This is a genomic window from Salinicola lusitanus (assembly GCF_003206045.1).
GTDB classification, from domain to species: Bacteria; Pseudomonadota; Gammaproteobacteria; order Pseudomonadales; family Halomonadaceae; genus Salinicola; species Salinicola lusitanus.
In genome coordinates this window covers 227,773-284,012 of the sequence record NZ_PZJM01000006.1, presented here as the reverse complement: position 1 = coordinate 284,012, position 56,240 = coordinate 227,773, and the positions used below count along the sequence as shown (strand labels likewise).

At 63.6% G+C, this 56,240-nt stretch carries 52 protein-coding genes (1 of these 52 running past the window's edge); 15 read left to right on the top strand and 37 right to left on the bottom strand.

Annotated features, from left to right (window positions below; all coding sequences use genetic code 11):
* From DOM45_RS12460 to DOM45_RS12380, 17 genes are all read right to left on the bottom strand, one after another.
* A protein-coding gene (locus DOM45_RS12460; RefSeq protein ID WP_240612381.1) for a FadR/GntR family transcriptional regulator crosses the window boundary here: on the bottom strand, positions 1 to 549 show its 5' portion. The gene continues 231 nt to the left of window position 1, outside the view; 549 of the gene's 780 nt are visible here — the first part of the coding sequence; its start codon is at positions 547 to 549; the stop codon falls past the left edge of the window.
* A gap of 78 nt (positions 550 to 627) precedes the next feature.
* The gene (locus DOM45_RS12455) at positions 628 to 1,437 is read right to left on the bottom strand and encodes an NAD-dependent epimerase/dehydratase family protein (protein WP_110600969.1); all 810 of its coding nucleotides are present in this window, start codon (positions 1,435 to 1,437) and stop codon (positions 628 to 630) included.
* Positions 1,438 to 1,514: 77 nt separating this feature from the next.
* The gene (locus DOM45_RS12450; protein WP_110600967.1) at positions 1,515 to 2,795 is read right to left on the bottom strand and encodes a TRAP transporter large permease; all 1,281 of its coding nucleotides are present in this window, start codon (positions 2,793 to 2,795) and stop codon (positions 1,515 to 1,517) included.
* Between the two features lie 4 nt (positions 2,796 to 2,799).
* On the bottom strand, positions 2,800 to 3,321 hold the full coding sequence (locus tag DOM45_RS12445; protein ID WP_110600965.1) for a TRAP transporter small permease: 522 nt from the start codon (positions 3,319 to 3,321) through the stop codon (positions 2,800 to 2,802).
* Positions 3,322 to 3,391: 70 nt separating this feature from the next.
* Positions 3,392 to 4,393 (bottom strand): TRAP transporter substrate-binding protein, encoded by a 1,002-nt coding sequence (locus DOM45_RS12440; protein ID WP_110600963.1) that lies wholly within the window; start codon positions 4,391 to 4,393, stop codon positions 3,392 to 3,394.
* Positions 4,394 to 4,760: 367 nt separating this feature from the next.
* Positions 4,761 to 6,608 carry a GGDEF domain-containing protein gene (locus tag DOM45_RS12435; protein WP_110600961.1) on the bottom strand — a complete coding sequence of 616 codons (1,848 nt, stop codon included), beginning with the start codon at positions 6,606 to 6,608 and terminating at the stop codon, positions 4,761 to 4,763.
* Between the two features lie 206 nt (positions 6,609 to 6,814).
* Positions 6,815 to 8,143 (bottom strand): enolase C-terminal domain-like protein, encoded by a 1,329-nt coding sequence (locus tag DOM45_RS12430; RefSeq protein WP_110600959.1) that lies wholly within the window; start codon positions 8,141 to 8,143, stop codon positions 6,815 to 6,817.
* A gap of 133 nt (positions 8,144 to 8,276) precedes the next feature.
* Positions 8,277 to 9,407 (bottom strand): L-talarate/galactarate dehydratase, encoded by a 1,131-nt coding sequence (locus tag DOM45_RS12425; RefSeq protein ID WP_110600957.1) that lies wholly within the window; start codon positions 9,405 to 9,407, stop codon positions 8,277 to 8,279.
* 189 nt (positions 9,408 to 9,596) lie between these two features.
* Positions 9,597 to 10,637: a LacI family DNA-binding transcriptional regulator gene (locus DOM45_RS12420; RefSeq protein WP_205909450.1), complete on the bottom strand. Its 1,041-nt coding sequence runs from the start codon at positions 10,635 to 10,637 to the stop codon at positions 9,597 to 9,599.
* A gap of 112 nt (positions 10,638 to 10,749) precedes the next feature.
* Complete coding sequence (gene sixA, locus DOM45_RS12415; RefSeq protein WP_110600953.1) at positions 10,750 to 11,220, bottom strand: phosphohistidine phosphatase SixA; 471 nt, start codon at positions 11,218 to 11,220, stop codon at positions 10,750 to 10,752.
* Positions 11,220 to 12,299, bottom strand: a complete 1,080-nt coding sequence (locus DOM45_RS12410) for an NAD(P)H-dependent glycerol-3-phosphate dehydrogenase (RefSeq protein WP_240612380.1) — start codon at positions 12,297 to 12,299, stop codon at positions 11,220 to 11,222. The genes sixA and DOM45_RS12410 overlap by 1 nt, the downstream gene beginning before the upstream one ends.
* Before the next feature lie 215 nt (positions 12,300 to 12,514).
* The gene (locus DOM45_RS12405; RefSeq protein WP_110600949.1) at positions 12,515 to 13,957 is read right to left on the bottom strand and encodes an NAD(P)(+) transhydrogenase (Re/Si-specific) subunit beta; all 1,443 of its coding nucleotides are present in this window, start codon (positions 13,955 to 13,957) and stop codon (positions 12,515 to 12,517) included.
* Positions 13,958 to 13,975: 18 nt separating this feature from the next.
* Positions 13,976 to 15,547, bottom strand: coding sequence for a Re/Si-specific NAD(P)(+) transhydrogenase subunit alpha (locus DOM45_RS12400; protein WP_110600947.1), 1,572 nt, complete (start codon positions 15,545 to 15,547; stop codon positions 13,976 to 13,978).
* Between the two features lie 383 nt (positions 15,548 to 15,930).
* Entirely contained in the window at positions 15,931 to 17,391 is a 1,461-nt protein-coding gene (locus tag DOM45_RS12395; RefSeq protein WP_110600945.1) for a protein adenylyltransferase SelO, read from the bottom strand.
* Positions 17,392 to 17,529: 138 nt separating this feature from the next.
* Positions 17,530 to 18,246, bottom strand: coding sequence for a glucosaminidase domain-containing protein (locus DOM45_RS12390; protein ID WP_240612379.1), 717 nt, complete (start codon positions 18,244 to 18,246; stop codon positions 17,530 to 17,532).
* A gap of 343 nt (positions 18,247 to 18,589) precedes the next feature.
* On the bottom strand, positions 18,590 to 20,488 hold the full coding sequence (gene htpG / locus DOM45_RS12385) for a molecular chaperone HtpG (protein WP_110600942.1): 1,899 nt from the start codon (positions 20,486 to 20,488) through the stop codon (positions 18,590 to 18,592).
* Positions 20,489 to 20,611: 123 nt separating this feature from the next.
* Positions 20,612 to 20,944 (bottom strand): YkvA family protein, encoded by a 333-nt coding sequence (locus DOM45_RS12380; protein ID WP_240612378.1) that lies wholly within the window; start codon positions 20,942 to 20,944, stop codon positions 20,612 to 20,614.
* 277 nt (positions 20,945 to 21,221) lie between these two features.
* Here DOM45_RS12380 and DOM45_RS12375 point away from each other — a divergent pair, with 277 nt between their 5' ends.
* Positions 21,222 to 23,198 (top strand): transglycosylase SLT domain-containing protein, encoded by a 1,977-nt coding sequence (locus tag DOM45_RS12375; protein WP_110600940.1) that lies wholly within the window; start codon positions 21,222 to 21,224, stop codon positions 23,196 to 23,198.
* Between the two features lie 105 nt (positions 23,199 to 23,303).
* Here DOM45_RS12375 and DOM45_RS12370 read toward each other — a convergent pair whose 3' ends face one another.
* Both DOM45_RS12370 and DOM45_RS12365 read right to left on the bottom strand, forming a co-directional pair.
* The gene (locus DOM45_RS12370; protein ID WP_110600938.1) at positions 23,304 to 23,882 is read right to left on the bottom strand and encodes an exopolysaccharide biosynthesis protein; all 579 of its coding nucleotides are present in this window, start codon (positions 23,880 to 23,882) and stop codon (positions 23,304 to 23,306) included.
* Positions 23,883 to 23,942: 60 nt separating this feature from the next.
* A complete protein-coding gene (locus DOM45_RS12365) occupies positions 23,943 to 24,359 on the bottom strand; it encodes an NINE protein (protein WP_198655816.1) in 417 nt (138 codons plus the stop codon).
* 607 nt (positions 24,360 to 24,966) lie between these two features.
* Here DOM45_RS12365 and DOM45_RS12360 point away from each other — a divergent pair.
* A complete protein-coding gene (locus DOM45_RS12360) occupies positions 24,967 to 25,173 on the top strand; it encodes a cold-shock protein (RefSeq protein ID WP_110600936.1) in 207 nt (68 codons plus the stop codon).
* 118 nt (positions 25,174 to 25,291) lie between these two features.
* Here the strand turns inward: DOM45_RS12360 and DOM45_RS12355 are convergent, their stop codons facing one another.
* The 4 genes from DOM45_RS12355 to DOM45_RS12340 form a co-directional block, all read right to left on the bottom strand.
* Positions 25,292 to 25,732 carry a nucleoside deaminase gene (locus tag DOM45_RS12355; protein WP_110600934.1) on the bottom strand — a complete coding sequence of 147 codons (441 nt, stop codon included), beginning with the start codon at positions 25,730 to 25,732 and terminating at the stop codon, positions 25,292 to 25,294.
* A gap of 59 nt (positions 25,733 to 25,791) precedes the next feature.
* On the bottom strand, positions 25,792 to 26,715 hold the full coding sequence (gene yegS, locus DOM45_RS12350; protein ID WP_110600932.1) for a lipid kinase YegS: 924 nt from the start codon (positions 26,713 to 26,715) through the stop codon (positions 25,792 to 25,794).
* 201 nt (positions 26,716 to 26,916) lie between these two features.
* Entirely contained in the window at positions 26,917 to 28,104 is a 1,188-nt protein-coding gene (locus tag DOM45_RS12345; protein ID WP_110600930.1) for a multidrug effflux MFS transporter, read from the bottom strand.
* 69 nt (positions 28,105 to 28,173) lie between these two features.
* Positions 28,174 to 28,848: an MgtC/SapB family protein gene (locus DOM45_RS12340; protein WP_240612377.1), complete on the bottom strand. Its 675-nt coding sequence runs from the start codon at positions 28,846 to 28,848 to the stop codon at positions 28,174 to 28,176.
* A gap of 152 nt (positions 28,849 to 29,000) precedes the next feature.
* On the opposite strand from DOM45_RS12340, the gene DOM45_RS12335 reads away from it, so the two are divergent.
* From DOM45_RS12335 to DOM45_RS12325, 3 genes are all read left to right on the top strand, one after another.
* Complete coding sequence (locus DOM45_RS12335; protein WP_110600926.1) at positions 29,001 to 29,849, top strand: formate/nitrite transporter family protein; 849 nt, start codon at positions 29,001 to 29,003, stop codon at positions 29,847 to 29,849.
* Between the two features lie 318 nt (positions 29,850 to 30,167).
* Positions 30,168 to 30,833, top strand: a complete 666-nt coding sequence (locus tag DOM45_RS12330; protein ID WP_110600924.1) for a hypothetical protein — start codon at positions 30,168 to 30,170, stop codon at positions 30,831 to 30,833.
* A gap of 23 nt (positions 30,834 to 30,856) precedes the next feature.
* On the top strand, positions 30,857 to 31,405 hold the full coding sequence (locus DOM45_RS12325) for a FlgO family outer membrane protein (RefSeq protein ID WP_110600922.1): 549 nt from the start codon (positions 30,857 to 30,859) through the stop codon (positions 31,403 to 31,405).
* Positions 31,406 to 31,491: 86 nt separating this feature from the next.
* On the opposite strand, the gene DOM45_RS12320 is transcribed toward DOM45_RS12325, so the two are convergent.
* Positions 31,492 to 33,183 (bottom strand): 2-isopropylmalate synthase, encoded by a 1,692-nt coding sequence (locus DOM45_RS12320; RefSeq protein ID WP_110600920.1) that lies wholly within the window; start codon positions 33,181 to 33,183, stop codon positions 31,492 to 31,494.
* Between the two features lie 256 nt (positions 33,184 to 33,439).
* Here DOM45_RS12320 and DOM45_RS12315 point away from each other — a divergent pair, with 256 nt between their 5' ends.
* From DOM45_RS12315 to DOM45_RS12300, 4 genes are all read left to right on the top strand, one after another.
* Positions 33,440 to 33,925, top strand: coding sequence for an Lrp/AsnC family transcriptional regulator (locus DOM45_RS12315; RefSeq protein ID WP_110600918.1), 486 nt, complete (start codon positions 33,440 to 33,442; stop codon positions 33,923 to 33,925).
* Between the two features lie 372 nt (positions 33,926 to 34,297).
* A complete protein-coding gene (locus DOM45_RS12310; protein WP_110600916.1) occupies positions 34,298 to 34,813 on the top strand; it encodes an invasion associated locus B family protein in 516 nt (171 codons plus the stop codon).
* Positions 34,814 to 35,005: 192 nt separating this feature from the next.
* On the top strand, positions 35,006 to 35,983 hold the full coding sequence (locus DOM45_RS12305; RefSeq protein WP_110600914.1) for a tripartite tricarboxylate transporter substrate binding protein: 978 nt from the start codon (positions 35,006 to 35,008) through the stop codon (positions 35,981 to 35,983).
* A 101-nt stretch (positions 35,984 to 36,084) separates the two neighbouring features.
* Complete coding sequence (locus DOM45_RS12300; protein ID WP_110600912.1) at positions 36,085 to 36,882, top strand: HpcH/HpaI aldolase family protein; 798 nt, start codon at positions 36,085 to 36,087, stop codon at positions 36,880 to 36,882.
* Between the two features lie 79 nt (positions 36,883 to 36,961).
* On the opposite strand, the gene DOM45_RS12295 is transcribed toward DOM45_RS12300, so the two are convergent.
* Both DOM45_RS12295 and DOM45_RS12290 read right to left on the bottom strand, forming a co-directional pair.
* Positions 36,962 to 37,288: a DUF1127 domain-containing protein gene (locus DOM45_RS12295; protein WP_110600910.1), complete on the bottom strand. Its 327-nt coding sequence runs from the start codon at positions 37,286 to 37,288 to the stop codon at positions 36,962 to 36,964.
* 508 nt (positions 37,289 to 37,796) lie between these two features.
* Entirely contained in the window at positions 37,797 to 38,000 is a 204-nt protein-coding gene (locus tag DOM45_RS12290; protein WP_110600908.1) for a putative motility protein, read from the bottom strand.
* 229 nt (positions 38,001 to 38,229) lie between these two features.
* Here DOM45_RS12290 and DOM45_RS12285 point away from each other — a divergent pair, with 229 nt between their 5' ends.
* Complete coding sequence (locus tag DOM45_RS12285) at positions 38,230 to 38,844, top strand: hypothetical protein (RefSeq protein WP_110600907.1); 615 nt, start codon at positions 38,230 to 38,232, stop codon at positions 38,842 to 38,844.
* 5 nt (positions 38,845 to 38,849) lie between these two features.
* On the opposite strand, the gene DOM45_RS12280 is transcribed toward DOM45_RS12285, so the two are convergent.
* Complete coding sequence (locus DOM45_RS12280; protein WP_157958413.1) at positions 38,850 to 40,337, bottom strand: methyl-accepting chemotaxis protein; 1,488 nt, start codon at positions 40,335 to 40,337, stop codon at positions 38,850 to 38,852.
* Positions 40,338 to 40,587: 250 nt separating this feature from the next.
* On the opposite strand from DOM45_RS12280, the gene nfo reads away from it, so the two are divergent.
* From nfo to aldA, 3 genes are all read left to right on the top strand, one after another.
* Positions 40,588 to 41,436 carry a deoxyribonuclease IV gene (gene nfo, locus DOM45_RS12275; RefSeq protein WP_110600904.1) on the top strand — a complete coding sequence of 283 codons (849 nt, stop codon included), beginning with the start codon at positions 40,588 to 40,590 and terminating at the stop codon, positions 41,434 to 41,436.
* 21 nt (positions 41,437 to 41,457) lie between these two features.
* The gene (locus DOM45_RS12270) at positions 41,458 to 41,745 is read left to right on the top strand and encodes a hypothetical protein (protein ID WP_110600902.1); all 288 of its coding nucleotides are present in this window, start codon (positions 41,458 to 41,460) and stop codon (positions 41,743 to 41,745) included.
* 176 nt (positions 41,746 to 41,921) lie between these two features.
* A complete protein-coding gene (aldA, locus tag DOM45_RS12265; RefSeq protein WP_110600900.1) occupies positions 41,922 to 43,397 on the top strand; it encodes an aldehyde dehydrogenase in 1,476 nt (491 codons plus the stop codon).
* A gap of 51 nt (positions 43,398 to 43,448) precedes the next feature.
* On the opposite strand, the gene DOM45_RS12260 is transcribed toward aldA, so the two are convergent.
* The 3 genes from DOM45_RS12260 to DOM45_RS12250 form a co-directional block, all read right to left on the bottom strand.
* Positions 43,449 to 44,666, bottom strand: a complete 1,218-nt coding sequence (locus tag DOM45_RS12260) for an MFS transporter (RefSeq protein WP_110600899.1) — start codon at positions 44,664 to 44,666, stop codon at positions 43,449 to 43,451.
* Positions 44,667 to 44,754: 88 nt separating this feature from the next.
* Entirely contained in the window at positions 44,755 to 47,406 is a 2,652-nt protein-coding gene (gene pepN, locus DOM45_RS12255; protein WP_110600897.1) for an aminopeptidase N, read from the bottom strand.
* Between the two features lie 171 nt (positions 47,407 to 47,577).
* The gene (locus DOM45_RS12250) at positions 47,578 to 47,988 is read right to left on the bottom strand and encodes a YbaN family protein (RefSeq protein ID WP_342588725.1); all 411 of its coding nucleotides are present in this window, start codon (positions 47,986 to 47,988) and stop codon (positions 47,578 to 47,580) included.
* A gap of 215 nt (positions 47,989 to 48,203) precedes the next feature.
* On the opposite strand from DOM45_RS12250, the gene DOM45_RS12245 reads away from it, so the two are divergent.
* Positions 48,204 to 49,010 (top strand): DODA-type extradiol aromatic ring-opening family dioxygenase, encoded by an 807-nt coding sequence (locus DOM45_RS12245; protein WP_110600894.1) that lies wholly within the window; start codon positions 48,204 to 48,206, stop codon positions 49,008 to 49,010.
* Positions 49,011 to 49,047: 37 nt separating this feature from the next.
* Here DOM45_RS12245 and DOM45_RS12240 read toward each other — a convergent pair whose 3' ends face one another.
* Together DOM45_RS12240 and DOM45_RS12235 are read right to left on the bottom strand one after the other, a co-directional pair.
* On the bottom strand, positions 49,048 to 49,533 hold the full coding sequence (locus DOM45_RS12240; protein WP_110600893.1) for a YajQ family cyclic di-GMP-binding protein: 486 nt from the start codon (positions 49,531 to 49,533) through the stop codon (positions 49,048 to 49,050).
* Between the two features lie 45 nt (positions 49,534 to 49,578).
* Positions 49,579 to 50,064, bottom strand: a complete 486-nt coding sequence (locus tag DOM45_RS12235; protein ID WP_110600892.1) for a GNAT family N-acetyltransferase — start codon at positions 50,062 to 50,064, stop codon at positions 49,579 to 49,581.
* Between the two features lie 247 nt (positions 50,065 to 50,311).
* Here DOM45_RS12235 and DOM45_RS12230 point away from each other — a divergent pair, with 247 nt between their 5' ends.
* Entirely contained in the window at positions 50,312 to 51,799 is a 1,488-nt protein-coding gene (locus DOM45_RS12230) for a RimK family protein (protein ID WP_110600890.1), read from the top strand.
* A 10-nt stretch (positions 51,800 to 51,809) separates the two neighbouring features.
* On the opposite strand, the gene DOM45_RS12225 is transcribed toward DOM45_RS12230, so the two are convergent.
* From DOM45_RS12225 to DOM45_RS12205, 5 genes are all read right to left on the bottom strand, one after another.
* Positions 51,810 to 52,709: a DUF2797 domain-containing protein gene (locus DOM45_RS12225; protein ID WP_110600889.1), complete on the bottom strand. Its 900-nt coding sequence runs from the start codon at positions 52,707 to 52,709 to the stop codon at positions 51,810 to 51,812.
* Positions 52,697 to 52,963, bottom strand: a complete 267-nt coding sequence (locus tag DOM45_RS12220; protein ID WP_110600888.1) for a YeaC family protein — start codon at positions 52,961 to 52,963, stop codon at positions 52,697 to 52,699. Before DOM45_RS12220 ends, DOM45_RS12225 begins: the two co-directional genes overlap by 13 nt.
* Positions 52,963 to 53,841, bottom strand: a complete 879-nt coding sequence (locus tag DOM45_RS12215) for a rhomboid family intramembrane serine protease (RefSeq protein ID WP_110600886.1) — start codon at positions 53,839 to 53,841, stop codon at positions 52,963 to 52,965. Before DOM45_RS12215 ends, DOM45_RS12220 begins: the two co-directional genes overlap by 1 nt.
* A gap of 345 nt (positions 53,842 to 54,186) precedes the next feature.
* On the bottom strand, positions 54,187 to 55,164 hold the full coding sequence (locus DOM45_RS12210) for a metallophosphoesterase (protein ID WP_110600885.1): 978 nt from the start codon (positions 55,162 to 55,164) through the stop codon (positions 54,187 to 54,189).
* Position 55,165: 1 nt separating this feature from the next.
* Complete coding sequence (locus DOM45_RS12205) at positions 55,166 to 56,047, bottom strand: NAD(+) kinase (protein WP_110600883.1); 882 nt, start codon at positions 56,045 to 56,047, stop codon at positions 55,166 to 55,168.
* Positions 56,048 to 56,240 lie beyond the last annotated feature (193 nt).

Below are 56,240 nucleotides of genomic sequence, written 5' to 3'. Positions count from 1 at the left end.
CACGAAAAACGGATTGTGAGTGGCCTCGACGACCGCGCGATGAAAGACATAATCCTCGTGACGCGCCTGACTGTCGGTCTTGCAGGCAGCCAGAAACCGTTCGTGGGCCGATTCCAGCGCCGCGACATCGTCCGACGTATGCCGCTCGGCCGCCAGCGCTGCGGCCTGGGAGTCCAGCGTGATGCGCATCTCCAGCACGTGCAGGATGTCCTCCACCGTGGTGGCACTGATGCGACGCGCAGGAAAGTGGTGATCCGGTGCGGAGCGCAGCACACGCGTACCGATACCGCGACGCGTCTCGACCAGCCCCATCGACTTGAGATGAGCGATCGCCTCGCGCACCGCCGTCCGGCTGACACCGAACATGTCGCACAGCTGACTCTCGGTCGGCAACTTGTCCCCCACCGCGATCCGCTCCTGAGTGATCAGCGCCTCCAGTTGCCGGGCAATCTGGCGCGAAAGACTCTCCTGAGACGAGATACGCTTGATCTCCCAAGCCTTGGTCTGCTCCATCGTGCTGCCTACCTTATCGATTTTCTTGTCCGACATCCGAATCACTCGGACATCGCCAGCGCTGTATGACCTTCGAGACCATCAGCATACCAGTTCGATCTGGCGGCCACGGGCTCATGTTTCGTCGTCGGGATGCCCCAGGGTGACGAATTTACCCCCTTGGCGGACGACCGCCGGGTCCTGCGGATCCTGGGGCGCCTGGCGGGCCTGGGCCTCCACCTCATCACGCCACGGAGACGAACTCTCTTGCGGCACCCAACCGAGAAACTGCGCATGGCGGTTGTCCCACCAGCGTTCATCGTTGTCCGAAACCCCGTAGATCACCGTATGACCCAGCCGTGGTGCCTGGAAGGCGCGCTCGAGTAGCGCCACGAAGTCCTCGGTTCCCAGCCAAGTGGCCAGCATCCGGGTATCCTTGGGCCGGGGAAAGCAGGAGCCGATACGAACACTCAGGGTCTCGATCGCGAACTTATCGAAATAGAGACTCGCCAGATCCTCGCCGAAGCACTTGGAAACGCCGTAGAGCGAATCCGGCCGGTGGGGAACCTGGGTATCGATGTGCGTCGCGCGTTCGTAGTACCCGATGGTGTGATTCGAGCTGGCGAACACGACTCGCGGCCTGCCCTGTTGGCGAGCTGCTTCATAGAGATTGTAGACGCCGATGATATTGGCCTGGAGGATACCTTCCCAGGGCTTCTCCACCGAGATGCCTCCCAGGTGGACGACGCCATCGCAACCGTCGACGAGCCGGGCGACGGCCTGGGCATCCGACAGCTCGCAGGAAACGAGTTCCTCGTGATCGGCCGCACTGCCCAGATCGGCGATATCGGACAGGCGTACCTGTCGGGCCAGCCGGGAAAAATGAGGGCGGATCGCTTGACCCACGCCACCGGCGGCGCCGGTGACCAACAGTCGGTTCAACATCGGTCGACTCCTCGAGTCAGATCATTCACAGGATGTCCAGGGCCCAAATCGGGTCGGGCCTGACGTGGGAAACGGGATCACTGTAGCCAGTTCGGCAGCGCCAACGACACGGCGGGGACATAGGTCACCAGCATCAGTACCACGAACAGTGCCAGATAGAACGGCCAGATGGTCTTGACCGTCTGCTCGATCTTGATCCCGCCGATGGCGCTGCCGACGAACAGGCAGCCGCCGACCGGGGGCGTGCAGAGCCCGATTCCCAGGTTCATCATCATCAGGATGCCGAACTGGATCGGATCCATGCCGAACTGCTGCGCCACCGGCAGGAAGATCGGCGTGCAGATCAGGATCAACGGCGCCATGTCCATGATCATGCCAAGTGCCAGCAGCAGCAGATTGAGCATCAACAGCACCACCACCGGATTGCTGGAGATGGAGGTCAGCGCCTCGGCGAGCAGCTCCGGCACGTTGTAGAGTGCCAGCAGGTAGGAAAATGCCGAGGCACAGCCGACCAGGATCATGACCAGCGCGGTGGTCTTGACGGCCTGGTAGACCGCTGTCTTGAAGGCCGACCAGCGCAGCTCCCGGTAGACCAGGCCGGTAATCACGATCGCGTAGATGGCGCCGAACGCCCCCGACTCGGTCACGGTCAGGATGCCGGAGAGCACACCGCCGACGATGATCACCGCCGTCAGCAGGCCCGGTAACGAGGCGAAGAAGCTGACCACCAGCGCCGCCCAGCCCGGAAACGCCTCGCCACCGTAGCCCCGCTTGACGGCAACGAGATAGGCCGCCACCGCCAGGGCCAGACACATCAGCACCCCCGGCACGATGCCGGCGACGAAAAGCTGCGTCACCGAGACACCCCCGCCGGCGGCCACCGCATAGAGGATCATGTTGTGGCTCGGCGGAATCACGACACCGGCGATGGAGGAAGTGACGGTGACGTTGACCGCATAGTCGGTGTCATAACCCTTCTCCTTCATCACCGGGATCAGGATCGAGCCCAGCGCGGACGTGTCCGCGACCGCCGACCCGGAAATGCCGCCGAACAGCATCGACGAGGTGACGTTGACCATGCCGAGCCCGCCGCGCATGCGCCCGACGGCCGCCGAGGCGAAACGCACCAGCCGGCTTGAGATTCCGCCATGGAGCATCAGCTCGCCGGCGAAGATGAAGAACGGAATCGCCAGCAGCGAAAAGACGGAGATTCCCGACACGATACGCTGGAAGCCCACGAACAGCGGCAGTCCTTCGTAGAGAAAGGTCACGATCGAAGCGAGTCCCACGGCGAAAGCGATCGGAGCGCCCACGATCAGGCCGAGCAGGAAAACACCGAAGAGTATTGCCAGTCCCATGAATTCAGCTCCCCGCCCGCGGGTTCGAAAACCATCGCTTGATGAGATTGGCGCCGGTGAAGATCACCAGCAGTACACCACACACGACGAGCGGCGCGGCTCGCCAGCTCTCCGACAATCCGATCATCGGGATCGGCCGCCCCGCGTTGTTCATGACCATCAGCCCGCCCTGCCACGCCATGAAGGCGCCGAACAGGATCACGAAGCCATCGGCGATGGCGTGCATGATCGCGCGGGGTACGCGGGGCGCGCCCTCTCGCAGGAAATCGATACTCAAGTGGGAATTGAAGCGCACCCCGGCCGCGGTGCCGAGACAGGTGATGTAGACGACGATCAAGAGCGACGACTGCTCGATCCAGGTCGGTGTGTCGTTGAGCACGTAGCGCCCGAACACCAGCCAGCCGAACGAGAAGATGAGAAACACCAGCAGAATGCCGGCGACGATCAGACACAGACGTGCCAGACCATCCAGCACCCTGTCCGATGTCGAGCCAGGGGCGGAAGCCGAATCCGGAACCTTGTCCACGTGGGTTGTCCTATCGATGTCGAGAGCGAGTGGCGAGCGCCGGTGACCCGGCCCCGCCCCCCTGCAGTTGTCACTGGGTGTTGCGGATATCGTCGATCAGCGATTCCAGGTCGGGATGCTCCTTGATGAATGCCTGATAGATGGGCTCCATCCGAGCTTGAAACGCACTCTTGTCCTTGACTTGGTTGACCTTCACGCCCGCTTTCTCGACGATCTCGCGACTCTTCTCGACTTGCTCCGCCCATAGTTTTCGCTGCTCGGTGGCGGCGTTCTCCGCGGCGGTGCGCACGATCGACTTGTCCTCGTCGGAGAGTGCGTCCCAGCTCGTCTTGGCGATGCACAGGCACTCCGGAATGATCAGGTGATCGGTTTCGGAGAAGTACTTGGCGACTTCGTAGTGGTTGCTGGATTCGAACGACGGGAAATTGTTCTCGGCACCGTCGATGACCCCGGTCTTGAGAGACTGGAAGACCTCACCATAGGACATCGGCGTGGCGTTGCCGCCCAGCGCATCGACCATCTGCACGTACAGGTCGTTGTTCATGACCCGCAGTTTCAGCCCCTTGACGTCGTCCGGCTCCTCGATCGGGTGGTCGGTATCGTAGAAGCTTCGTGCACCGGAGCCGAACCACGACAGCGCGATCAGATCCTTGTCGGCCAGCGCGTCGGCGAAGCGCTTGCCGATGTCCCCATCCATGACCCGGTACATCTGGTCGACGCTGTCGAACAGGAATGGCAGCGATAGCACGTCGGTTTCCGGCACGATCGGGCCCATCGGCCCCATGTTGAAATTGCCGAAGTCCAGCGCCCCGCTGCGCGTCTGATCGATCGCATCCGGCTGATCGCCCAGCACCGCATTGTTGTAGACGCGCGGATTGACCCGGCCTTGCGTCTTGTCGGAGACCTCGTCGGCAAAGGATTTCAGCGCCAGCGAGTTGGGATAACCATCGGGGTGGACGTTCCAACCTCTCCAATCTTCCGCCGAGGCACTCGCGGCGACGCCCATCAGCGCACCGGCGGTCAATAGCGCCGTCAGCGGCACGGTCATTCTCGAGAAAAGAGATTGCGGCATGATCTGCTCCTGTAGCGATGGGTCGCCTGTTTGTTATCGTTTCACAGGCTGCCATACATCATACTTAGAACAATATTAGACTTTGGGATCGCAGACGAATGTCTGATAATTCATTGTCATGAAACAAAATTTTGTCTCTAAATTATTACTTAAAATGACAACTTCATGATTCTTTTCGTTAACCGAGAAATCGAACTGGCATTTCAGGTGACGCGGATTTCGATTCTCGAAGGAGAGAGATGTGGCGCCTCCGAGGCGACTCCTTCCCACTCTCTCCAGATCAAGAATCGCGCCCCCTGCATCAACGCATCAGTGAGGGGCGCCTGGGATCGAACGACCGTCCGGCGATCAGGTACTGCCTCGCCGGTCACCCCTGCCCCGCCTCCGCCCGCGGCGGCTGAGCATCGCCGCTCGCACCGCACCGCTCGCGACCGGAATCCGCCTCCTGCAGGGACGGCGCGGCCGAGGCCGAATAGATCGCCACCGCACTGCGCCCGCCACGCTTGGCGCGGTAGAGCGCTTCGTCGGCCAGTCGCAGCAGGCTGTCTGGACTTGCACTGTGCACCGGGTAGCTGGCGATACCGGCGGAGAAGGTGACATGGCCCAGGCACAATTCGCCACGCTTGAGCGGCGTCGCGAGGAGCCGCCCCAGCAGCCGCTCGAGGCGCTCGGCCAGCGCCGCCGGCGAGGCGTGGGAAAACAGCGCGAACTCCTCGCCGCCCAGGCGGCAGACGCTCTCGCCGACCTCATGGTGCGCCTTGAGCAGCCCGGCCAGGGTCACCAGCACGTTGTCGCCGGCGTCATGCCCGAAGCGATCGTTGATCCGCTTGAAATGGTCGAGATCGAGAATCGCCAGTGTCAGACACTCGCCGCGTGATACCGCCCGCCGGCACGCCTGGGCGTAGGCGGCGTCGAAGTGACGACGGTTGTAGAGCCCGGTCAAGGCATCGCGATAGGATAGCCCCTCGAGCTCCTCGACCAGTCGTGCCAGCTCCTCGGTGCGCGTTGTCACCTGCTGCTCCAGCGTCTCGTGGGAACGGGCCAGCTCACGATGGACCCGATGGTAGCGGTGCAGCGAGATCGCCACGCAGGAGAGTGAGAAGGCCAGAGAGCCGAAACTCAGCGGTATCGGTTGCCACGAGATGAAGCCGTGGGCCACCAGCATATCGGCCAGCAGCAACGGCGCGAACAGCGCGAAGCAGAGCACCACGGTACGCTGGGTACCATCCAGCGCGCGCCACTGCCATAGCGCCAGTGCCAGCATCGCCGGCAGCGTTGCCACCAGCAGGCCGTCGAAGATCGGAAAGGTCAGCGACAGATTGATCACATTTCCCTGGACCAGCCCCAGCACCAGCACCACGTAGGCGAGATGCAGCGCCCACAGCCGCTGCATCCAGCGCCGCGGACGGCCCTGGAGCCAGTGGGCCAGGATCAACCCGGTCGCCACCGGCAGCATGTAATAGCTGAAGGCCCTGACCAGATCCCATCCCAGCGGGTTGCCGGCGATCAATTGCCGTGCCGGCGCCTCGGCCAGCAGCATCAGCCCCGAGGCGCCGGCGAACAGCGCGATGGCACCGAAGCTGCGCCGCTCGACCCCGCTGGCGGCGAAGATCGCGGCGAACACCGAGAGCGCCAGGGCTAGCGCGCTCACCGCCACGTCCCAGGCCGAGCGCCGGATGATCTGACGATAGGCCTCTCCGCGCTCCATCAGGCGCACCTGGCCCCATAGGCCGATACTGGTGTAGTCGGAGAAGATACGCAGACAGAGGGTCTGCCCGTCGAAGTCCTGAGGCAGCGCGATCATGTGCCAGGGCCAGCCGGCAAAGGCGATCCCGTCGCCCTCGTCGAAGTCGCCGTGCTGGTAGATCAGCCGGTCGCCGAGATAGACCTGTGCGATCAGATCGATGCTGGAGATGAACAGCACCGGATCGTGCCATTGGTTGCCCGGCAGGCGCAGGCGAAACCACACCTTGTCGCGACCGTCACGCGCCGGAGGGTCGGCGGGAAAAGCAATCGGCTGCCAGCCGGGGGCAGCGGGGTTCAGCCAGGCAGGCAGCCCGGCGCTATCCTGCGGTGAATCGCCCCAGCGGTACTCCCAACCGCTGGGCTCGACACTCGGTATCTCACCCTCGGGCTCACGCGTGGCCCAGCTCCAGGCCACGAATATGCCGATCAGCAATACGCACAGGCCGGTCACGGCACCGATCACGCGCATGATGAGCTCCTACCGCTCAGGGGAACTCATAGTGTCATGAAACCAAGTGTCAAGTTAAGTATCTAAAGGTAATTTAGCAGTACCCTCCTCTCTCCTCTGACGCCCTCGTCCTGCCCGCTACCCTGCCTGATGCCCGCTTCCGGCTCCTCCTCGGCCATTGATGCAGCGCGGCCGGCGCAGGCCCACTCCGAGCTGATACAGCCGACTCAACGCACCAGCGCCGGGCGCTTGGGATCGAACGACCAGCCATCGATCAGGTACTGCATCGCCATGGCGTCGTTACGGCTGCGCACATCGAGCGACTTGTAGAGCGCGTGGGCCTTCTCCACCTGGGCCATATCGAGCTTGACCCCGAGCCCCCCCGTCTTCGGCACTTTCAACTTGCCATCCCGAATTTCGAAGGGTCGCTCGGTCAGGCGTTGCCCATCCTGCCAGATCCAGTGGGTATCGATGGCCGTGATATTGCCGGGGCAGGCTGCTGCCACGTGGGTCATCATCGCCAGGGAGACATCGAAGTGATTGTTGGAGTGAGAGCCCCAGGTCATGCCCCACTCGTCGCACAGCTCGCCGACCATGACCGCGCCCTGCATTGTCCAGAAGTGGCAATCCGCCAGGGGGATGTCGACCGCATTGAGTGCCACCGCATACTGCAACTGCTTGAAATCGGTGGCGATCATGTTGGTGGCGGTGGGTAGCCCGGTACGTTTCTTGAACTCGGCCATGGTCTCTCGACCCGACCAGCTATCCTCCTGGCCACAAGGGTCTTCGGCGTAGCTCAGAATCTCCTTGATCGGCTCGAGAATCCTGACCGCCTCGTCGAGCTTCCAGGCCCCGTTGGGATCGAGGGTCAGCCGCGCCTCGGGGAAGACGTCGTGCAGCGCTCGAATGCAATCGGCCTCCTCCTCGCCGCGCAGGACGCCGCCCTTGAGCTTGAAGTCCCTGAAGCCATAACGCTCATAGGCCGCCTTGGCCAGATTGGCCACCGCGTCCGGCGTCAGGGCTTCCCTGCAGCGCACCTCGTCCCAGGCATCCGCCGGACTGTCGGCATTGGGATATGGCAGATCGGTCTTGCCCGGATCGCCGAGCAGGAACAGATAGCCCAGCGCCTCGACCTCATCGCGCTGACGCCCGAACCGCCCCAGCAGGTCGGCGACCGGCTGACCGAGCGCCTGACCGTAAAGATCGAACAACGCCGATTCGATGGCGGTCAGGACATGGACGGCGACGCGCAGGTCGAAGGTCTGGCGGCCCCGCTCCTCGCGGCCGTTACTGGCCAGCAGCCGCCGCGCACGATTGAGCGTCTGCTTGACCTCGTTGACGCGAGCCCCCTCGACCAGGGAACGGCACTGCTCGAGTCCCTTGAGGATGCCCTCGCTGGAGGGAATCTCGCCGACGCCCTGATTACCGGCATCATCCTCGAGAATCAACAGGCAGCGAATGAACCAAGGTGCGTGGCCGCCGCTCAGGTTGAGCAGGAAGCTGTCGTAGCCGGCGACCGGCATCACGGTCATCCTGGTAATCTTGGGGAAACTCATATCGCACTCCTCGATATTCAATCGTTTCAAAAACGCCGCAGCAGTCCGCGCGCAAGATGAAGCGCAAGGCGCCCGGCGCCCCGGCACCGGGCGACGCGGCGATTCACCTGCGCAGCTATTGATTCCGGCTTTGCTAGCCGCGCTTGCCGAACTCGGCGCTAGCCACCGTCCACCGACGTGCCTGCTCGGTCAGCGTGATGCCGAGCCCCGGCCGATCCGGTACTCGCATGCGACCGTCACGGGTCTCCAGGCTCTCGTTGAACAGCGGCTCGAGCCAGTCGAAATGCTCGACCCACGGCTCGGCCGGATAAGCGGCCGCCAGATGCAAGTGAATCTCCATCGCGAAGTGCGGCGCCAACTGCAGACCGGCGGCATCCGCCAGCGTCGCCAGCTTGAGGAACTGGGTGATCCCACCGATGCGTGGCGCGTCCGGTTGAATGATGTCGGCGCTGCGATGCTTGATCAGCTCCATGTGCTCGCCCACACTCGCCAGCATTTCTCCCGTCGCGATCGGCGTGTCCAGCGCGCTGGCCAGCGCGGCATGCCCCTCCACGTCGTAGGCGTCCAGCGGTTCCTCGATCCACACCAGATTGTAAGGCTCCATGGCCCGGCCGAAGCGCAGTGCCGTGGCACGATCCCACTGCTGGTTGGCGTCGATCATCAACGGGACGTCATCGCCCAAGTGCTTGCGCACCGTCTCCACCCGCTGCAGGTCGAGACGCGAGTCGGGCTGGCCAACCTTGATCTTGATGCCCTTGATACCGTTCTCGAGCGAGCGCGTGGCGTTCTCCTTGACCTCCTCGATCGGCGTGTGCAGAAAACCTCCCGAGGTGTTGTAGCACTGCACGGAGTCGCGATACGCACCCAGCAGCTTGGCCAGAGGCAGTCCGGCCCGCCTGGCCTTGAGATCCCACAGCCCGACATCGATGGCGGCGATCGCCTGCGTCGACACTCCGCTACGCCCCACCGACGCACCGGCCCAGACCAGTTTCTGCCAGAGCTTGCCGATGTCGCTGGGGTCCTCATCCAGAATGGCCGGAGCGATCTCCTTGGCGTGGGCAAACTGACCATCCCCCCCTGCGCGCTTGGAGTAGCTGAAGCCGATACCTTGATGACCGTCGCGGGTTTCGATCTCGGCAAACAGAAACGAGACCTCGGTCATGGGCTTCTGGCGACCGGTCAGTACCTTGGCATCACTGATGGGAGTCGCCAGTGGCAACCGCACATGGGAAAAACGGACCCAGCGGATCGAATCGCTAGACATTCGGATTCCTCGTTATCGTAGCTGGGAGGCTTGGCTCCCGAGGGTCTCGACACTGCGAATGATTGCGCTATCACTACAGCATTCGAGTCTTGGACAAGGAAATGTTAGCGCAATCAGTTTGTATGACAAAGCGTCACGGGAGCGGCTTCGACCAAAGGATGAAAGGCGCACCTGGCGGATTCTGGACGGTCAGGTGGTGTCGCGATCGATGATTTCGAAGCCGACATCCTGTGATTGGCCCGCGCGCTCGAACGTCGGCTGGGCCATCCGCTGGAGCAGATGCTCGGCCGCGCGCAGGCCGATGGCGGCACCGTCGATACGCACGGTGCTCAGCGCCGGGAAGCTGGCACCCGCATAGCTACTATCGCCAAACCCCATGATCGCCAGTCGATCCGGCACCGCCAGCCCGCGACTCTGCGCTTCCGCCAGCACACCCAAGGCAAGGATATCGGAACTGCAGACGATCGCATCGAGCGAATGGCTATCGAGCAACTCGGCGCCCATGCCTCGCCCCCAGGGCATGCTCGAGGGTGTACCGACCTCGCGCAACTGATAGGTGCCCTCGCCCGCGCCCTCGAGCCCACCGATGAATCCGGCGACGCGGCGCCTGCCGCGGGAATCATCCGCGCTGATGAGCCCGAACCGGCGATAGCCACGTGCCAGCAGGTGCTCGGCCACGGCACGCCCCACCGCTTCATGGGAAAACCCGACCAACATGTCCACCGGGTCGTCGCTCATGTCCCAGATCTCGACCAGCGGCACCTTGGCCGACAGGAGTCGCTGACGCGTCAGCGCCGAGTGACGGCAGCCGGTCAGCACGATCCCGTCGGGCCGGCGGCTCAGCACGGTCTCGAGAATCGTCTCCTCCTGTTCCGGCGTGTAGCCGGTCAGGCCCAGCAGCACCTGATAACCTTGCGGGGCCAGGACGCCCATCACCGTCTGCACCACCTCGGCGAACAGCGAGTGCGCCACCGTCGGCACCAGCAGCGCCACCAGCCGGCTGCGGCTCGACGCCAGTGCGCCGGCAACCCGGTTGGGCACGTAGCCGGTCTCCAGTACCGCCCGCTGCACCCGCAGCCGCGTGCTTTCGCTGACCAGCTCCGGCCGATTGAGGGCCCGCGACACGGTCATTGGCGCCACGCCCGCCACCCGCGCCACGTCGGTCAGACGTGCGCTGCCGGTGGAGCGGGAAGAGCGCCCCCTGGTGCTGTTATCGTCCATGGCTGTCATGACTCATTCGGCGGCCTATCGATTCCGTGGATCGCACGGGGCTATCTCGACAGTGAACGGGGCTATCTCGACAGTGAATAGAGGCTGGAGATCCCGGTGTACCACTCGCGCCTCAAGCATGTGGAGGCCCGACGAAGGCCCTCGACGTGGCGCAGCCCGCCGCCCAGACATCGGCCTCGAGCAGCGCGATGCCGGCGGTCGGAAAGGCGATGCCGGCACCAGGGGAGCCCTCGACCAGCCGCCCGACCAATGCGCCGACCAGCGGCATATGGCTGACGATGATCAAGGGTCGCGACAACTCGAGTGCCGTCAGTCGTTCGACGAGGGCATCGACATCGTCATCCGGCGTTATCGTGTCCACGGTCTCAAGGTCGCAACGCGTCGCCTCGACCACGGCCTGCGCCGTCTGCTGGGCGCGATCGTACGGGCTGGCCCACACTATCGCCCCCTGCAGCTCGGGACGAGCGGCCAACCATCGCCCGGCGCCCTCCGCCTCGCGTTCGCCACGCGGGGTCAATCGACGCTCCCGGTCAGGACGCCCGGGCCCCGCCTCGCCATGTCGCACCACCGCCAGCCAGCCCATCAATCGTTGTCCGGCGCGAGGTCGTGAGCGCGGGAGACCGCCTCTCGCGACAGCATGAACTCGACGTCGCTGCTCTGCTCGCTCTCCATCAGCGCCTTGGCCATGTCCTTGGCCGGGATACCGCCGAACATGACCTGGTGGAGTCCCTGGGCCAGCGGCATGTAGATATCCTCCTGGCGGGCTTTCTCGCACACCAGCTTGACCGTGTTGACGCCTTCCGCCACCTGGCCGAGCACTTCGATGGCGGAGTCGAGATCGTGTCCCTGGCCCAGGGCATAGCCAACCCGGTAGTTGCGCGACAGCTCGGATGAGCAGGTCACGATCAGGTCGCCGACGCCGGAAAGCCCCAGAAAGGTCATCGGATTGGCGCCAAGGGCCACCGCAAAGCGGCTCATCTCGGCCAGCGCCCGGGTCATCAACATGCTGCGGGTATTCTCGCCCATGCCCAGCGCCGCCGCCATGCCCGCGGCGATGGCGTAGATGTTCTTGAGCGAGCCCCCGAGCTCCGCGCCGTAACGATCGTTGCCCGCATAGACGCGGAAGTAACTGCAGCCCAGCGCCGCCTGGACGTAGGCCCTCGTCACCGGGTCGTCGCTGGCGATCACCGTGGCCGTGAGATGCTTCTGGGCGATCTCCGCAGCCAGGTTGGGGCCGGACAACGCCCCGATATGCGACGAGCCGGTCTCCTCCTCGATCACCTGGCTCATCAGCTTGAAGCCGTCGGCCTCGATCCCCTTGGTGGTACTGACCAGAATCTGCTCCGGCCTCAGATGCGGGCGCACCTGCTGAAGCACCTGGCGGAACGCCTTGGAGGGGATCGCGATGAACACCACGGCGGCCTCGGCGACGGTGGTCGCCAGATCGGTGGAGGCCACCACTGCCGGATTGATCGGATAGTCCGGCAGATAGCGGCCATTTCGGTGCTCACGGTTGATCTGATCGACCAGGGCCTCGTCGCGCAGCCATTGACGAACCTCGGCGCCATTGTCGGCGGCGATGCTGGCGATGGCGGTCCCGAAGCTGCCCCCGCCGAGTACCGCGACCTGCATGCGTTGTTCTGACCCGTGCTTGTCTGACATGGTCGTTCCATTGACGATGAGCGATACCCACAGTGTAACGAAAAAACGCCCCGAAAACGGGGCGTTGCTCTTGCCAAATCAGCGATATCGACGGCAGGTCGCGGTCGCCAGGCCTGGCACCAAAGCCGGGCTCGGCCATGTGTCGTCAAGGATCGGCCCGCCTCTCGACCAATCCTTGCCTCCCGGTTATCGCTTGCCGACGCTGCCGACATGACCTAGTCGATCATCCCCACCAGTGAGTCGATGCTGGCGCGGGCATCGCCGTAGAGCATGCGCGTGTTGTCCTTGAAGAACAGCGGGTTCTCGATACCGGAGTAGCCGGTGCCCTGGCCTCGCTTGCACACGAACACCTGCTTCGACTCCCAAACCTTCAGCACCGGCATGCCGGCGATGGGGCTCGCGGGATCTTCCTGCGCCGCCGGATTGACGATGTCGTTGGAGCCGATGACGATCACCACGTCGGTGGTGGCGAAATCGTCATTGATCTCGTCCATCTCCAGCACGATGTCGTAGGGCACGCGGGCCTCCGCCAGCAGCACATTCATGTGCCCCGGCAGGCGGCCGGCGACGGGATGGATACCGAAACGTACCTCCTTGCCCGCCGCCCTCAGCTTGCGCACCAGATCGCTCACCGCGTTCTGGGCCTGGGCCACGGCCATGCCGTAACCGGGGACGATGATCACGCTGTCGGCATCGTTGAGCGCGCTCGCCACGCCACCCGTGTCGATGGCGATCTGCTCGCCCTCGATCTCCGCGGCCGGCCCCTGGGTCCCGCCGAAGCCGCCCAGAATCACGCTGACGAAGTTGCGATTCATCGCCTTGCACATGATGTAGGAGAGAATCGCACCGGAGGAACCGACCAGGGCCCCGGTGACGATCAGCAGATCGTTGGAGAGGGTGAAACCGATCGCCGCCGCCGCCCAGCCGGAGTAGCTGTTGAGCATCGATACCACCACCGGCATGTCGGCGCCGCCGATGCCCATGATCAGATGCCAGCCGATGAAGAACGCCAGCGCCGCCAGCAGCAACAGCGTCCAGAAACCGGCACCGTTGAAATAGGCGATGGCCAGCAGCAGGCACAGCGCTACCGCGCCGGCGTTGAGCAGATGCCCGCCGGGCAGCTTGTGCGGCTTGCCGCCGATCCTGCCGGCCAGCTTGCCGAACGCCACCACCGAGCCGGTAAACGTTACCGCACCGATGAACACGCCCAGCACCACTTCACCCTGCAGGAAAGCGAGTTCCGCCGGCGTCTTGTGGGCCAGGGTCGCGGCGAACGCCGACAGCCCGTCGAAGGAGACACCGGCGGCCTTGATCGCCATGACCCGGGCGCGTTCCAGCTCGGCGTTCCAGCCGATGAACACCGCCGCCAGCCCGACGAAGCTGTGCAGCGCCGCCACCAGTTGCGGCATCTCGGTCATCTCGACCTTGCGTGACAGCCAGGCGCCGACCAGACCGCCGACCAGCATCATCGGGATCATCCAGCCGTAGCCGCCGATCAGCGGCCCCAGGGCGGTGAAGAACACTGCGATCGCCATCCCGACGATACCGTACCAGACCGCGCGCTTGGCCTTCTCCTGATTGCTCAACCCGCCCAGGGAGAGGATGAACAGGACACTCGCCGCGATCGCCGCGGCGGAAACGAACTCATGTTGCAACATTGCCTTTCTCTCCGCGGGTCAGGATTTCTGGAACATGGCGAGCATGCGACGGGTCACCAGGAAGCCACCGACGATGTTGATCGACGCGATCAGCACCGAGACGGCCGCCAGTAGCGCCACCAGCCCACTGCCGGAGCCGATCTGCATGATCGCGCCCAGGATGACGATGCCGGAGATCGCATTGGTCACCGCCATCAACGGCGTATGCAACGAGTGACTGACGTTCCAGATCACCTGGAACCCGACGAAGCAGGCCAGGACGAAAACGATGAAGTGCTGCATGAACGACGCCGGCGCGACCATCCCCAGCAACCACATCAGCACGCCACCGGCGACGAGAATGCCGATCTGGCGCTTGCTCTGGGCCAGGAATGCGGCGTGATCGGCCGCCTTCTTCTCCTCCGGTGTCGGCTCCTTGACCTTGGGCTTGGGCTTGGCAGCCGCGATCGCCTTGACCTTGGGCGGGGGCGGCGGGAAGGTGACTTCACCGGCGTGCGTCACCGTGGCCCCACGAATGACGTCATCCTCCATGTCATGGACGATGACGCCATCCTTCTCCGGCGTCAGATCGGTCAGCATGTGGCGAATGTTGGTGGCGTAGAGCAGCGAAGCCTGGGTCGCCATGCGCGAGGGGAAATCGGTGTATCCGACCACGATCACGCCGTTGTCGGTGACGATGCGCTCGTCGGGTACGGTCAGATCGCAGTTGCCGCCCTTCTCGGCGGCCAGATCGACGATCACCGAACCGGGCTTCATCAGCGCGACCATGTCCTCGAGCCACAGCTTGGGTGCCGGCCGGCCCGGGATCAGCGCGGTGGTGATGACGATGTCCACTTCCGGCGCCTGCTCGCGGAACAGTGCCAGCTGCTTGTCACGAAACTCGGGGCTGGAGGGTGCCGCATACCCGCCGCTGCCCGCGCCATCCTGGCTATCCTCGAAATCGAGGAACAGGAACTCGGCGCCCATCGACTCGATCTGCTCGGCGACTTCCGGGCGTACGTCGAAGGCGCGCACCACCGCGCCCAGGCTGGTGGCGGTACCGATCGCCGCCAGACCGGCGACGCCGGCGCCGACGATCAGCACCTTGGCCGGCGGCACCTTGCCCGCTGCCGTCACCTGGCCGGTGAAGAAGCGCCCGAACTGATTGCCGGCTTCGATCACGGCACGGTAGCCGGCAATGTTGGCGGTGCTGGAGAGCGCGTCCATCTTCTGGGCACGCGAGATCCGCGGCACCATGTCCATGGCGACCACCGTCGCGCCCTTGGCACGGCAACGCTCGAGATTCTCCTCGTTCTGCGCCGGCCAGAAGAACGTGATCAGCGTCTGCCCTTCCCTTAGCCGCTCGGTCTCCTCGGCCAGAGGCTCGCGCACCTTGATCACCACCTCGGCTTCGCGCCAAAGGGCGGCAGCGCCTTCCACCACGCTGACACCGGCATCGCGATAAGCCTCGTCGCTGAACCCGGCCAGCACGCCGGCACCGCTCTCGATCAGGCACTCATGCCCCAGTTTCTGTATCTGCTGCGCACTCTCGGGCGTCAGCGCCACCCGCGCCTCTCCCTTGGCGAGCTCCTTCGGCGCCCCAATTTTCATTCGTCGTTCTCCCGATGATCACCCATGTGTCGAGATTCCTTCTTTCGTATATCGCTCAACGATTCCCGATGACCGGTTCGCCGATGACGCAGCGGCCCAGTGCCCGGCAGCGATGAGCCAGGCAGAGAAGGCAACGATCATCGGGTTGAGCGTTGTGGATAGGTACGACAGTTTTCCGGCAAGAATGGAGGCGAATCAAGTAATTAGGAGAAAAACCAACCCGATCAATATTTTATGGCAGGCATAATGAATGCGTTATGTTTAAAACCGCCAACAACCGCTTGTTTTCAATATTAAAAAATGAACGTCACATTTTCGTTATCCAACTTATAACGAATGACTTATCACCGATAATGCCGGTGGAATCCACCGGCACCTGGCCATCAGGACGAACAGGAGAGGCATACCGGTGGCGCGCTCGCCGCCGGTGCCTCGGCCCAGATATCCATGCCGGGTCGACGATTGAACGGCGATGAAAGCAGCTCGCGAAACGTGGCGAGTGGACGAGTGTCGCCCTCCTCCGCTGCCTCGATCACCTGTTGCGCCAGATGGGTGCGCAGGACATAGAGCGGATTGACACGCCGCATCGCCGCCAGACGCTCGGTCTCCCCGCGGTGCTCGCAAGCCAGCCGCTGATGGTAGCGCTCGAGCCAGGGACCGAGCGCGGGGCTGTCGAACTCCTCGGCCAGTGACAGGCCACCGACCACATCCCGGTCACTCAGTGCGCGAAAACTGCGATGGAAATCGGCCCGCGAGCGCTCGAGCAGGTCGAGCCATTCGTCGATCAGTTCACCGTCGCTCTCCTGCTCGGTCTCGAGCCCGAGACGCCCCCGCATCAGGATGGCGTAGGCTGCCTGCAACGTGGGCTCGTAGCTGTCGAGCATTTCACGCAGCCGCGCCACTTCGATCAAGGGCGTCAGTGATTGCCCCAGTACGGTCAGGTTCCACAACGCCACGCCCGGCTGCTGGTCGAAGGCGTAGCGACCCGAGGCATCGGTATGGTTGGGAGTCAGATTGGACTCGAAGCGATCCATGAACGCATAGGGACCGTAGTCCAGCGTCAGTCCCAGAATCGACATGTTGTCGGTGTTCATCACCGCATGCACGAAACCGTACGCCTGCCAGCGGGCGACCAGTTCGGCGGTGCGGGTGACCACGTCCTGGAACAGCGCCTCGAGCGGCGCCTCCTCCTGGGCCAGGTCTGAGCGGTGGCGATCGATCAAGTGGCGCATCAGCCGCTCGATGTCCTCCACCCGCTGCTGCTGGTAGAGCCATTCGAAGTGACCGAATCGGACGTGACTCTCGGCCAGCCGCAGCAGGGTCGCGCCCGGCTCGACACGCTCGCGCATGACCTTCTCGCCATTGATGGCGACGGCCAACGCCTGAGTGGTGGGGATCTTGAGCCCGGTCATCGCCTCCCCGGCCAGATATTCGCGGATCGAGGAGCGCAGTACCGCGCGGCCATCGCCGAAACGCGAGTAAGGCGTCTGGCCGGCACCCTTGAGATGCAGGTCGATCGGCCCCTGCGGCGTCATCGCCTCACCCAGCAGCAACCCGCGGCCGTCGCCGAGCGCTGGGTTGTAGGTACCGAACTGGTGGCCGGTGTATTTCTGGGCCAGCGGCTCCATGCCGTCCAGCAGGCGCTCACCGCTCATCAGGGCTGTCAACCGCTCCCGATCGATATCGTCCACATCCAGCCCCAGCCGCGCGGCGCCCGCAGGGCTGACGTCGAGCAGCCGAGTGTCGCGCCAGGGGGTTGGGTTCACCCGGCTGAAGAAGTCCTGGGGAAAGCGAGACCAGACATTGTCGAAGGTCAGTGACTCGAGGGATGTCGCGCTGGCCATGGCGGCCTCCTCGGGTTGGCGGGGATTGGCTGTAGTCTAGCCCAAAAGAGCGGTCACACACGAACCGGCGCTACCCGACGATCTCTCCTCGGTAGCGCTCGCGAGGTCCGGTTCGAGTCGAGTACTCGGCCTGACGAATCAGGCCGGGCTGCCTGCCGCGAAAGGATCGTCGATGCCATGATCCCGGATCAGGTCACCGTTGGTGCGCAACAGCGACAACAGCTGCTGCTGATAGTTGGGTGACGTCGAGTAGTTGTGCAGCTTGCCGATCAGCCGCTCGGCCGAGATCGAACGGCCACTCGTGGCGAGCACCATGCGCTCCTGGCGCAGTTGGGCATAGGCACGGTGGGTGTTCAGGTTGTGCAGATAGGCACGGACGCCGTCACGCACGCTATCGAACACCTGGAAGCGCCGCGAGGTGCCGTTCTGGGCAATGCCGCAGCCGGCCGAGAAGCAGCGCATACCGAACAGATTGTTGCTCTCGCGGGCGATGCGCGAGGTCCCCCAGCCGGACTCCTCGACGGCCTGGATCACCACCATCTCCAGCGGAATGGTATTGACCCGGCTGAGCAGCTCCCGGCTCACCTGGCCCGGCTCGCAGGTCACCCCGTAGGCGTCGCACAGTCGCGCCAGACGCGCCTTCTCGTCGTCGCGCAGCGGATTGACACGGGTGCTGACCGCGAACAGCCAGTTGCGGTCGCTCTGAATGCGGGCGTTCTCGGCCTGCACCAGGGGGACCAGCATGCTCAGGAAAGCGGCCTTGCGCTTCGGGCCCGCCTTGATCTCGCCCAGATCCGGAAGCTCACTGACCGGATCCAGGGCCGGGGGGTGAACGCGAGACGTGAGCGTCGACACGGTGTGAGGGGGCGACTGAGGAGTTTTTGAGAGCGGTTCGCCATGAGCCGCTATCGAAAACGTTGCAGTGCTGAGCGTGATCCCCAGTCCCACGATGGCCACGGCGGCGTGCTGCGGTAGCTTGCGACGACTGCGCCGACGGGAGTCGACGGGGGAAAATTCAGACAAACACGATAAAAAGGAACGCGACATGCTCGCTCCTCCGTTGAAAAGAAGTCGGCAGGTTACCAGCCATTGACTGCAAACTTGAGGAAAAAAGGTGCAATTAGCCCATTTTCAGTAAAAGAATGGCCGGCCACGAAGGCCGGCCATGACACGCTACATGCGCGATGCCTGATATCGATCAGGCACTTAGCAGCAGGTTGAGGCGCTTGACGTAGGCTGCCGGATCGTCGAGGTGGCCACCCTCGGCAATGACCGCCTGATCCAGCAGGATATGGGCCAGATCGTCGAAATTGCCCCCCTCGGTACTTTCGAGTCGTGACACGAGGGCGTGTTCCGGATTGAGCTCGAGGATAGGTTTCACTTCCGGCAACGGCTGCCCGGCCGCCTCCATCATGCGACGCATCTGGAAGCCCATCTCGTGCTCCGGCAGGACCACGCAGGCCGGAGAATCGGTCAGGCGATGGGTGACCCGCACCTCCTGAACATTATCGCCCAGCACCTCCTTGACTCGCTTGACCAGTTCCTCTTTCGACTTGGCCGTCTCTTCCTGGGCCTGCTTCTCGGCTTCATCGGCCATGTCGTCGAGTTCCAGATCGCCCTTGGCGACATCGGCAAAAGACTTGCCGTCGAACTCGGTCAGATGGCTCATCAGCCACTCGTCGATGCGATCATGCAGCAGCAGGACCTCGATCCCCTTCTTGCGGAAGATCTCCAGGTGCGGGCTGTGGCTGGCCGCGTTGAAACCGTCCGCGACGATGTAATAGATCTTCTTCTGGCCCTCCTTCATGCGCTCGACGTAATCCGCCAGCGACTGGTCCTGCGTCGCACTGTCGGTATGGGTGGTCGAGAAACGCAGCAGCCCCGAGATCTTGTCGCGGTTGGCGTAATCCTCCGCCGGACCTTCCTTCAGTACGTCACCGAAGGTATTCCAGAAGGTCTGATAGGCTTCCTTGTCCTTCGACAGCTTCTTGAGCATGTCCAGCGCACGCTTGGTCAACGCCGACTTCATCGAGTCGACCTGCGGCGATTTCTGCAGCAGCTCGCGGGAGACGTTCAACGGCAGATCGCGGGAATCCAGCACGCCCTTGACGAAGCGCAGATAGAGCGGCAGGAAAGCCTCGGCATCGTCCATGATGAAGACACGCTGGACGTAGAGCTTAAGCCCGCGCACGCCGTCACGCTGGTAGAGGTCGAACGGGGCACGCTCCGGCACGTAGAGCAGGCTGGTGTACTCGAGCTTGCCTTCGACCTTGTTGTGGCTCCAGGTCAGCGGGTCGCTGAAATCGTGGGCGATATGCTTGTAGAACGCCTTGTACTCGTCGTCGCCGATCTCGGCCTTGGGTCGCACCCACAGCGCGGTCGCCTCGTTGACGGTCTCCCAACTGACCGTCTCGCTGCCTTCGATCTCGTTGCCCTCTTCGTCGCGAGCCTTCTCGACCTTGGGCATGCGCACCGGCACATCGATGTGATCCGAGTACTTGCGAACTAGATTCTTGAGCCGGAAGTCGTCGGCGAACTCCTTGGCGTCATCCTTCAGATGAAGCACGATCTCGGTACCGCGCTGGGGGTAGTCGATGTCGGCGATGGTGAACTCGCCCTCGCCTTTCGAGCGCCACTCGACCCCCTGATCGCTGTCGGCGCGGCGCGTGCGCACGACCATCTCGTCGGCGACGATGAAACCGGAGTAGAAGCCCACGCCGAACTGGCCGATCAGCTTGGCGTCTTTCTGCTTTTCGCCGGAGAGCTGCTTGAGGAAATCCGCGGTACCGCTCTTGGCGATCGTCCCCAGGTTCTTGATCACCTCGTCGCGGCTCATGCCGATACCGGTATCGCGCACGGTCACCGTGCCCGCCGCGGCGTCATGCTCGATCTCGACGCGCAACTCGGCATCACCGGCGTAGAGGCCGTCATTCTCCAGCGCCTCGTAGCGCAGCTTGTCGCAGGCGTCAGCCGAATTGGAGATCAGCTCACGCAGGAAAATCTCCCGGTTGGAGTACAGGGAGTGGATCATCAAATGGAGAAGCTGCTTGACCTCGGTCTGAAAGCCTAGCGTTTCTTCTTGAGTCGCGGTGGTCATTGATGGCCTCTTGACGGTTTTTCGTAATGAAGACGAAACGGGAAATAAAGACGAACGAAATCGGGTGCTCTGCGATATGGGGCTGGCCAGCCCCATTTCAAGCCATGCGCGCGGGAAGCGCGTTCAGTCGACGACGACCTCGTCGTCGATGCCCTTCCAGCGGCGATAGTCGCCCATCGCCCGGTCGACCCGCGTCAGCAACCAGCCGACGATGAAGACGTCATCGATTAGCCCGATGATCATCAGGAAGTCGGGGATCAGGTCCAGCGGCGACACCAGGTAGACCAGTGCCAGCGCCATCCACCCGAAAGCCGCCCACGGAATGGGGCGGTAGCGTCCACGAAGGACATCCATGCTCATGGGTCCGAAGACGCGAAAGGCGCGTCCGATCCGGGCCAAGGCGCCGCCACGCTGTCTGAGGCGGGAGAGCTGGGTCACGAAACGCCAGGGATTCATGGTCGAACCTCTAGTGATGGATGGGGGGAGAAGGCGCGATCGCCGTTACCTGGCCCTATAGATGGTCACGATTCGACCAAGATTCAACGTTGGCGTTGTGAAACGGGGCTACCCAAGTCGCTCCCCATCGGCGACGATGGTCGCCATGAGTCGACCCGGTCCTGGCGGACGGCCCGGCCGCGGCGCCGCCTCCGGCGCTGGCGAGGCTGTCGTCGGCCGCACGATCAGATCAGCCGCGTTCGACGACGAGAGCGCTTCGAAAAAAGAGAGAGACCCAATGCCCGCATTGCCCATCCGCAGACGTTGGTTCAGCTGGTGCCTGGCCGGCGCCATGGGCTTGAGCACCGGTGCCCAGGCCGTCGTGACGTCGCCAGACGTCAGCACCAATGACGACCGGATCATGAAGCAGGCGCTGGATGCCGCCCGCGACCGGCGCTGGGACGATATCGACCAGGCCGCCATACAGGACCATGTACTGGCCGGTTACGTGGAGTACCACCGGCTTCGTGCCCGGCTCGCCACTGCGTCTGCGGCGGAGGTCAACGACTTCATCGTTCGCCAATGCGACTCCCCGCTGGCGGACTGGATGCGCGGCGCCGCCCAGACCCGTTTCGGCCAGTTGGGACGCTTCGACGACCTGCTGGCGATCAGCGATGGCGAGCCCTCCGCGACCATCCGTCAGTGCTACTACTACACCGCGCTTCTCGACCGCGATCCGGCCGAGGCCGCGGCGGGCGGGGAGAAGCTGTGGCACGTCGGCGCCTCCCAGCCCGAGGCCTGCGACACTCTGTTCTCGACGCTTCAGCAGCGCGGCGTGCTGACCGACGAGGACACCTGGGAGCGCATGATGCTGGCGTGGGAGAACGGTCAGGACGGGCTGGTCACCTACCTCGAGCGCGGCCTGGACGACAGTTGGCAGCGCGCCATCGACAGCTTCGATAGCGTCCGCGGCAATTATGCCGGGGTGACCCGGGTTCCGCTGGACCTGGGGCCTGACGGCGAGGCCAGCGGAGCCCTGATCGCCGCCGCCATGCACGGCCTGACGCGCGCCGATACCGAAGCCTCGCTGGAGGCCTGGCGCAAGATTGCGCCCCATGTGTCGCTCAGCGAGGAGCGACGTCACCGGATAGAGCACGACCTGGCGTTCTACTCCATGGTTCGCGACGTCGACAACAACCAGGGCTGGGTCGACACGACGCTACCGCGTCTCGCGGACGCCGATCTGATCGAGCTGCGCATTCGCAATGCGGTCACCGAAGGCAATTGGCCCAATGTCGCGCGCTGGAGCGAAGCGCTCCCGCCCGACGTACGGGCGGAGGCCCATTGGCAGTACTGGCTCGGACGCGCCAGCGAGGCGATGGGAGACGAGGCCAAGGCGCGCCAGGCCTACCAGCTGGCCGCACAGGATCGTAGCTTTTTCGGCTTTGCCGCCGCCGATCGCCTGGGGCAGCCCTATCAGCTGCAGATGGCCAATACCCAGGTCTCGACGTTACAGCAGGAACTGACGGGCATGCTGCCGGTGGTGAAGCGCACCGAGGCGCTGATGCGCATCGGCGAAGAGGGCCTGGCGCGTAGCGAGTGGTATACCGCCGCCGCTCGCGACACACCGGACCAGGCCGAGGCACTGGCCGACTACGCGATTCGTCAGGGCTGGTTCGGCATGGCGATACAGACCACCATTGCCGCGAAACAGTGGGACGCTCTGCCCTGGCGCTTTCCGGCGGCCTATCGCGACTCGTTCATCAAGTGGGGCGAGCTCAACCAGGTCGACCCCTACCTGCTGATGGGTATCGCCAGGCGCGAGAGTGCCTTCAACCCGCAGGCGACATCCCCGGTGGGAGCGCGCGGGCTGATGCAGCTGATGCCGGGCACCGCCGACCATGTCGCCCGTAATCTCGGCATCAGCGCCCCCAGCACCTCGGAGCTGTTCGAGCCTCAGATCAACATCCGCCTGGGCAGCACCTACATCCATTCGATGCTGGAGCGCTATCGCGGCAACCGGATCGCGGCGACGGCGGCCTACAACGCCGGCCCCCAGCGCGTGGATCGATGGCTGACCAGTGCGCCGCGTGAATTCGACCGCTTCGTCGAGAGCATCCCTTTCCGGGAGACCCGGGATTACGTGCAGGCCGTGCTGGCCTACCGGGTCATCTTCGAGAGCCTGGCCAAACAGGGCGATACCCAGGGCGTCGCCATGCTCTCCCAGGCCGAGCGCCAGGGGAATTACGATCCCACCCTGATCGCCCGAAACTGACTCGGTCTCAATCGCTCGACGCAACGCCCTTAACGCCCGGAAATGGAGTGCCAGTTCCGGGCGTACGGGGCGAGTCGGGTCGAACGGGCCAGGAGCGCGAACCGATCAGATCAGCCAGAGACCGAGGCCGACGCCCCCGGCCACGGTGATGGCGAGGCCGATCAGCATCATCAGTCCGTCCCCGGCGGTCAGGCCTAGCGCCATGATGACGATCGCCAGTGCGGGGATGGCAGCGGCGAACGGCAGCAACTCCAGTGGCATCATCCCAAGCCCCAGCACCACCATCAGCAGCGCCAGCAGGCGCTGGGTCACGTCCCCCATCAGCCAGGACAGCCTAGGCGCGAGGAATCGATCGATTCTCCGCGTCCAGGGCCTGACGCGCTGGGTGACGCGATGCCACCGTTCGTGGCTGATGCCGCGTTCGGCCAGGGTGCCCGGTAGCCACGGGCTCCTGCGCCCGAAAACCAGTTGGATCGCCATCAGCGCAATGAAAATGCCGCAGAGACTCGGCACCCCTGGCACGCCACCGGTGGGCAGCAATGCAATCAGCGCCGGCAGCAACACCACGGGACCGAACCCGCGGGCATTGAAGGTATCGACGATATCCTGCAGCGTTATCGTCTCATCCTCGACCTGCTGGTCGAGTGTCTCGAGAATATCGGTGAGCTTCATCCGCTCCGACATACGTCACCTCCCTGTAACGTCATGACTAGCATCCTGATAACGGGCCTGTGAACGACGCGCTCAAAGGCCGCGGCGGGCATGCTTCAACGAGATCTGATCGTTGAGCGTCCAGAAGTCGTAGAGAACGCCGATCAGGAACAAGCCGCCGGTCAACAGGTAGATCAACCCGGTGATCCACTTCCCCATGTACATCCGATGAATGCCGAAGATCCCCAGGAACGTCAGCAGGATCCACGCCAGGGTGTAACTGGTCGGGCCAGCCCGGAAACGCAGGTCCGCCTGGCGGTCCATGCTCGGGATCAGGAACAGGTCGATCAGCCAGCCGATCCCGAACAGCCCCAGCGTTAGAAACCAGATCGTGCCGGTGACGGGTTTGCCGTAGTAGAACCGGTGGGCTCCGGTGAACCCGAAGATCCACAGCAGATACCCGATGACCTTGCTGTGCGTGTCGTTGAGACTCAAACCGTGTTGTGCCACGCGCGTTGCTCCTGACTCGTTTGATGTGTGAAAACCGCTGGCCGGCGCCGGCTTGCCGCGCTGACGCGCCCCGCGAGCAGCGGGCGACAGCTTACCCAAGGTCGCCGACACGATACATAGTGGCGTTTCGAGATGCTGGCCCGGCCACGGCAAGGTCCGCAATATCTGCTGCGATCGCGACGCCCGAGAGACAAATCCACCGTCGCTGACGGCAAATCCCGAATGCTTCTCGCCTGTAACGGCGCCTGTCGGGACGAGCGTGACCGTTTTCTGTCAATCTTCTTAAAAAGGGTTAATAAAATCATACCGTGTGACGCGATCAGCCCAGAAAAAAGGCGTTGGCAGGCTGTAGACGCGCATAAATTTTCCATCTATGGTTTGTGAGCGGGGCATGGGAAACGGTGCTACCAAAGTCAAGCCTTCAGACGCTTGACCAGGTATATCCCCCAATGCAACATCCGTTGCGTAGGTTTGCAGGTAGAATGTCGTCAGTTGTTAGTCGATCTCGTCCAACTCCTAGTGCGCATTCCCCCCTAGTCTGACCACGCATTTCGGGCATCCCCCGGGAGGCTCGGGTACATCACTATGCAAGTTAAGGATATCGACAATGGCAACTGGCACTGTCAAATGGTTTAACGACACCAAAGGCTACGGTTTCATCTCTCCCGATGACGGCGGCGATGATCTGTTCGCGCACTTCTCCGAAATTCAGGCAGAAGGCTTCAAAACTCTGCAGGACGGCCAGAAGGTTACCTTCGACGTCACTCAGGGCAAGAAAGGCCTTCAGGCCGCCAACATCAAGGTCGCTGGCTAACACCGGCGAAAGGTTCCAGACGCAGGGATCGATTCCAAGCGTTTCACCGCCTTGAGCAAAGCCCACCGGATGGTGGGCTTTTTAGTGGGCGCGTCGAAAGCTCACACGCCCCGGCCCATCAGGGCTCGCCGATATCTTCGTGCCAGACCTCCGGATGGACGGCGATGAACTGTGACATCAACTCCCGGCACACCGGATCGTCGAGGACCTCGACTGCAACCCCACGCTCTCTGAGCAACGCCTCTTCGCCCATGAAGGTTCGATTCTCGCCGACGACGATCCTGGGTATGCCGTAGAGCAGGATCGCGCCGCTGCACATCGAGCATGGCGACAAGGTCGTGTAGAGCGTCGAATCCCGATAGACAGAAGCCGGGAGGCGACCTGCATTCTCCAAGGCATCCATCTCGCCGTGAAGAATGGCACTCCCCCGCTGCTGGCGCTGATTGTGCCCTCGCCCGATGATCTCACCCCGGTGGACCAGGACAGACCCGATCGGCACGCCCCCCTCGTCGAGACTGCGCCTCGCCTGTTCGACCGCCGCCTGCATGAATTCATCCACGTCGAGCTCTCCTCTAGCACGTTGATCGGATTGTGACGCCGTCCTGTCGCGGGCCGGTATCAACCGGCACGACGCAGCAAGGGGCAGTCTTCGGGAACCACCAGCGGTAAGGCCTCGCGATCGAGCGAGGCCCGGAAGTGCTCGTACCGCCGTGGCTCACCATCGAGATTGAGAGGGAAAGCGCCGTCGCTATCGAACTCGACCCATGGCACACGAAGATAGCGCACGAACTCCCCATCCTGCGGGAGGTTCTCGAGTTCATCGATGATGCGCTTCAACTCGCCCAACGAGTTGAAGTGACGCACGAACAGCAGTTCGAGCAGACCATCGTCCAATCTCGCGGAAGGCGCCAGGCGTTGCCCTCCACCGGCCTGGCATCCGTTACCGATGGCCAGCATGAAGAGCGGAACCCGCGCTTCCCCCTCCGGCCAGCGCATGTGACCTTCGAAGGGCTGGTAATTCCACGCTTTCAACATGCCCATCAGCGAGTAGGCACCGCCACCCAGCAGTCTCTTCAATCCTACCGGCGTGGAAGTCGTGATCTCGGCACCGAACCCGCCGGACGCCACATTGACGAAGGCCTCGTCATCGAGCTTGCCGACATCCACCTGCCGGACGCTGCCGGTCAGGGCCAGCTTCAAGGCGTCACGCGGACCCATCGGCAGGTTCAGGCCGTGGGCGAAGTCGTTGGCGCTGCCCAGCGGCAGGATGCCGAGAGCCGGGCGACGCTCCGGAGGCTGGCGCATCAGCCCGGCGACGATCTCGTTGATCGAGCCATCGCCACCGCCGGCGATGATTCTCGCGGCGCCACCCGCTACCGCGGCATCCACCATCCAGACGCCATCGCCACCCTCCCAGGTGACCCGAACCTGAAGATCGTGACCTTGACGGCGAAGCTCCTCGACCGCGTCGCGAATCTCGGGCTGCTGGGCCGATTTACCGTTGAGTATCAACCATGTGCTTTCCTTGCCATGACTGGCCATACCTGTCTCGTCCTTTCCCGGGGCCGGTCGATTCATCTCGGCCGTGCCGTGAAATCTTGCGCTGTCGATACGACGAACCCGCTCATTCTAGCGCGTTGGCGCCATACCGATATTCGACGTGTTAAACCTCGCGCCAACGCGGCGGCGTCCCGCACCACGCCGACGCTCCCGAAGGCGAGGCAAACGCCGCCACCGATCGGGTCACTCGCCGGCGGTGGTGGCGTCCGCCAATCTTCTTCCGACCACCCACAACGCCAAACCGCCACCACAACATATCAGTGCCAACGACGTCTGCGGTGCCAGCGGCGTGATCAGCAACAGGGTTGCCATCGACGCGCCACCGCCCAGTTGAATGGCGCCCAGCAATGCTGCCGCGGTCCCCGCCCGTAGAGGGAACGGCTCCAGCGCCAGGCTCGCCGCAGCCCCCAGCACCATCGAGAATCCCACCGACAGCAGCGCCACGGGGCCCATGAAGGTGAGTACGGAAACCGGCAACCCCCAGTACAGGCCGGCGATCAGGGCGCCCCCGCCCACGACGACGACCAGCCCCCGCTGCACGGTCGGCCTGCGCCCCCAGCGTGCCATCAACCGGGGCACGACGAAGAACGCCACGGTACTGACCAGGGCATTGCCACCAAACCAGAGGCTGAAGACCCATTCCGGCTGCCGCAGCCGGTCCATCATCACCACCGGCGCTGCGGACACATAAACCAGAATGGCGGCCATCATCGTGCTGACGAGAATGGCATAGTAGAGAAACCGCCGATGGAACAGTACCGGGCGATAGCGCGACCAGCGATAGAGACGCCGTTCGATCAGCGTGTCATGGGGCCGTGTCTCCCCGAATCGCCAGCAGGCTCCCAGCCACAACAGCCCCGCGAACCCGGTCATGAAGGCAAAGTTGCTCCGCCACCCCAGCCATACTGTCAGGGCCCCGCCCAGTACCGGCGCCAGTGAGGGCACCAGCGTCAGCGAACCGTTGAGATAACTGTAGAGCTTGGCGCCCTCGATGGGAGGATAGCTGTCACGCACTGCCGCAAAGGCCACCGTGACGGAGGCGCAGGCCCCAAACCCCTGGAGCACGCGGGAAGCGTAGAGCATCTCTATCGACACGGCCGACATACCGATCAACGCCGCGACCATGTAGATGGCAGCTCCCCCCAGCAGCACCGGGCGGCGCCCGAAACGGTCGGTCAGCGGGCCGACCATGAGCTGCCCGACACCGACGCTCATCAGGAACAGAGTGATGGTCAACTGCATCGCCGCGTAGGAACGCTCGAATTCCGCCGCCATCGCGGTCAGTGCCGGCAGGTAGATGTCGATCGCCAGTGGCGACAGCATGACCGCGCCCATCAATATCCAGAAAGCCGGACGTCCTTGTTGCTGCATGACTGCCTCACCACCATTCAGGAGCGCCTACTCTATCGATTGACGGGGGAATGACAACCATTCTCGATATCAATCCCCAGTCGGAGAGAGCTGGAACTCCAGCAGCCGATCATGCTCTCGAAGATCGGCGGCCAGCGGCGGGATGTACTTACGGTCATGCGTGCGCAACATCAGGCGGTACTCGAACTGCCGGCCATCGTCGCGCGTCCGGTAGCTCAGGCTCTCGACCCTGAATCGGTGAGACGCCATCAGGTCATGGATCTGCGTTTCGGACATCACGCTACCACTGTCGAAACGCAGGATGCAGCGGGCAAAGATCCGACTGGGCATACGCCCCTCCACCACCCGGAAAAGGGAGAGTGTCAGCAAGGTGACCACTGTCGCCACCACGGCCGGAAACAGAAAGCCGATGCCATAGAGAATGCCCAACGTGGATGTGACCCAGATCGAGGCGGCCGTGGTCAATCCCCGGACCGTCAATCCCTCCTTGAAGATCACGCCGGCGCCCAGGAACCCGATCCCGGTCATGATCCCTTGAGCCATCCGGGTGGGATCGGTGCGAACGGTCGCTTCCGGAACGTTGGTGCCCAGCCACTGCAACTGATAGACCGTGACCATCATCAGCAGGGCCGACGACACGCAGACCAGCGCATGGGTGCGAAAGCCCGCCGGCCGCCCATGAAAGGTCCGCTCCAGTCCGATCAGGCTTCCCGCCAGCCAGGCCAATCCCAAGTGAATCAACATTGTCCAGGATTCCGGCGACATACTTGGCTATCTCCCTGTCGTGTTTACGACTATCGTTCAAGCATAGCGGCTGTGACCGGCCACCGCAGAAGACTCGGCGGTATTTGCCGTACCCGCGCCTTGCCACTTTTCAGCCATGAAGGAACGAACGCTTGAGCAAACGCCACAATCTCACCCCGCCCAGCCGTGTGCAAAAAGACGAGGAAGAACACGACCTTCAGCTCAACGACGAGGAACTGCCCTCACGCGCCGCCGCCGTACACGAATCAATCAGGGAGGAGGGAGAAACGGAGTTGAGCCGGACGGTCTCGGCGCTGCTCTGGTCCGCCATCGCCGCGGGCCTGTCGATGAGCTTCTCGATGCTGGCGAAGGGCCTGTTGCGCGCGCATCTGCCGGAAAACGACGTCGGCTTCCTGGTCGAGTCGCTGGGCTATACGGTGGGGTTCCTGGTCGTCATCCTGGCGCGCCAGCAGCTCTTCACCGAAAATACCGTGACGGCAGTGCTTCCCGTGATGAGCCAGCCCCGGCTCGGCAAGTTCATGTGCCTGCTCCGGCTGTGGGGCGTGGTGCTGATCGGCAACCTGGTCGGTGTCGCCGTCTCCGCCTGGGCCATCCTGGCGCTGCCGATCTTCTCGCTGGAGACCCACGAGGCGTTTCTGACCCTGGGCGAACATATTCTCGAGAACACGCCGATGCAGATGTTCGCCAAGGGCATCGTGGCCGGGTGGATGATCGCGACAATGGTCTGGCTGCTGCCCAGCGCGGGAAGCGCCAAGATCTGGGTCATCCTGATCGTGACCTACCTCGTCGCGATCGGCGAGTTCACCCATATCATCGTCGGCTCCACCGAGGTGATGTACCTGGTCTTCTCCGGCCATGCCGACTGGTCGGAATATCTCTTCCATTTCGGCTTCCCGACCCTGCTCGGCAATGTGGTCGGAGGCACCTTCATCTTCGCCCTGATCAGCCACGCCCAGATCCGCAGCGATAGCGATCGCTGAAGCCTGAGTGTGGAAATACCGCGGGCGTCCCGGCGCCCGCCTTGCACTTCAAGGCCGCCGGTCGATTCAAGTCCTGCCGCCCGCTCGCCGATACAGGCCTAGGGCCTGCTCACGCGATACGCCGCGAGCCGCGTTGCCGCGACAAATGCGTCAAGGCAAGGCGCGAGACGCCGATAAGGATCGTTTCCCTATCCAGCCACGCATCGAAGCCTGGGCGTATTTGACGCGCAGCCCGGAGGGACGGGGCGCGTGGGGGACAGGCCCAACAATCCTCGAGCCCACATCGAGTCACGAACAGCGAACGGGAACATTGCATTCATGTCATTCAGGACCTGGGCCATAGTCTGTGGCGCGGCCGCACTCTCCGGCTGCTTCGGCGTCAATACCTCCCAGGCCCCGCTGGCCACCACCTACCCGGCGACCACCCAGCAGCGCATGCAGGCCGCCTATCATTGGGAGGTACTGGCGCAGCACGAGGCCCGGGCCATCATGGCCGACCGTCGGCTCGACCGGCGCGCGCTTTATATCAAGCCCCCCGAGACCGAAACCGCCTTCAGTCGCGGCTTTCGCTCGTTGCTGACCAGCGAACTGGTGAAACAGGGCGCCACGGTCAGAACCAGCGATCTCGGCGCAGCCACCGTCACCTTCGATGTGCAGGTCGTGGCGCACCGGGATCGCCAGCCGATCCGCCCACCCCAGGGCGCGTTGACCGCACTGGCAGCGGGCATCGCGGTGGCGACGATACCGTTCAACCACTGGCGCGAGCCCGCGCTGGCGCTGATCCCCGCCGCCGGGCTGGTCGACCTGTTCAGCGGCAGCTGGACGTCTGAGAGCGACGAGGAGGTGATCATCACGGTTCAGGCCGACGAGTATCAGACCCTGCTCTACTCCTCCTCCAACCTCTACTACATCAATCCCGGCGATAGCGGCCAGTACGGCCAAGCGTCGGCTGCCGGCCAGCTCAAGGTATCGTCGCAATGGTAAGCCAAAGCAGAGAGAGTTCCGCGATGTCCCTATCTTGCCGCGCTCGGCGTTGGCTGCTCGTGCTGCTGGTGGCGGCACTGGCGGGCTGCTCGGCGCTCGCCCCCAACGCCCCCCCTCATCAGCCGACTACCCTGGAGCGGGTCGACGCAGCGGCCAAGTCCTTGGTCGAGAATAGTCGGGGGCGGCTCGATGACAGCGCGCCGCTGGTCGCCACCACTTTCGTCGACGTCGACCACCTCGGGCAATCCTCGACCCTGGGCCGCACCTTGAGCGAAATGTTCGTCTCACGGCTGGTCGAGTCGGGCGTGCCAGTGATCGAGGTCAAGCTGCGCAATAGCCTCTACATCGAGGAGAATACCGGCGAGCTGATCCTGTCGCGTAACGTGCAGCGGCTGAGTCAGGATTACGACGCCAGCGCGGTGCTGGTGGGCACCTACGCCCGGGCCCAGGACCGGCTGTTCGTCAATGTCCGGGTGGTGCGTATCGCCGATCGCGCCATCCTCGGCGCGACCAGCTTCGAGCTGCCGCTCAACAATGATCTACGCACGCTGCTGCCGCCCAGCTACCCCTGAATCAGGCCGATGGCACCAGAGTGGCAAACGCAGAAGGGCGCCCAGTGGGCGCCCTTCTCGTCTTGCGACGTGGGTGTCGGTGACGCTCAGTCGACGGTGGTCGCACGCGAATCGCTTGCCTGCGACTCCCGTTGCGCTCCGGCCAGGTTGATCCCGGAGAGGATCGCCTTGAGCGAAGCACTGACGGTGTCGCTGTCCTCGGCGACGGCGCAGACGCGCTGCCCGTCGACATTGAGCTGGACGAACGCAATGGCGTTGGCCTCGCTGTCGCCCCCCAGCGAGTGCTCGGCGTAGTCGATGATGCCGACACTGACGCCGGAATGCTTCTGCCACGCGTCGGTGAAGGAGGACATCGCGCCGTTGCCCTTGCCGGAGAGACGCAGCGTCTCGGCGCCCTGCCACAGGGTCACCTCGATGCCTTCGTCCTGCCCTTTGGAGAGACGATAGTCGGCCAGCGACAACGGTGATTCGCTGGTGAACCGGTCGAACATGACCTGGCGGATGATTTCGCTGGAGAGTTCGCTGGCCCGCTTCTCGCTCTCCTGCTGCACGTAAGGCGCCAGCGCCAGCATCATCCAGCGCGGCAGGCTGATGCCGTAGTCGCGCTCGAGCAGGAACGCCATGCCGCCCTTGCCGGACTGGCTGTTGACCCGGATCACTGCCTGGTAGTCGCGACCAATGTCATGGGGGTCGATCGGCAGATAGGCCACCTGCCACGGCTCATCCGGTTTCTGCTTCTTGAGCGATTTGCGGATCGCATCCTGATGACTGCCGGAGAAGGCGGTGTAGACCATCTCGCCGACCCAGGGATGGCGGGGGTGAATCGGGATGTTGGTGCACTCGTTGACCACTTCGATGATTTCGTCCGGCCGCGACAGGTCGAGTTCCGGATCGATCCCCTGGCTGTAGAGGTTCATCGCCAGAGTGACGATATCCATGTTGCCGGTACGCTCGCCGTTGCCCAGCAGTGTACCTTCGACGCGCTCGGCACCGGCCAGCAATGCCAGTTCCGCGGAGGCGACCGCCCCGCCGCGATCGTTGTGGGTATGAATCGAGATGATGACGCTGTCGCGATTCTTGATGTGCTGGCAGAAATACTCGATCTGATCGGCGTGATGGTGCGGCCCCGCCACTTCGACCGTGGTCGGCAGGTTGAGAATGCACTTGCGACTCGGGGTCGGTTGCCAGACGTCCATGACCGCTTCGCAGATGCGCAGCGAGAAGTCGATCTCGGTGCTGGAAAAGCTCTCGGGGGTGTACTCGAACCGCCAGTCCACGTCCGGGTAGCGCTCGGCATAGGTCTTGACCCAGGTCGCCCCCTGCACCGCGATATCGACGATGCCATCGCGATCCATCTCGAACACCCGCTCGCGCTGCACGGTCGAGGTCGAGTTATAGAGGTGGACGATGGCGCGCTTGGCACCGACCAGCGACTCGAAAGTCTTCTCGATCAGATGCTCGCGACACTGCACCAACACGGCAATGGTAACGTCATCGGGGATCTGCTCATCCTCGATCAACCAGCGAACGAAGTCGTAGTCGGGCTGGCTCGCCGACGGAAACCCCACCATGACTTCCTTGATCCCCACCTTGACGATCTGATGCCAGAACCGCTTCTTCTGCTCGACGCTCATCGGTTCCAGTAGTGCCTGATTGCCATCGCGCAGGTCTTCGCTGACCCAGATCGGAGCGTGATCGAGATCACGATCCGGCCACTGGCGGTCGAAGGCGGGTACCCGGGGAGCCGGGCGATACTTGCGATGATCGAAGGCAGACATGGCAACCATCCTGACGAGATAAAAGAGCCGACGGATTGTAGGGCGCGCCGTTGGGGCGAGCCCCGCTGTTGAGCCACCGCGGATCGCGGCGGAAACGGGGGCCGGACCCCGGGTGCGGGAACCGGCCCGAAGCTGCTTGTGGCAGCAGAGACAGTGTAAGTCTTTTGTGCCGACAGGACATTGCGAAGATCGATCTTTCTCGCCGTCGGATGGCATAATCTGCCAATCAAAACAAAACAAGAGACAGATATTGCCAATGAACCCCTCACAGCCTCTTACCCTCGATCGCTACGACCGGCGCATTCTCGAGCTGATCCAGCAGGAAGGCCGGATCAGCAATCAGGAACTGGCCGAGCGCATCGGGCTCTCGCCCTCGCCCTGCCTGCGCCGCCTGCGCGCGCTGGAGGAGAGCGGCCTGATCCTCGGTTACCGCGCCCTGGTCGACGCACGGCAACTGGGCTACCGGCTGATGGCGCTGGTTCACATCTCCATGGATCGCCACACCCCGGAGCGCTTCGCCAACTTCGAGCGCCAGGTGGCGGCGCTGCCCCAGGTACAGGAGTGCCTGATGATCACCGGCCAGGAGGTCGACTATCAGCTCAAGATCCGGGTCGAGGACATGGACGACTATCAGCAGCTTCTGCTGCAGCACATCACGCCGATCGAGGGCGTCTCCGGCGTCCACTCCAACTTCGTGCTGCGTCCGGTGTTCGAAAATCGCGGCGTGCCGGTGGCGCCCTGACCGCATATCTGACACTGACAAAAGCGCTCCCGCGCCCCGCCTGGCTACCCCGGCATCGGGCGTGCTGGAATGTCGTGACCGCCGTCTCACGCGGTACGCGACTTCGGCCATGTCTGAAAAGTACTACGCTTGCCCATACGGCGTTAGAAATCGGCTCACTGAACATCGTTCGGAATGTCCGAAGGGCGAGCGGAGCGAGTCACATGCTCATTTAAACCGCGTAGACTGGCACGCCAGCCCGGTCCGTTCTCTCGCCACTTTTGCCTTGGCTATGCGCCCCCGGTCTTGCCTTCGCTCGTCGAGTCTTCAGGCAAAGCCCGGACCATACTCATGCATGACAACGCGCCATCGATCACCACACAGGAAAATGCCATGTCTCTTCGCCGTACCCTGCTCGCCTCGCTGCTGCCCCTGGCCGCCGCCATCCTGACGCCGGCGCAGGCTCAGCAGCCGAGCGCACCGCAGGTCGATACCCAACAGTTCCAATCCTGGGAAGTGGGCTGCCCCAAGGGCGGTGAGCGCCAGAGCTGCGTGATGAGCCAGATGGTCAGCAACCCCGACAGCAACGAACCGCTGATGCGTGCCATGGTCGGTCATCCGGCCCAGGCCGACGGTCCGGTCATGGTCTTCCTGCTGCCGCTGGGCGTGCGCCTGGCGCCGGGTATCCAGCTGCAGGTGGACGCCAACGAGCCGGTGGGCATGCCCTACCAGGTCTGCCTGCAGCAAGGCTGCCGTGCCAATCTGGCGCTGTCGCCGCAGTTGCTCGCCCAGCTGCGCGGCGGCAACAAGGCCACGGTCAGCGCCATCGCTCCCGATGGCAAGCGGCTGGACTTGGATCTGTCGCTGATGGGCTTCACCAGCGCCAGCCAGCGCATCGCCCCGCAGTAAATTCCCCAGCCCACGCGCCCGAGATGCCCAGGGCGGCGCCGGCGGGTCGATCCCGGCGGCGTACTGCCGGGCGCCGGTCGCGTGCGGCCCCTCATTAGACGATTGCGCAATTGTGGAGATACTGCCGGCGGGTTAAGACTTTGCATGCAAAGTGCATCTTATCGATAACAGAACCCGTCTAGCGAGGTCACAATGAGCCGATCAAGGGCGTCCCGCCATCTTACTCCGCTGCTGTTCGCCGCCGTTCTGGCCTCGCCACTGGCATGGGCGGAGTATCCCGAAAAGCCGATTACCCTGATCGTTCCCTGGGCGGCCGGCGGCGGCACCGACGCCACGGCTCGCATCATCGCCTCGTCGCTGGAAGAACAGCTCGGGCAGACGATCAACGTGGTCAACCGGACCGGGGGCAGCGGCGTGGTCGGTCACACCGCCATCGCCAACGCCCGACCAGATGGCTACACCCTGGGCCTGGCCACCGTCGAGGTCGCGATGATGCATTGGCAAGGGCTGACCGACCTCACCTATCAGGACTTCACCCCCATCGCCCAGATCAACTTCGACTCCGCCAGCCTTTCGGTCGCCGAGGACTCTCCGTTCGACAATCTCGAAGCGTTCGTGACCCAGGTCAAAGATAACCCCAAGGGTACCTATACCGCATCGGGCACCGGCCTGGGCGGTATCTGGCACGTCGCGCTCAACGGCTTCCTGATGGATCAGGGCATCGCCGCCGGCAAGATCACCTGGATCCCCAGCCAGGGCTCCGCACCGGCCATGACAGAGCTGGCCTCCGGCAGCATCGACGTGGTCGCCTCGTCGCTTCCCGAGGCGAGATCGATGATCGATGCCGGCGAGCTCCGAAGCCTCGGTGTCATGACACCGGAAAGACTGGAAGGCTTTCCCGATGTGCCGACCTTCGAGGAACAGATCGGCAGTGATTTCACCCTGGGCGCGTGGCGTGGCATCGTCGGTCCCAAGGGGATGAGTGAAGATGTCGTGGCCACGCTCGAGGATGCGCTGAAGAAAGCCTACGACAGCGATGCCTATCAGAGCTTCATGGCCAGGCAGGGTTATGGCGTGGTGTGGCGAGACGCCGATGGCTTCGAGCAGCTGATGGCGGAGGATGACCAGAAATTTGGCAAGATCATGGGCGAGATGGGTCTGACCCATTAGACGGTGCCCGATACCCTGCACTCGATAACCGATCGGGCCGGCGTCGTGACGATACCGGCTCGTCGTCATTTCTCGTCTCAGCTACTCAAGAGGTCACCTGCATGGAGCTGCCGCAGAATCCGTTCCGACGCTCGCTCGACGGTAATACGCGCTATGGCTGCTGGGCCGGCTTCGGTACCGGCTACGCCACCGAGATTCTCGCCACCACCGGATTCGACTGGCTGTTGATCGATGGTGAACACGCGCCCAATACGGTCCCGTCCATCCTGTCGCAGCTGCAGGCCGTGGCGCCCTACCCTAGCGCGCCGGTCGTGCGTACCGTCAACCACGACCCTGCCCTGATCAAACAGTTGCTCGACATTGGTGCCCAGACGTTGATGATCCCGATGGTCGATGCGGCCGAGCAGGCCACCAGACTGGTCGCCGCGACCCGTTACCCGCCGCACGGCTTTCGGGGCGTCGGTGGCGGTCTGACCCGTGCTACCCGGTGGGACGGCGTCGAGAATTACCTGGCCCGAGCCCATGAGGAACTTTGCCTGATAGTCCAGGTGGAGTCGCGAACCGGCGTCGACAACGCCGAAGCGATAGCGAAAACCGAAGGCGTCGATGCCGTTTTCGTCGGCCCCGTGGACCTCTCCACCGGGGTCGGCCATGCCGGCAATCCGAACCATCCCGACGTGCAGGCGATGATCCGTCGTACCCTCGAGGCCACCCACGCCGCCGGCAAGGCCGCCGGCATCCTGGCGCCCGCCGAGGCGGATGCCAAACGGTATGCGCAATGGGGTTTCGACTTCATCGCCGTGGGTATCGATATCAGCCTGCTGCACCAGGCTGCCATCGAGACGATTTCGCGCTACAAGTCCGATATCCCTCGGCCGAAATCGAGTCTCGGCTACTGAGCCCCCGCCCTGGATGGTGGTTGCCAGCACAAGCGAATCATCGAAAAAGCCCCGGCCACATCCTGTGACCGGGGCTTGGCTAAGCCACTCGTTCTCCGCAATATCGACATATCACGGTCTTGTTGGTGAGGGACTCGACGCCCGGCAATGCTTCCGCTGCCCGCGTAACGTCCGCCACCTTCCGCTGCCCTGCGGCACGCTCGATATCGCCAAGAACGCGATCCTTCACCTTCGCTTTCTCGTCAAAGGTCGGGAAGGCCGACACGATCTCGTTCTCGAATCGGCGCAGACCGATATCCTTGAGCATGTGGTCGTTCAACCCACTCAGGGCCTTCAAGTCGTGCCGATATTGACGGCTCGCGGCGAGATGCTGCAACAATGCTTTGAAAATGCTTGAAAACTTCATGTCCCCGATCTCCAGGCTGGCGGAGGCCGGACACGAATCGCAGTAAAAAGGCGGGGACTTTCGTCGTCTTTCGGCCGCGATAGGTGTCGCGGCCGATGATGAAATTCAATCCAGGGCGCGCGACCGACAACGTGCTCGCATACCGCGCAGACGCGCGATATTGAAGGACGTTGACCAGGTCAGGCGATGGGAATTCATCACGATTTCCGAATATGAATGGAAGCGTTTCGATAACGTCATTCGCTATCGAATTACCGAAAGCAATAATCTTATTCCCTTCGGTCATTTGATTAAAAACGAGGCCTCTACCGGCGTCAACCGGAAAAAACGAAATAGGGAGAACTTCTTCGAGCCCGCTGGGATGAGAACTCGAGGCCAGAAAAGCGAGAGTGCCGCGATCACGCCGGAGTTATGTGGCGTGGAGAACCGGGATCGATCGACAACGCTATGGTTCGGCAAGACCCGAAACGCCCGGCGCGCACAGCACAGCGCACGTCGAGCGAAGGCTTCAGGCATAGGTGTTGATTTGTGTTCCCACACTGCCAGAGGATGCCAGCTCCGGCGACGGCGCCACCGAGGACATCAACTGCGCGATGTGTGATGCCTGCCCATCCAGCGACTGCTTCAACAGACTATTCTGCGCTTGCTGGTCCTGATTGAAGTTCTGTAGCGCCAGCGCCGTACCGACGGCGGCATTGACTGCAGTATCCATCACAAACTCCTCGATCCGAAGAAAGGCCACGCTTCCATGGCACTCTCGGTTTCTCGATTTTTCGGTCCATCCATCGGTCTATCGGCGCGACGCCCCACCGACTTTAGCCATCCGACGCGAGCAGAAACCGCAGCCAGGCTCTCCTGTAGAGAAAATCACCACGCTATCGGCTACGCTTGACCGCGCAATTCCAACCCGGTCAAGCGTTTACCGTCCGAAGGATATTTCGATGCCCAGACTCTCGTTGACCCTCGCCCTCACCCTCACCCTCTGTGCCGGCGTTGCCTTGAGCGCCTGCCAGCAGCGTGACGTTTCGAATCAGCATACCGACGCTGCCAGGGAGACCTTCCAAGCGGCGAATTACCCGCTCGAGGTGCGATACGACGCCTCGCTGATACGCATCGATGGCGAGGTCTCCAACTATTTCGACAACGGCGGCTGGCAACTGTCGAAGGACGCCCCCGGAGATCGCCTGATCCTGCTGAAACTCCCCGAATCCGACGACGTGGCGACCGCCCTGTGGCGCCTGGGCGCAAGCCGCGACGCCAAGGCTGTGGCCAACTGCCTGAGCCTGCCCGTCAATGCTCAGGCAATGCCCTCGAAGACCACCCTGGCGGGAGAGGCGTTTACCGGCTTCACCCTCGGAGACGCCGGCATGAGCCACTTCCAGAACGTCGAAGGCTATCGCGCCGTGGTCAACGATACCTGCTACGCCATCGACCTGATCGTGCAGGGAACCAACGGCGAGGTTTACGATCCGCCTCGACAGCCGCCGTTCTCCAGCGACGAGGCCATGAAGCGGTTACGCGCGATCAGTGACGGGCTGTCGTTCACCGGGGGGTAAATGGGCTATCCCGCTGTCGCCGGCGCGCGGCCGGTCACCTGGGGAAGCGCTTGTTTCCCCCGGGTGCCCGCTCCCGCCAAAGATCGGTTCGATGGCGATGATGCTGCCGCCCCGATCGTCTTCCCCAGGTCGAAGGATGAGACCGCTTCATCCAGCAGAGAGGATTGCTGACGCAGTCGCTCGGAGGCGTGCGAGACGCTCTCGACCAGGGATCCGTTCTCCTCGGTATCTTGGGCGATCCCACGTAGATCGGCGTTGACCTCGCCGATATCGTCGCTCTGACGGCAACAGGCCTGACTGATTCCGTCGATCAACCGGGCGACGTCGTTCGTCCGGCCATGCATGTCGGTCATGGTACGCGCGACGTCTTCCGCCCTGGCGGTACCGTTCACGACTTGCTGCCGAGACTCGCCAATCAGCGCCCTGATATCGCGGGACGCTTCGGCGCTGCGATTCGCCAGCGCCTGCACTTCGCCGGCGACGACCGCAAAGCCACGCCCGCTTTCCCCTGCGCGCGCCGCCTCCACGGCAGCATTGAGCGCCAGGATATTGGTCTGAAAGGCAATACTGTCGATCAGATCGGTGATTTCGGTGATCCTGTTCGAGCTTTCGCGCAGCTGATGCATTGCCCCCGTCAATGCGTTAACCATCCGCTGGCCCTCGTCCGCCACGTCGCCGGCTTCGCTGGCCAGCATACTGGCGCGTTGGGCATGGTCGCTGTTTTCCTGCACGGAGCCGCCGATCGCCTCGAGTTTACCTTGGGTGCGGACCAGCGCCGTCTCCTGCCGGCGATTGCGATCAGCAAGCTCGTCGTTGCCGTGATTGATCGTGGTGGATACCGCCGCGACCTCGACGAGCGTCGTCTTCACGCGCCCGAGCGTCGCGCGCACGACCTGCATCGTGCGCTTGAACTCCCCACCGACGTGGCTGAGCATCGTCGTATCGTCGAACCCGAGATCGAAGATGCCTTCACGGCGCCCGATGTGCCTGCTGAGACGGCTCAGCTCCTCGGCGCTGATGGCGTCACGTGCCATCTGGCGCGCCAGGAACCCCAGCACCACCGTCTGGACGACCACGTAGGCGGCGTGGATCAGGACCATCGGCAGATAGGCCATCATGTGCGATTGCGGCATCACATAGATGTCCCACCCCTGATGTTGCAGGTAGCAGAACAGCAGGTGGTGACCCGCTATCACTCCCGCGCCGCAGGCGAGCACTCGCCAGTCGCGATACGCCAGCAGGATCGACAGCAGCACGAAGATGACGAAGTGCCCCTCGATCATCCCCAGCAGCAGGTGGATCTGCAGCCCCGCATGGACCATGAACGCCGTCGCCACGCACAGCCGCGTCGTCAGCGCAGTCGGCCAGCACCGGATCATCACGATGGGTATGATACTGGCCGGCAATCCCACCACGAGGGCAGGCCACCACAGACCGTGCACGGCGGCCATTCCTAGTGTCGTGACACCAAGAACGACCAGCAGCAGCGCCATCAGGCGATTGGCGCGAACGTAGACACCGGTCAGCAGGTCCCTGGACGAAAACGATGAATCCATGGCGTCTCTCACGATCTTGTTGTCGGGGCCGGTAAATCCACCGGGCGTCGGCAGGCATGCCGATCAGAACAGTTATCGGCATCGCGCAGCGACTCTTCACTCCCGCCTTGCCACCCCTCCCGCCTCAGGACACCGCCATGGCGCGGCTGCTACACTGCGAGCGCCAGCCCAAGGATTGGATGACCTCATGAAAACCATCGGAGCCCACGTCAGCGCCGCGGGCGGTGTCGATCAGGCCGTGAGTCGCGCCACCGAGATCGGCGCCAACGCTTTTGCGCTGTTCACCAAGAATCAGCGCCAGTGGAAGGCCAAGCCCCTGGAAGAGCGTACGATCGAGGCATTCAAGACCGCCTGTCGCGAGCAGGGTTTTGGCCCGGGTCAGATACTTCCCCATGACAGCTACCTGATCAATCTGGGCCACCCCGAACCGGAGGGGCTGGCCAAATCCCGCGCGGCCTTTCTCGACGAGTGTCAGCGCTGTGAGCAACTGGGGCTGACGCTGCTCAACTTCCATCCTGGCAGCCATCTCAACAAGATCAGCGAGCGCGACTGCCTGGCGCGGATCGCGGAGTCGATCAACGAGACCCATGCGGCGACCCACTCGGTGGTCGCGGTGATCGAAAATACTGCCGGCCAGGGTTCGAATCTCGGTTTCCGGTTCGAGCAATTGGCCGAGATCATCGAACAGGTCGACGACAAGTCCCGCGTGGGTGCCTGCATCGATACCTGTCACGCCTTCGCCGCCGGCTACGACCTGCGTACCGAGGCGGACGCCATTGCAATGCTCGACGAGTTCGAGCGCGTGGTTGGTGCTCGATTTCTTCGCGGCATGCACCTCAACGATGCCAAGAGCGAGTTCGCCAGTCGGGTCGACCGTCACCACAGCCTCGGCAAGGGTAATATCGGCCTGGCGGGATTCACCGCGTTGATGCGCGACCCCCGCACCGATGAGATACCGCTGATACTGGAAACCGTCGAGCCGGCGATCTGGCCGGACGAGATCCAGTGGCTGCGCGATCAGCAGCACGCCGATTAACTTTTCAGGACAGACCTCACCATGGATGGATTCTTCAACTGGCTCGGCGAGGCGATCGGCAACGTGATTCGCGCCGTGATCAACGGGCTGCACGGCATCTTCGGCGGGCTCTGGCAGGCCATCGACGGCTTCATCGAAGGGTTGACCGGTTCGCTGGGCATCAGCGATTCGATCTTCAGCATCGCCGTCCTGGTGATTGGCGTGCTGCTGCTGATCAACGGCCTCCGCTCGCTGGTGCGCGGCGGTATCGTCGGCGGCATCGTTTGGCTGCTGCTGGGGCTGCTGATACTAAGCTGGCTGATTCGTTGATTCGGGTCTCTTCCCGATTGCAACAATCGGCGGGAAGACATGCCTATTCCTCCTGAGCCCCCGTGACCTCCTTGTCATACCCTCTTTCGTCTACCACCTTGAGGTCGCAAGGTCACATTGATTGGTGACCGATTGACGACAGATTCTGTCGTCACGTCAGACAAGGAGACATCAGGATGAGTCAGTCACTCAAAGCGCAGCAGAACGGCGTCGACGTCTACAACCAGTTCATTGGTGGCCAGTGGCTCACCGGTGACGGCGAGTTGCTGGACGTCCTCAATCCCGCCACCGGCGAGGTCATTGCACGGGCCCGACTGGCCGATGAAAAGCTGGCCGACCAGGCACTCCAGGCAGCGCAGGACGCCTTCCCCGCCTGGTCACGCAAGACTGCCGTCGAGCGCGCCGATCATCTCTACAAGCTGGTGGATCTGATCCAGGACAACCGGGACCGTCTGGCCCGGCTGATCACTACCGAGCAAGGCAAGCCGCTCTCGGAAGCCGATGCGGACGTCGGCATGTGCTGCGACCTGATCCGCTTCGCGGCGGAAAACACCCGCCGGCTCGAGGGCGACATCATCCCGGCGGACGACCCCGACGAGCAGATCTGGATCCAGAAGGTGCCGCATGGCGTGGTGGTCGGCATCACCGCCTGGAACTTCCCCGCCGCGCTGATCGGTCGCAAGCTCGGCCCGGCGCTGGCCGCGGGCAACACCATCGTGCTCAAGCCCTCGGAAGAGACGCCGCTGACCGCGCTGGAGATCGTCGAGCTGGCGCGTCAGGCCGGCATTCCCGATGGCGTCGTCAATCTGATCAACGGTCGCGGCCGTGACATCGGCAATCACCTGATCACCAGCCCGATCACCCAACTGGTCAGCATGACCGGCAGCGTGCGCGGCGGCCGCGAGATCAACAAGGCCGCTGCCGAGCATCTCAAGATCGTGCGTCTCGAGCTGGGCGGCAAGGCACCGTTCATCGTGCTCGACGATGCCGATCTCGATCCGGCGGTCGATGCCGCCATCGCCTCGCGCTACAACAACTGCGGCCAGGTCTGCACCTGCAACGAGCGCATGTACGTCCAGTCCGGTATCTACGATCGCTTCCTGGAGCGCTTCAAGCAGCGCGTCGAGGCGCTCAAGGTGGGCAACCCGCTGACCGACGAGGATGTCGACATGGGACCCAAGATCAACGCCGGGGAGCTCGACAAGATCCACAAGATGGTCGAGCACGCCCAGAGCCAGGGCGCGCAACTGTTGACCGGCGGCAAGCGGCTGACCGGTGGCGACTACGACAAGGGCAACTACTACGCGCCGACGATACTGACCGACGTCGACAACGACATGGATATCATGAAGGAGGAGATCTTCGGTCCGGTGGCGCCGATCATGAAGGTCGACGACTTCGAACAGGCGATGGCGTACGCCAACGCCTCGGAGTACGGCCTATCCGCCTATGTGTTCACCCAGAACGTCAAGCACCTGATGGCGCTGACCCGTGAGCTCGACTTCGGCGAGATCTACGTCAACCGCGGTGCCGGCGAATCCGTCCAGGGCTTCCACAAGGGGTATCGCAACAGTGGTCTCGGCGGCGAAGACGGCAAGTACGGGCTGGAAGCCTACGTCAAGAGCAAGACGATGTACGTGCACTATTCCTGATCGAAGCACCGACTTTCCCGCTAACGGGCCGCCAGTGGCGGCCCGTACTCGTTACCGGCTATCGCTCTGCTGGCACTGCCCAAGCGACGGCAGCACATGTTCACGGTAGCGCCACAGGATGAACACCCCGGCGAAAACCATGACGAGTGCGACCGCCAGCAGGATCGAGCCCGTCGCCAGAAACCCCGCCGTCGTGCTCACGATCAACCCGCCCAGCGGCTGAGTCAGATTGTTGAGCATCACCACCAGCCCCGTGGTCTTGCCGAAGTCTTCCGAGGGAATCACCCGACGGCGCAGGCTGCGAATCGAGACACTGAACATCTTGTCGAAACCGATCACCAGCAGAAATCCGAGCGCGTAGAGCGACGAGATCGCGGTCACGCTCGCCATCAGCCCGCCTAGCGCCATCGTCGCATAGGCCAGCAGCCCGAGCCGGTCCGCCGGTATCAGCGATCTTGCCGTGAACAGCAACACCAACACCGTGGCCAGCGCACCGCCGGCCTGCAACACGCCATAGTAGATTTCGCCGTGGCTCTGAACGCCGGTGACCACGGCGGGCGCCGTGGCCAGCAGCGTTCCCAGCAGTAGATTGACGGCCATTGCCAGGCCAATCGATGCCGGCAGCGCGGGACTCACGCGGAGATGACGGCCCGCGATCAGCAGCGCCCGATACCCGTTGGCGGCATTCGGTCGCGGCGTCGGCAACTCGGGTCTGGCCAGGCGCTGCCAGCGCCAGATCGCGAGATCGCCGAGCGCGAAACCGAGCGCGATCACCACCACCACCGCCTCCCACTCGAGCCGCGCCAGCAGCGCCGCCGCCACCAGCGGGCCAAGTACCGTCCCCACCTGGTCGAACAGTTGGGCGTGGGAGACGAGCCGCTCGTAGCGAGTGGCACCGAAGGCCTGCACCAACAGCATCTCTCGCGCCATCACGCCCTGGGTCGACAATACGCCGACCAGCGCCGACAGGCCGATCAACCATGCCACATGGGGCATCGCCAGATAGCCCAGGATCGCTGCGATGCACGTCGCCATGCGCCAGCGCTGGCTGGATCGCAGCAACCGATCGTTGCGGTGACGATCGCAGAGCTGACCGCACAAAGGAAAGGCCAGAAACCGTGGCAGGGTCTCGAAGAAGAACGCCAGACCCGACCAGGCGACACTGCCGGTCAACTGATAGATCACCAGCGGCACCAGGAACAGCAGCATCTGGTCCGCCAGCCGCGACAGCAGCAGCGACACGAAAAAATGACGGTTGGGCGATCTCATCCGTCGAGCACTCTCCGGGGCCGGTTATCGGCACGGCCACCGAGCCGCACGCCAGGTGCGACCCGGCCCGACCGGGCGACAGCGGTCATCAGGCATCCGCCAGGGCGCGCTCGACCATCTCATAGACGTTGGGCGAGAGCTTCTCGGCACGAATGCGCTCGAGTTCGGCCTTCATCAGCGCCTGGCGCTCTTCGTCGAAGCGCTGCCAGCGGGTCAACGGGGTGATGATGCGCGCCGCGATCTCCGGATTGAGGCGGTTGAGCTCGATCACCACGTCCGCCAACAGCTTGTAGCCCTCGCCATCGAGCCGGTGGAAGTTGACCCGGTTCTGAGCGAAGGCGCCGATCAGCGCGCGCACCTTGTTGGGATTCTTCATCGAGAACAGCGGATGCCCCATCAAGAAGCGCACGCGCTCGAGCACATCGGGCTGGGGGCGGGTGACCTGGATGGTGAACCACTGATCCATCACCAGCGGGTCGTGCGCCCACTTCTCGCCGAAGGCCTTGAGTGCCGGCTCGGCCAGATCGGTACGGTCGCTGTGCGCCAGCAGCGTCAACGCGGCGCGCACGTCGGTCATGTTGGCGCCCCGCTCCAGTTGCTGCTGGGTGAGACTGATGGCTTCGTCGTCCTCGATGCTCATCAGGTAAGCCAGGGCGACGTTCTTGAGCCGACGGCTCGCGATCTGCTCCGGCGTCGGCGCATAGGGCTCGTCACTCTGGTTGTCACGGTAGACGGCGAGAAACTCGTCGCGCAGTTGCCACGCCAGCGACTGGCGCACGAACTCGCGCGCGGCATGGATGGCATCGACATCGACCACCGGCTGCTGTTCGGCGATGTACGCCTCCGACGGTAGCGTCAGCATCTCCGCCAGCACCGCCTTGTCGTCGCCGGGCTCATTGAGCAGACTGCGATACGCCTCGACCAGGCGCACGTCCATCACCTTCTCGACGCCGTTGCGGTGCGCGGCGATGAGGTCGTCCAGCGCCAGCATGGTCAGGCGCTGACCGGCATCCCAGCGATTGAAACCGTCGGAGTCGTGGGTCAGCAGGAACGCCAGTTCCTCGCGCGAGTAGGGATAGCGCAACTTCACCGGCGCCGAGAATCCGCGCAGCAGCGATGGCACCGGCGCCTCTTCGACGTCGGTGAAGACGAAGGTCTGCTCGGCTTCGCGCAGATGAATGACCGCGTCCTTGCCACGCTTTTCACCGTCCAGCGTCAGGGTCAGATCGTGCCCGGACTTGGTCCCCACCAGGCCCATGCGAACCGGAATGTGCAGCGGCAACTTGTCGGTCTGTCCCGGCGTCGCCGGGGTACGCTGCGTCAGGCGCAGACGGTATTCGCCGGTGGCGTAATCGTACTCGCCATGGGCGTCGACCTCCGGCGTTCCTGCCTGCGAGTACCAGCGCAGGAACTGTTCGAGGTCGAGCCCGGACACTTCCGCCATGCAGGCGACGAAGTCCTCGATCGTCACCGCCTGGCCATCGAAGCGCGCGAAGTAGAGATCGCTGCCGCGACGAAAATCCTCCCACCCCAGCAGGTGGCGCAGCATGCGCACCAGTTCCGCGCCCTTCTCGTAGATGGTCAGGGTGTAGAAGTTGGATATCTCGATGTAATGATCGGGACGGACGGGATGGGCGGTGGGCCCGGCGTCCTCGGCGAACTGGGCGGTGCGGAAGAACGAGACGTCCTCGATCCGCTTGACCGGCGCCGAATTGACGTCGGCGGAGAAGGTCTGGTCACGGAAGACGGTGAAGCCTTCCTTCAGCGAGAGCTGGAACCAGTCGCGGCAGGTGACCCGGTTGCCCGACCAGTTGTGGAAGTATTCATGGGCGACGATCCCCTCCACGCGCTGGAAGGTCGCATCGTTGGCGGTCTGCGGGTGGGTCAGCACCGCCGCCGAGTTGAAGATGTTGAGCCCCTTGTTCTCCATCGCGCCCATGTTGAAGTCGTTGACGGCAACGATCATGAAGCGGTCGAGATCGTACTCGCGACCATAGGTCTCTTCGTCCCACTGCATCGAACGCTTGAGCGAGGCCATGGCGTGCTCGGTCTTGTCGAGATTCTCCGGCTCGACCCAGATCTGCAGCAGCACCTCGCGGCAGCTCGCGGTGGTGTAGTGATCCTCGACCTTCTCCAGGCTGCCGGCGACCAGCGCGAACAGGTAGCTCGGCTTGGGGTGAGGATCCTCCCAGGTCACGAAGTGACGATTGTTGGGCAACTCACCCTTTTCCACCGGATTGCCGTTGGAGAGCAGCACCGGCAGCGACTCGCGATTGCCGATCACCGTGGTCGAGAAGGTCGCCATCACGTCCGGCCGATCGGGATAGTAGGTGATCCGGCGGAATCCTTCCGGCTCGCACTGGGTGCAGAACATGCCATTGGAGCGATACAGCCCCTCCAGCGCGGTATTGGCATCGGGGTCGATCTCGACCTCGGTATCGAGCAGGAAGCGCTCCGGCACGGTCGCGACGGTGAGCTTGCCGTCGCCGACCTCGAACTCCCCCGGCTCCAGCGTCTGGCCGTCGACGGCGATACGGATCAGCTTGAGCTCGCTCCCGGCCAGTTCCAGCGGCAGGCTGGTTTCAGCGTCACCGGGCTCGCGATCGGGATGGCGTTCCATATGCAAGCGCGCCTTGACCCGGGTGGCGGCCGGCGCGAGATCGAAGGTGAGCTCGGTATGGGTGACGCGGTACGCCGGCGGCAGATAGTCCTTGAGATAGGTCGCTTGCATCCCAGACATGGCAACGCTCCTTGTGGAAGTGGGCAGGTCGCGACGGCGGGTCGAATTGGAAAACGGACCCGACGACCGACGATCGAGCACCATTCTACCCGCGTGACCGGAACGATATCGAATCAGGATGACGCCCGGAGAAGCCGGGCGGGACGACAGCCGCGATTATCGGCCCCGGGTTCAGCGGCGCTCGGGGGCCTCTTCCGACCACACCCCACGCACCGGGCACTGCAGACTCGGCAGGGGCCGCGTCACGATCCAGAGAGCCAGCCCCGCCAGACCCAGGATCAGGCCCAACTTGAGTGGCCAGAGGGAGACGGTGAAAGCGATGATCAGGCACGACACGCCGAGCATGATCACTGCCATGATCTTGGCGTGCTTGGGGATGGCACGCTCGCGCTCCCACGACTGGATCGGCGGGCCGAAGCGCGGATGATTGCGAATCCAGTTGGCAAATCGCGGCGAGCCTCGCGACGCCAGCCAGACCGCCGCCAGCATGAAACAGGTGGTCGGCATCACCGGCAGGAACAGACCGATCACGCCCAGCGCGAAGCTGATGGCGGCCAAGGTGACATAGATGGCATTACGCATGCCGGACATCCCCACTGCGATGGATCGAGGCGCCGCCCGAAGAGGACGCTTGGTCAGGTAGTGTAAACCAGCCTCCTCCCCGCCCTCCAATCTCCGTCGATGGAAAACGCCAATGTTGACGATAGCGAAACCGTCCCTTCGCCTGGAGACGGCTAGTGTGGCCCGGTCTTCAGCGTAGGCTGTCGGTAATACCCATTTTCACGGAAGCGACTGCCATGACGACGCGCCAAATCCTCTATCTCTCCCACGGCTCCCCCGATCTCAGCCTGACCGACCATCCGGCCCGCGCCTTCCTGGCCGATCTCGGCGCGCGGTTGATCAGGCCGCCGGCCGCGCTGGTGATCTCGGCGCACTTCGAAGCGCCGGGGCTGGTTCTGGGCAGTGCAGCGACGCCCGCTACCTGGCACGATTTCCACGGTTTCCCCGAGCCACTCTACCGGCTGCGATATCCCGCCGCCGGAGCGCCGACAATGGCACGGCAACTGAGCGAGGATCTCGCCGTGTCAGGTATCGACGCTCGCCTGGACCCCACCAGGCCGCTGGATCATGGTATCTGGTCACCGCTCTCGCTGCTGTGGCCGGACGCCGACGTGCCGCTGATACCGGTCAGCGTGCCCATGGCGGCCGATACCGCAACTCAGCTCCAGATAGCGGCGGCATTGGGCCGATGGGCCGCAACCAACGGCGTGATGCTGATCGGCTCCGGTGCCGCCACCCACAATCTCGGCGCCCGGCACGTCATCCACGATGCGCCGGATACCTGGGCACGGCAGTTCCACGACTGGGCCATCGACGTCGCCGCACGTGGCGACCTCGACGCGATGAGAGCGTGGCGGGATGCGCCAAACGCCCGCTACGCGCACCCGACGCCCGAGCACTTCCTGCCGTTGCTGATGTGCGTGGGTGCCGTGGAGGGGCGGCCGCTGCGGACGCTTCACGAGAGCTTCATGTTCGGCAATCTGAGCATGCTGGCGCTGGGTAGCGAGGAGCTGCCGGGGCGGCTCGACACCGCCGCCGCTTAGCGAGTGGAGCCAGGAGCGTCCCGGGCGGCCGGCAGCGTCAATCCCGGAAGTTGTCGTACTGCAGCGGCAGGTCGGGACCCTCTTCTCCCTTGAGCAATGCGATCGCCTGCTGCAGGTCGTCGCGCTTCTTGCCGGTCACCCGGACCTTGTCGCCCTGGATCGCCGGCTGCACCTTGAGCTTCGACTCCTTGAGCAGCTTGACGATCGCCTTGGCATCGGGCTGTTCCAGGCCCTGCTTGAGCTTGACCTGCTGGCGCGCCTTGACGCCGGAGGTCTGGGCATCCTCGATCTCCATGCAGCGCGGGTCGATACCACGAGCGATCAGCTTGTTGCGCAGCACGTCGATCATTTGCTGAAGCTGGAACTCGGCATCCGCCTCGAGTGACACGGTCTCGCCCTCCAGCGAAAAGCTGGCATCAACGCCGCGGAAGTCGAAGCGGGTCTGTATCTCGCGGTTCGCCTGGTCGACGGCGTTGGTCGCTTCATGACGATCGAATTCGGAGACGATATCGAAAGACGGCATGGGAATAGTCCTCAGTCAAAAAATCCACCGCGGCTGCGGCAAGGGTCAGTCGGCTGACGCCGCGTCGGGCGTCTCGGAAACGTCGAGTCGCTTGTCCATCTGCCAGGCGGCACAGCCATCGGCATAGTAGTCGTCCAGCCAGCGATGGGCGATGAACCCCATCCGGCGATAGAGCCCCATCGCGACACGGTTGTCGGCACGCACCTCGAGCAGTAGGCGTTGGCTGCCGCGCGCCCGCGCCGCCTCCTCCAGCGCCTGGAGCAGCTCCCGCCCCAGCCCGGTGCCGCGTGCGGCCGGATCGACGCAGAAGGAGTAGAGCCTCGCCGTGGTGCTGTTGCGCCGAAACAGCAACGTGCCGTAGCCGACGACACACTGATCCTCTGACACCGCCAGCAGGTTGACGGCATTGGCACGGGTCAACAGGTGCGCCAGTTGGCGCCGGCTGAAGCGGTCACTGTCGAAGCAGCGCTCTTCCAGTTGGTACAAGGCGTCGCAATCGGCGGGTAAGCCGCGACGAAGCGTGCGGAGCATGCGTGCGCTCTCATCAGATTCATCTAGAATTTCAGTGTCTTCAGGTCTTCATCGCCCTGAAACCGCACCGGCAGGCCCTCGGAGGGACCTTCAACGTACCGGCGATGCTGAAATTATTTCACGCCGACAACGACTTGTCGCCGCCTTCCCGTCGTCGCATGCTGTTCCCCCCGCAGCCTCGACGCCTGCCGTATCGATCTCCGCCGCCTCCCATCGGGAGATGGCGGGAAAAGGAGCCACCGATTTCATGTCACGCCTGCGTATCGTCGTCGACCGCCTTGCCGACTGGCAACCCTACTACCCTTCCGAGGATCTGATCAGCGCCGACGCCTTCCTGGCACTGGACGGCTCGGTGGCAGCGGACGATGCCACCCATGTCATCAACCTGTGTGCCAACCTCGATTACCTGGAAACCGGGTATTACGTGTCGCTGCTGGCCCAGGCCCGCGACCAGCGCGTCCTGCCCAGCGTGGAAACCCTCAACCAGCTGTCGCGCAAGGCCCTGATCGACATGCAGCTGGCCGCCATCGACCCCTTGTTGATGGAACTGGACAAGCGCGGTGCGCTGGCGGGCGACACCTTCACCCTGCGCGTGTTCTTCGGTGAGTGTCGCGAGCCCGAGCTGCAGCGCCTGGCTCGAAGGCTGTTCGAGCGCCTGCCCCATCCATTGCTGGAAGCCCGTTTCGAGAAACGCCAGAACGTCTGGCGACTGGCGAGGCTCAAGCCCTTGGCACTGACCGCGCTGCAGTCCGGCGAGGAGGATCTGTTCGCGACGGCGCTGAACCGCCACTCGACCCGGGTCTGGCGCACACCGCGCGCCCGTCGTCGCTACCGTTTCGACCTGGCGATCCTGGTCGACCCGCAGGAAGCGTTGCCGCCCAGCAACCGGGGAGCCATCAAGCGTTTCATCCGCGCCGGCCGGCGGCTGGGCATCGACGTCAACCTGATCACCCATCGCGATGCCGGTCGGCTGGCCGAATTCGACGCGCTTTTCATCCGCGAAACGACCCGGCTGGACCACCACACCTACCGCATGGCCAAGAAGGCCGAACACGAGGGGCTGGTGGTGATCGACGACCCGCAGTCGATCCTGCGCTGCACCAACAAGATTTTTCTCCATGAGTTGCTGGGCACCCACAAGATCCCCGCGCCTCGCGGCCAACTGCTCTATCGCGGCGACATGGAGCGGCTCGACGAGAAGCTGGCCCACCTGGAGTATCCGCTGGTGTTGAAGGTGCCGGACGGCGCTTTTTCCAAGGGCGTGGTCAAGATTCGATCGCGGGAGGAGCTGGTCGCGGAGGCCCCCAAGCTGTTCGAATCTTCCGCCCTGCTGCTGCTTCAGGAGTGGCTGCCCACCGACTTCGACTGGCGCATCGGCGTGCTCGACGGCCAGATGCTGTTCGCCAGCCGCTACTACATGGCCCGCGGCCACTGGCAGATCTACGACCACTCCAGCGGCAAGACGCGCAGCGGGGGCTTCACCACCCACGACCTGTCCGAAGTGCCGCCACCGGTGGTCAAGGCCGCGCTGCGGGCGACCAAGCTGATCGGCAATGGCCTCTACGGGGTCGACCTCAAGCAGATCGGCGACCGTGTCGTGGTCATCGAGGTCAACGACAACCCCAACCTGGACGCGGGCGTGGAGGACGTGGTGCTGAAGGATAAACTCTACGAACGGGTGATGACGGTGTTCCTGAACCGCATGGAGCGCCAGCTCGAGCACAAGCCGCGCTGATCCTCCCGGTTCAGGCCGCCCCGGCGCTCACGGCCACCTGGTAGCCGGCGAATTTGCGCAGGTTGACGACGCCGGTGTCGAGGATCAGGTACTGGCCCTTGAGCCCCATCAGGGTGCCCTCGATCCGGGGCGTCTTGTCGAAATTGAACGACACGATCTTGCGCGGCCACTCGAGCACCGGGTAGTCGATCGACAGCGGTGCGACGCCATCAACCGCCTGGATGGCGTCGTGACCGAACCGTCGACGCAGTTCTGCCAGCCCGGGCTCCAGCGACGCCAGCAGCCGATCGCGCTCGGCAACCAGATCGAGCGGGTCGACCTCGCCCTTGAGCATCGCCCGCCAGTTGGTGCGATCGGAGACCTGCGCCTTGAACAGCGTCTCGACGAAACCGGACTGCTGACGGGTCTCCACGTCGAGAATCGGCAGCGCCTGAATCGCCCCTTGGTCGAGCCAGCGTGTCGGCATGTTGGTGCCACGCGTGATACCGACCTTGAGCCCGGAGGCGTTGGCCAGGTAAACGGTGTGCGGACGAAAGCAGTGACGCTCCCCCCAGGCGGGATCGCGGCAGGTACCCTGGAAATAGTGACAGGTCTCCGGGCGCATCATGCAGAGATCGCAGTGCGCCAGCGATGAAAAACAGGGGTAGCAGTGCCCCTGGCCGAAGCTCTTGCGCGTGGCCCGAGCGCACTCGATACAGTGAATCTCGCCGGTGTGACGCAGCTCGACGCGCCGGCCCAGCCAGGCGTTGAGCCCCACGCGCTGGTCGCCGGCCCGCAGCGTGTACTCCGCCGGGCGCCCCGGCACCGGCAGCCGGATATCGAGCTTGCGCAACTGGCCACGGGCCCGATCTTGCCGGTCTTCTCCCGGGAGACTTTCGTCACCGGCTGTCAGCGGAATCAGTTGATCCATTTGACCGCGGCTTCCTCGGCGGAAGAGTGGCTGCCGGAGGCGCACTCGTTGCGCTCCAGATAGCCGACGCGCTGCTCCGCGGGAACGTCGTGGATCATCTCGTACTTGATCACGGCCTCCATGCACAGCTCGGTCTGTTCGGCGCTCAGCCGGCGGCCGTCCGGCCACTTGCGGCGCTCGATGGCCTGCTTGAAGTTCTGGTACATCTCCGGCGTCATCTGCGCGACCATGCGGTCGAAATTCATCTCGCTCATTACCTGTCTCCCGAGGCGTCGTGGCCGGCGCCTCCCGGTGCATTGCGGCTGGCGAACCAGCCCATGATCAACCCGATCAGCAATCCTCCCAGATGCGCCTCGTTGGCAACGTTGTCGAAGCCGAAGGCGTCGCCCAGCCCGGTCATGGTAAAGACCATCCAGCCCAGCATGAAGACCATCAGCATCTGAGGCACGAAGAGGCCGCTTTCGGGGCGGCGCCGGGACATCAGCCAGACATAGCCGAGCAGCGCATAGTCGACGCCGGACATTCCCCCGAACAGCACGGTGCCGGTGAAGTACTGGGCCAGATTCGAGAACAGCGCGGCCACGACGACGATGACACCCAGTCGGCGCCAGCCCTGGAGCGACTCTACCTGGCGGCCGAAGTACCACACCCACAGCATGTTGAAGATCAGGTGCATCCAGCCGAAGTGCAGCAGCGCCGGCGTGAACAGCCGCCATACCTGGCCCCCGGCCAGGGTGTCGGAGACGAGATCGCCGGGCACCAGCCGCTGCCCTATCACTTCGAGAGGCACGATGGTGAAAGCACGTACGATGGCATCGCCGGCAAACGTCATGCAGAGGAAGACCGCCACGCAGACCGCAATCAGCCCTGCCGCGAGCGGCGCCTGGCCGAAGGCCTGGCCGGTGATGCTGGGACGCCGGCGAGGCGCCGACTGGGCAGCCGACGCCTCCAGCTCGCCACGATGCCACAGCTCGATCAGCCGTGCCGCCTCGTCCCGCTGCTCGGGATTCGCCAGCCACAACACCTGCCGATCGGCCTCCTGGGTGAAGCGATGGCCGATATGGTTCGCCCACATCGCTTGTCGAAGCGGACGCGTATCCAGATCGCCGGGCAGTTCGAGTAACTTGTACATGGGAGAGGTCCGACCCGGTTTCCGAGAAAGAGTGTCGACGAGAGTCGACGACACGTGAGCGCACCGGACGGACGACCCGGAGCTCGACGACATCGATGATCGTTCGACGCCGCCATTCTACAGACCAGAAAAAGAAAAATCCGGCGGAAGGCCGCCGGATAAGAGCAAGGGATCATTCAAGGGAACACTGACTTTGAGGGTATCCGCCGGACGGAGTTCCTCGGCAGAGGAAAAAAAATCCCATTTTTTTCCCGATTGGCACCGGGCTGTCAAAAAAACTCGATAAATCAATTGCTAAAATCATTGTAAAAAAATGCAAAAATCGCAGCAGGCAGGCTCACGACGTCAATTGCGCGCGCCCTCCCTCTCGACGTCGACCCAGACGAACCGGTTGGCATCTAGCCGCGCCTCCCCTTCCCAGCGGTAGGCCACCAGTCGGCCATACTTCACCGCGCTGTAATCGAGACAGGCGATGTTCGCCCGCGGCAGCGCCGGGACCCCCTTGCACCAGTAGTGGCCGACGAACAGCGGCGGTGCCGATTCCGAGTAGTAACTCAACCGCTCCCGTTCGCCGGCGCTCAGGGAGCGATCCTCGAGCCCCAGCGGCAGGTTGTCGGGCTGAAAGACAACATCCCCGTAGGTGCGCGGGTTCCGGCACCAGAAATGGGTACGAAACGAGCGCCGCGTGAAGCCATCGCCGGAGCGGATCTCCACCCCCGGGGGCAACGGCAGTTGAGTGCCGCGGGTGAGCCGATCCAGGACACGCTGCGCCAGGCTGCCGTGATCGATCGATTCGATCAGAAAGTCCCGATCGATACGGGCATCGGGGCGGCGCGCCAGGAAGGCGGCGATCAGCGGCTCGTCCCAGCATGCGTGGACCACCCGCAATCCTCCCAGGTCAAGGCACAACGGCAGTGTCATGAACCAGGAGAGACAGTTCTCCCACTCCAGCGGAAAGGCGTGGAACTGCTCCAGGGTGCGACCGATGATCCGGTTGTTACGCGGGGTGTGCTCCCGTAGCCACTCACGCTCTCTATCGCTCGGTGCCTGATGACAGTAGGCCAGGGCGTTGACCTCGTGATTGCCCATCACGATACGGGCCTCGCCGGCATCGACCATGCCCTTGGCCACGGCGACCGCCAGCCGGATGCTGGGTCCGCGATCGATCAGATCCCCCAGGAAGATCACGCGCCGGCTTGGATGACGAAAGACACCATCGTCTGCCCGATAGCCAAGCTTTTCGAGCAGACGTATCAGGGTGTGCCCGCAACCGTGCACGTCTCCGATCAGGTCGTAGCCGTCGACACCATCGTCATTTGCCATGTCAGTCTCCCAGCCTGCTGCTCCAACCCAGCTTGGAGCGGCAGGCCTCGAAGAAACTGTGTCCGCGCGGGTGGATCAAGGTCAGCCGCTCGGCCTGGCGGCGGACATAGAGGACGTCGTCGGGCTTGCAGACGACGCGGGTCTGGCCATCGCAACTGACGTGGGGATAGGCCTGGTTGATGTCGCCGATATGCACGCGAATCTCGCTGGCGGCATCGATCACGATCGGCCGGCTGGAGAGCGTATGCGGGAACATCGGCACCAGCGTGATGGCTTCCAGCCCCGGATGCACGATAGGCCCGCCCCCCGACAGCGCGTAGGCGGTGGAGCCAGTCGGGGTCGCCATGATCAAGCCATCGGAGCGCTGGGAGTAGACGAAGCGATCGTCGACGAACAGCTCGAACTCGATCATTCGGGCTGCCTTGCCGGGATGCACGACGACATCGTTGAGACTGGAGCCGGAGCCGATCAGGCGCTCGCCACGATAGAGCTCCGCCTCGAGCAGAAAGCGTCGCTCGCTATCGTACTGCCCTTCCAGCACCTCGGCGACCTTCTGCTCCACCTCGTCCGGCGAAATATCGGTCAGAAATCCCAGCCGGCCACGGTTGATGCCGAGTACCGGCGTCCCGCTGTGACACAGCGCCCGTGCGGCGCCCAGCAGGCTGCCGTCACCTCCCACCACGATCACCAGGTCGCACAGCGTACCCAGCTCGCGGCGTCTGGCTTCGCCGTGGCCGTGCCCCTGCAGCAGCGCCGCCGTGCGGTCCTCGATCACGATGTCGAGACCACGACGTTCGAGGAAGATCACCAGACGCTTGAGCGTCTCGACCACCTTGTCGCTACCCAAACGGCCGATCAGGCCGATGGTGTTGAACGATTCCATACAGCGTGTCTCTACGCGACGTGACGGCCCGCCATTATGCTGGCTGGGCTCGCTCCCCGGCAAACCCGACGATTCGCTCCCGGCGTGAGGCATGAACTGCCCCCCACGCCAAGCGCACCCGTCCGCGCAAGACACGGCCGACGCCCCCGCCCGAAATCTCAATCGGGACGGGAGGGCGAGCCAATCGGCCTGG

What these genes read in the sequence shown, in the direction of transcription:
- DOM45_RS12455 (WP_110600969.1), bottom strand. Translation starts at nt 1,437, where the DNA reads ATGTTGAACCGACTGTTGGTCACCGGCGCCGCCGGTGGCGTGGGTCAA.
- DOM45_RS12450 (WP_110600967.1), bottom strand. Translation starts at nt 2,795, where the DNA reads ATGGGACTGGCAATACTCTTCGGTGTTTTCCTGCTCGGCCTGATCGTG.
- DOM45_RS12440 (WP_110600963.1), bottom strand. Translation starts at nt 4,393, where the DNA reads ATGCCGCAATCTCTTTTCTCGAGAATGACCGTGCCGCTGACGGCGCTA.
- DOM45_RS12435 (WP_110600961.1), bottom strand. Translation starts at nt 6,608, where the DNA reads ATGCGCGTGATCGGTGCCGTGACCGGCCTGTGCGTATTGCTGATCGGC.
- DOM45_RS12430 (WP_110600959.1), bottom strand. Translation starts at nt 8,143, where the DNA reads ATGAGTTTCCCCAAGATTACCAGGATGACCGTGATGCCGGTCGCCGGC.
- DOM45_RS12425 (WP_110600957.1), bottom strand. Translation starts at nt 9,407, where the DNA reads ATGTCTAGCGATTCGATCCGCTGGGTCCGTTTTTCCCATGTGCGGTTG.
- DOM45_RS12420 (WP_205909450.1), bottom strand. Translation starts at nt 10,637, where the DNA reads ATGACAGCCATGGACGATAACAGCACCAGGGGGCGCTCTTCCCGCTCC.
- sixA (WP_110600953.1), bottom strand. Translation starts at nt 11,220, where the DNA reads ATGGGCTGGCTGGCGGTGGTGCGACATGGCGAGGCGGGGCCCGGGCGT.
- DOM45_RS12410 (WP_240612380.1), bottom strand. Translation starts at nt 12,299, where the DNA reads ATGTCAGACAAGCACGGGTCAGAACAACGCATGCAGGTCGCGGTACTC.
- DOM45_RS12405 (WP_110600949.1), bottom strand. Translation starts at nt 13,957, where the DNA reads ATGTTGCAACATGAGTTCGTTTCCGCCGCGGCGATCGCGGCGAGTGTC.
- DOM45_RS12400 (WP_110600947.1), bottom strand. Translation starts at nt 15,547, where the DNA reads ATGAAAATTGGGGCGCCGAAGGAGCTCGCCAAGGGAGAGGCGCGGGTG.
- DOM45_RS12395 (WP_110600945.1), bottom strand. Translation starts at nt 17,391, where the DNA reads ATGGCCAGCGCGACATCCCTCGAGTCACTGACCTTCGACAATGTCTGG.
- htpG (WP_110600942.1), bottom strand. Translation starts at nt 20,488, where the DNA reads ATGACCACCGCGACTCAAGAAGAAACGCTAGGCTTTCAGACCGAGGTC.
- DOM45_RS12380 (WP_240612378.1), bottom strand. Translation starts at nt 20,944, where the DNA reads ATGAATCCCTGGCGTTTCGTGACCCAGCTCTCCCGCCTCAGACAGCGT.
- DOM45_RS12375 (WP_110600940.1), top strand. Translation starts at nt 21,222, where the DNA reads ATGCCCGCATTGCCCATCCGCAGACGTTGGTTCAGCTGGTGCCTGGCC.
- DOM45_RS12370 (WP_110600938.1), bottom strand. Translation starts at nt 23,882, where the DNA reads ATGTCGGAGCGGATGAAGCTCACCGATATTCTCGAGACACTCGACCAG.
- DOM45_RS12360 (WP_110600936.1), top strand. Translation starts at nt 24,967, where the DNA reads ATGGCAACTGGCACTGTCAAATGGTTTAACGACACCAAAGGCTACGGT.
- yegS (WP_110600932.1), bottom strand. Translation starts at nt 26,715, where the DNA reads ATGGCCAGTCATGGCAAGGAAAGCACATGGTTGATACTCAACGGTAAA.
- DOM45_RS12345 (WP_110600930.1), bottom strand. Translation starts at nt 28,104, where the DNA reads ATGCAGCAACAAGGACGTCCGGCTTTCTGGATATTGATGGGCGCGGTC.
- DOM45_RS12340 (WP_240612377.1), bottom strand. Translation starts at nt 28,848, where the DNA reads ATGTTGATTCACTTGGGATTGGCCTGGCTGGCGGGAAGCCTGATCGGA.
- DOM45_RS12330 (WP_110600924.1), top strand. Translation starts at nt 30,168, where the DNA reads ATGTCATTCAGGACCTGGGCCATAGTCTGTGGCGCGGCCGCACTCTCC.
- DOM45_RS12325 (WP_110600922.1), top strand. Translation starts at nt 30,857, where the DNA reads ATGTCCCTATCTTGCCGCGCTCGGCGTTGGCTGCTCGTGCTGCTGGTG.
- DOM45_RS12320 (WP_110600920.1), bottom strand. Translation starts at nt 33,183, where the DNA reads ATGTCTGCCTTCGATCATCGCAAGTATCGCCCGGCTCCCCGGGTACCC.
- DOM45_RS12315 (WP_110600918.1), top strand. Translation starts at nt 33,440, where the DNA reads ATGAACCCCTCACAGCCTCTTACCCTCGATCGCTACGACCGGCGCATT.
- DOM45_RS12310 (WP_110600916.1), top strand. Translation starts at nt 34,298, where the DNA reads ATGTCTCTTCGCCGTACCCTGCTCGCCTCGCTGCTGCCCCTGGCCGCC.
- DOM45_RS12305 (WP_110600914.1), top strand. Translation starts at nt 35,006, where the DNA reads ATGAGCCGATCAAGGGCGTCCCGCCATCTTACTCCGCTGCTGTTCGCC.
- DOM45_RS12300 (WP_110600912.1), top strand. Translation starts at nt 36,085, where the DNA reads ATGGAGCTGCCGCAGAATCCGTTCCGACGCTCGCTCGACGGTAATACG.
- DOM45_RS12295 (WP_110600910.1), bottom strand. Translation starts at nt 37,288, where the DNA reads ATGAAGTTTTCAAGCATTTTCAAAGCATTGTTGCAGCATCTCGCCGCG.
- DOM45_RS12290 (WP_110600908.1), bottom strand. Translation starts at nt 38,000, where the DNA reads ATGGATACTGCAGTCAATGCCGCCGTCGGTACGGCGCTGGCGCTACAG.
- DOM45_RS12285 (WP_110600907.1), top strand. Translation starts at nt 38,230, where the DNA reads ATGCCCAGACTCTCGTTGACCCTCGCCCTCACCCTCACCCTCTGTGCC.
- DOM45_RS12280 (WP_157958413.1), bottom strand. Translation starts at nt 40,337, where the DNA reads ATGGCGCTGCTGCTGGTCGTTCTTGGTGTCACGACACTAGGAATGGCC.
- nfo (WP_110600904.1), top strand. Translation starts at nt 40,588, where the DNA reads ATGAAAACCATCGGAGCCCACGTCAGCGCCGCGGGCGGTGTCGATCAG.
- DOM45_RS12270 (WP_110600902.1), top strand. Translation starts at nt 41,458, where the DNA reads ATGGATGGATTCTTCAACTGGCTCGGCGAGGCGATCGGCAACGTGATT.
- aldA (WP_110600900.1), top strand. Translation starts at nt 41,922, where the DNA reads ATGAGTCAGTCACTCAAAGCGCAGCAGAACGGCGTCGACGTCTACAAC.
- DOM45_RS12260 (WP_110600899.1), bottom strand. Translation starts at nt 44,666, where the DNA reads ATGAGATCGCCCAACCGTCATTTTTTCGTGTCGCTGCTGCTGTCGCGG.
- pepN (WP_110600897.1), bottom strand. Translation starts at nt 47,406, where the DNA reads ATGTCTGGGATGCAAGCGACCTATCTCAAGGACTATCTGCCGCCGGCG.
- DOM45_RS12250 (WP_342588725.1), bottom strand. Translation starts at nt 47,988, where the DNA reads ATGCGTAATGCCATCTATGTCACCTTGGCCGCCATCAGCTTCGCGCTG.
- DOM45_RS12245 (WP_110600894.1), top strand. Translation starts at nt 48,204, where the DNA reads ATGACGACGCGCCAAATCCTCTATCTCTCCCACGGCTCCCCCGATCTC.
- DOM45_RS12240 (WP_110600893.1), bottom strand. Translation starts at nt 49,533, where the DNA reads ATGCCGTCTTTCGATATCGTCTCCGAATTCGATCGTCATGAAGCGACC.
- DOM45_RS12235 (WP_110600892.1), bottom strand. Translation starts at nt 50,064, where the DNA reads ATGCTCCGCACGCTTCGTCGCGGCTTACCCGCCGATTGCGACGCCTTG.
- DOM45_RS12230 (WP_110600890.1), top strand. Translation starts at nt 50,312, where the DNA reads ATGTCACGCCTGCGTATCGTCGTCGACCGCCTTGCCGACTGGCAACCC.
- DOM45_RS12225 (WP_110600889.1), bottom strand. Translation starts at nt 52,709, where the DNA reads ATGGATCAACTGATTCCGCTGACAGCCGGTGACGAAAGTCTCCCGGGA.
- DOM45_RS12220 (WP_110600888.1), bottom strand. Translation starts at nt 52,963, where the DNA reads ATGAGCGAGATGAATTTCGACCGCATGGTCGCGCAGATGACGCCGGAG.
- DOM45_RS12215 (WP_110600886.1), bottom strand. Translation starts at nt 53,841, where the DNA reads ATGTACAAGTTACTCGAACTGCCCGGCGATCTGGATACGCGTCCGCTT.
- DOM45_RS12210 (WP_110600885.1), bottom strand. Translation starts at nt 55,164, where the DNA reads ATGGCAAATGACGATGGTGTCGACGGCTACGACCTGATCGGAGACGTG.
- DOM45_RS12205 (WP_110600883.1), bottom strand. Translation starts at nt 56,047, where the DNA reads ATGGAATCGTTCAACACCATCGGCCTGATCGGCCGTTTGGGTAGCGAC.